Source organism: Edaphobacter modestus (assembly GCF_004217555.1).
Taxonomy (GTDB): domain Bacteria; phylum Acidobacteriota; class Terriglobia; order Terriglobales; family Acidobacteriaceae; genus Edaphobacter; species Edaphobacter modestus.
Genome location: NZ_SHKW01000001.1, coordinates 4,549,189 through 4,606,859, shown reverse-complemented (window position 1 = coordinate 4,606,859; position 57,671 = coordinate 4,549,189). Strand labels below are relative to the sequence as shown.

At 57.9% G+C, this 57,671-nt stretch carries 47 protein-coding genes, 2 tRNA genes and 3 rRNA genes (1 of these 52 running past the window's edge); 24 read left to right on the top strand and 28 right to left on the bottom strand.

The window, feature by feature from the left end; all coding sequences use genetic code 11:
- The first annotated feature begins 101 nt into the window (after positions 1 to 101).
- The 3 genes from BDD14_RS19460 to BDD14_RS19450 all read left to right on the top strand — a co-directional run bounded on the left by BDD14_RS19460 (position 102) and on the right by BDD14_RS19450 (position 2,906).
- On the top strand, positions 102 to 461 hold the full coding sequence (locus BDD14_RS19460; RefSeq protein WP_165420166.1) for a hypothetical protein: 360 nt from the start codon (positions 102 to 104) through the stop codon (positions 459 to 461).
- Positions 462 to 587: 126 nt separating this feature from the next.
- The gene (locus BDD14_RS19455; RefSeq protein WP_130420373.1) at positions 588 to 1,829 is read left to right on the top strand and encodes a carboxylate--amine ligase; all 1,242 of its coding nucleotides are present in this window, start codon (positions 588 to 590) and stop codon (positions 1,827 to 1,829) included.
- 75 nt (positions 1,830 to 1,904) lie between these two features.
- Positions 1,905 to 2,906: a polysaccharide deacetylase family protein gene (locus tag BDD14_RS19450; protein WP_130420371.1), complete on the top strand. Its 1,002-nt coding sequence runs from the start codon at positions 1,905 to 1,907 to the stop codon at positions 2,904 to 2,906.
- On the opposite strand, the gene BDD14_RS19445 is transcribed toward BDD14_RS19450, so the two are convergent.
- Positions 2,903 to 3,952 (bottom strand): glycosyltransferase family 2 protein, encoded by a 1,050-nt coding sequence (locus BDD14_RS19445; RefSeq protein ID WP_130420369.1) that lies wholly within the window; start codon positions 3,950 to 3,952, stop codon positions 2,903 to 2,905. The genes BDD14_RS19450 and BDD14_RS19445 overlap by 4 nt on opposite strands.
- A 155-nt stretch (positions 3,953 to 4,107) precedes the next feature.
- On the opposite strand from BDD14_RS19445, the gene BDD14_RS19440 reads away from it, so the two are divergent.
- Positions 4,108 to 5,808: an L-lactate permease gene (locus BDD14_RS19440; RefSeq protein WP_130420367.1), complete on the top strand. Its 1,701-nt coding sequence runs from the start codon at positions 4,108 to 4,110 to the stop codon at positions 5,806 to 5,808.
- Positions 5,809 to 5,860: 52 nt separating this feature from the next.
- Here BDD14_RS19440 and BDD14_RS19435 read toward each other — a convergent pair whose 3' ends face one another.
- From BDD14_RS19435 to BDD14_RS19420, 4 genes are read right to left on the bottom strand one after another with little or no spacing between them, the layout of a single operon-like run.
- Positions 5,861 to 7,177, bottom strand: a complete 1,317-nt coding sequence (locus tag BDD14_RS19435) for a glycerate kinase type-2 family protein (protein ID WP_130420365.1) — start codon at positions 7,175 to 7,177, stop codon at positions 5,861 to 5,863.
- Between the two features lie 2 nt (positions 7,178 to 7,179).
- Complete coding sequence (locus tag BDD14_RS19430; RefSeq protein ID WP_130420363.1) at positions 7,180 to 7,836, bottom strand: 3-oxoacid CoA-transferase subunit B; 657 nt, start codon at positions 7,834 to 7,836, stop codon at positions 7,180 to 7,182.
- The gene (locus tag BDD14_RS19425) at positions 7,833 to 8,546 is read right to left on the bottom strand and encodes a CoA transferase subunit A (RefSeq protein WP_130420361.1); all 714 of its coding nucleotides are present in this window, start codon (positions 8,544 to 8,546) and stop codon (positions 7,833 to 7,835) included. The genes BDD14_RS19430 and BDD14_RS19425 overlap by 4 nt, the downstream gene beginning before the upstream one ends.
- Positions 8,547 to 8,564: 18 nt before the next feature.
- Positions 8,565 to 9,665 carry an aldose epimerase family protein gene (locus BDD14_RS19420; RefSeq protein ID WP_242618070.1) on the bottom strand — a complete coding sequence of 367 codons (1,101 nt, stop codon included), beginning with the start codon at positions 9,663 to 9,665 and terminating at the stop codon, positions 8,565 to 8,567.
- Between the two features lie 186 nt (positions 9,666 to 9,851).
- Between BDD14_RS19420 and BDD14_RS19415 the strand changes: the two genes are divergently transcribed.
- Positions 9,852 to 11,075: an SGNH/GDSL hydrolase family protein gene (locus BDD14_RS19415; protein WP_130420359.1), complete on the top strand. Its 1,224-nt coding sequence runs from the start codon at positions 9,852 to 9,854 to the stop codon at positions 11,073 to 11,075.
- 47 nt (positions 11,076 to 11,122) lie between these two features.
- Positions 11,123 to 11,602: a GNAT family N-acetyltransferase gene (locus BDD14_RS19410; protein ID WP_130420357.1), complete on the top strand. Its 480-nt coding sequence runs from the start codon at positions 11,123 to 11,125 to the stop codon at positions 11,600 to 11,602.
- 71 nt (positions 11,603 to 11,673) lie between these two features.
- Here the strand turns inward: BDD14_RS19410 and ndk are convergent, their stop codons facing one another.
- Positions 11,674 to 12,090 carry a nucleoside-diphosphate kinase gene (gene ndk / locus BDD14_RS19405; RefSeq protein ID WP_130420355.1) on the bottom strand — a complete coding sequence of 139 codons (417 nt, stop codon included), beginning with the start codon at positions 12,088 to 12,090 and terminating at the stop codon, positions 11,674 to 11,676.
- A 107-nt stretch (positions 12,091 to 12,197) separates the two neighbouring features.
- On the opposite strand from ndk, the gene BDD14_RS31960 reads away from it, so the two are divergent.
- A complete protein-coding gene (locus BDD14_RS31960; RefSeq protein ID WP_165420165.1) occupies positions 12,198 to 12,359 on the top strand; it encodes a hypothetical protein in 162 nt (53 codons plus the stop codon).
- A 213-nt stretch (positions 12,360 to 12,572) separates the two neighbouring features.
- Here the strand turns inward: BDD14_RS31960 and sucD are convergent, their stop codons facing one another.
- Positions 12,573 to 13,448 (bottom strand): succinate--CoA ligase subunit alpha, encoded by an 876-nt coding sequence (gene sucD, locus BDD14_RS19400; RefSeq protein ID WP_130420353.1) that lies wholly within the window; start codon positions 13,446 to 13,448, stop codon positions 12,573 to 12,575.
- Positions 13,448 to 14,626, bottom strand: a complete 1,179-nt coding sequence (sucC, locus tag BDD14_RS19395) for an ADP-forming succinate--CoA ligase subunit beta (protein ID WP_130420351.1) — start codon at positions 14,624 to 14,626, stop codon at positions 13,448 to 13,450. Before sucC ends, sucD begins: the two co-directional genes overlap by 1 nt.
- A 301-nt stretch (positions 14,627 to 14,927) precedes the next feature.
- On the opposite strand from sucC, the gene BDD14_RS19390 reads away from it, so the two are divergent.
- A complete protein-coding gene (locus BDD14_RS19390; RefSeq protein ID WP_130420349.1) occupies positions 14,928 to 15,320 on the top strand; it encodes a BON domain-containing protein in 393 nt (130 codons plus the stop codon).
- 63 nt (positions 15,321 to 15,383) lie between these two features.
- Complete coding sequence (locus BDD14_RS19385) at positions 15,384 to 16,037, top strand: DUF3341 domain-containing protein (protein WP_242618069.1); 654 nt, start codon at positions 15,384 to 15,386, stop codon at positions 16,035 to 16,037.
- Positions 16,038 to 16,148: 111 nt separating this feature from the next.
- On the opposite strand, the gene BDD14_RS19380 is transcribed toward BDD14_RS19385, so the two are convergent.
- Positions 16,149 to 17,573 carry a hypothetical protein gene (locus BDD14_RS19380; RefSeq protein WP_207231780.1) on the bottom strand — a complete coding sequence of 475 codons (1,425 nt, stop codon included), beginning with the start codon at positions 17,571 to 17,573 and terminating at the stop codon, positions 16,149 to 16,151.
- 198 nt (positions 17,574 to 17,771) lie between these two features.
- Between BDD14_RS19380 and trpD the strand changes: the two genes are divergently transcribed.
- The 8 genes from trpD (at position 17,772) to BDD14_RS19340 (ending at position 25,664) form a co-directional block, all read left to right on the top strand.
- Positions 17,772 to 18,815, top strand: coding sequence for an anthranilate phosphoribosyltransferase (trpD, locus tag BDD14_RS19375; protein WP_130420347.1), 1,044 nt, complete (start codon positions 17,772 to 17,774; stop codon positions 18,813 to 18,815).
- Positions 18,816 to 18,857: 42 nt separating this feature from the next.
- A complete protein-coding gene (locus tag BDD14_RS19370) occupies positions 18,858 to 19,214 on the top strand; it encodes a YbjQ family protein (RefSeq protein ID WP_165420164.1) in 357 nt (118 codons plus the stop codon).
- Positions 19,215 to 19,284: 70 nt separating this feature from the next.
- On the top strand, positions 19,285 to 19,890 hold the full coding sequence (locus BDD14_RS19365; RefSeq protein ID WP_130420345.1) for a thymidine kinase: 606 nt from the start codon (positions 19,285 to 19,287) through the stop codon (positions 19,888 to 19,890).
- An 88-nt stretch (positions 19,891 to 19,978) separates the two neighbouring features.
- The gene (locus tag BDD14_RS19360) at positions 19,979 to 20,503 is read left to right on the top strand and encodes a superoxide dismutase family protein (protein ID WP_130420343.1); all 525 of its coding nucleotides are present in this window, start codon (positions 19,979 to 19,981) and stop codon (positions 20,501 to 20,503) included.
- A gap of 68 nt (positions 20,504 to 20,571) precedes the next feature.
- Positions 20,572 to 21,378, top strand: coding sequence for an RNA polymerase sigma factor (locus BDD14_RS19355; RefSeq protein ID WP_130420341.1), 807 nt, complete (start codon positions 20,572 to 20,574; stop codon positions 21,376 to 21,378).
- A gap of 24 nt (positions 21,379 to 21,402) precedes the next feature.
- Positions 21,403 to 22,386: an anti-sigma factor family protein gene (locus tag BDD14_RS19350; RefSeq protein WP_130420339.1), complete on the top strand. Its 984-nt coding sequence runs from the start codon at positions 21,403 to 21,405 to the stop codon at positions 22,384 to 22,386.
- Complete coding sequence (locus tag BDD14_RS19345; protein WP_130420337.1) at positions 22,383 to 23,678, top strand: LiaI-LiaF-like domain-containing protein; 1,296 nt, start codon at positions 22,383 to 22,385, stop codon at positions 23,676 to 23,678. The genes BDD14_RS19350 and BDD14_RS19345 overlap by 4 nt, the downstream gene beginning before the upstream one ends.
- A gap of 6 nt (positions 23,679 to 23,684) precedes the next feature.
- The gene (locus tag BDD14_RS19340; RefSeq protein WP_130420335.1) at positions 23,685 to 25,664 is read left to right on the top strand and encodes a DUF4097 family beta strand repeat-containing protein; all 1,980 of its coding nucleotides are present in this window, start codon (positions 23,685 to 23,687) and stop codon (positions 25,662 to 25,664) included.
- A 71-nt stretch (positions 25,665 to 25,735) separates the two neighbouring features.
- On the opposite strand, the gene BDD14_RS19335 is transcribed toward BDD14_RS19340, so the two are convergent.
- From BDD14_RS19335 to BDD14_RS19325, 3 genes are all read right to left on the bottom strand, one after another.
- On the bottom strand, positions 25,736 to 26,788 hold the full coding sequence (locus BDD14_RS19335) for a vWA domain-containing protein (RefSeq protein ID WP_130420333.1): 1,053 nt from the start codon (positions 26,786 to 26,788) through the stop codon (positions 25,736 to 25,738).
- A 380-nt stretch (positions 26,789 to 27,168) separates the two neighbouring features.
- Positions 27,169 to 27,492: a hypothetical protein gene (locus tag BDD14_RS19330; RefSeq protein WP_130420331.1), complete on the bottom strand. Its 324-nt coding sequence runs from the start codon at positions 27,490 to 27,492 to the stop codon at positions 27,169 to 27,171.
- 128 nt (positions 27,493 to 27,620) lie between these two features.
- A complete protein-coding gene (locus BDD14_RS19325; protein WP_130420329.1) occupies positions 27,621 to 28,838 on the bottom strand; it encodes an FAD-dependent oxidoreductase in 1,218 nt (405 codons plus the stop codon).
- Between the two features lie 212 nt (positions 28,839 to 29,050).
- On the opposite strand from BDD14_RS19325, the gene BDD14_RS19320 reads away from it, so the two are divergent.
- On the top strand, positions 29,051 to 31,588 hold the full coding sequence (locus tag BDD14_RS19320) for a phosphocholine-specific phospholipase C (RefSeq protein WP_130420327.1): 2,538 nt from the start codon (positions 29,051 to 29,053) through the stop codon (positions 31,586 to 31,588).
- A 225-nt stretch (positions 31,589 to 31,813) separates the two neighbouring features.
- Here the strand turns inward: BDD14_RS19320 and BDD14_RS33135 are convergent, their stop codons facing one another.
- The 3 genes from BDD14_RS33135 to BDD14_RS34580 all read right to left on the bottom strand — a co-directional run bounded on the left by BDD14_RS33135 (position 31,814) and on the right by BDD14_RS34580 (position 33,783).
- Positions 31,814 to 32,719, bottom strand: a complete 906-nt coding sequence (locus tag BDD14_RS33135; protein ID WP_242618068.1) for a hypothetical protein — start codon at positions 32,717 to 32,719, stop codon at positions 31,814 to 31,816.
- A 115-nt stretch (positions 32,720 to 32,834) separates the two neighbouring features.
- The gene (locus BDD14_RS31955; RefSeq protein ID WP_165420163.1) at positions 32,835 to 33,344 is read right to left on the bottom strand and encodes an EAL and HDOD domain-containing protein; all 510 of its coding nucleotides are present in this window, start codon (positions 33,342 to 33,344) and stop codon (positions 32,835 to 32,837) included.
- Between the two features lie 271 nt (positions 33,345 to 33,615).
- Positions 33,616 to 33,783, bottom strand: a complete 168-nt coding sequence (locus BDD14_RS34580) for a sigma 54-interacting transcriptional regulator (RefSeq protein ID WP_130420323.1) — start codon at positions 33,781 to 33,783, stop codon at positions 33,616 to 33,618.
- A 441-nt stretch (positions 33,784 to 34,224) separates the two neighbouring features.
- Here BDD14_RS34580 and BDD14_RS19300 point away from each other — a divergent pair, with 441 nt between their 5' ends.
- Positions 34,225 to 36,195: a TPR end-of-group domain-containing protein gene (locus BDD14_RS19300; protein ID WP_130420321.1), complete on the top strand. Its 1,971-nt coding sequence runs from the start codon at positions 34,225 to 34,227 to the stop codon at positions 36,193 to 36,195.
- A gap of 322 nt (positions 36,196 to 36,517) precedes the next feature.
- Positions 36,518 to 37,108: a PEP-CTERM sorting domain-containing protein gene (locus BDD14_RS19295; RefSeq protein ID WP_130420319.1), complete on the top strand. Its 591-nt coding sequence runs from the start codon at positions 36,518 to 36,520 to the stop codon at positions 37,106 to 37,108.
- 360 nt (positions 37,109 to 37,468) lie between these two features.
- Here BDD14_RS19295 and BDD14_RS19290 read toward each other — a convergent pair whose 3' ends face one another.
- Positions 37,469 to 38,149: a hypothetical protein gene (locus BDD14_RS19290; protein ID WP_242618067.1), complete on the bottom strand. Its 681-nt coding sequence runs from the start codon at positions 38,147 to 38,149 to the stop codon at positions 37,469 to 37,471.
- Complete coding sequence (locus tag BDD14_RS19285) at positions 38,146 to 39,534, bottom strand: selenium-binding family protein (protein WP_130420317.1); 1,389 nt, start codon at positions 39,532 to 39,534, stop codon at positions 38,146 to 38,148. The genes BDD14_RS19290 and BDD14_RS19285 overlap by 4 nt, the downstream gene beginning before the upstream one ends.
- A 929-nt stretch (positions 39,535 to 40,463) precedes the next feature.
- Here BDD14_RS19285 and BDD14_RS19280 point away from each other — a divergent pair.
- The gene (locus BDD14_RS19280) at positions 40,464 to 41,069 is read left to right on the top strand and encodes a hypothetical protein (RefSeq protein WP_130420315.1); all 606 of its coding nucleotides are present in this window, start codon (positions 40,464 to 40,466) and stop codon (positions 41,067 to 41,069) included.
- A gap of 567 nt (positions 41,070 to 41,636) precedes the next feature.
- Here BDD14_RS19280 and rrf read toward each other — a convergent pair.
- The 7 genes from rrf to BDD14_RS19245 form a co-directional block, all read right to left on the bottom strand.
- Positions 41,637 to 41,753 (bottom strand): 5S ribosomal RNA (gene rrf, locus BDD14_RS19275).
- A gap of 139 nt (positions 41,754 to 41,892) precedes the next feature.
- Positions 41,893 to 44,841: ribosomal RNA gene (locus BDD14_RS19270) — 23S ribosomal RNA — on the bottom strand.
- Positions 44,842 to 45,205: 364 nt separating this feature from the next.
- Positions 45,206 to 45,281, bottom strand: a tRNA-Ala gene (locus tag BDD14_RS19265).
- Between the two features lie 36 nt (positions 45,282 to 45,317).
- Positions 45,318 to 45,394 (bottom strand) — tRNA-Ile (locus BDD14_RS19260).
- A gap of 290 nt (positions 45,395 to 45,684) precedes the next feature.
- Positions 45,685 to 47,184 (bottom strand): 16S ribosomal RNA (locus BDD14_RS19255).
- Together the 16S, 23S and 5S rRNA genes with 2 tRNA genes alongside form the textbook arrangement of a ribosomal RNA operon.
- An 839-nt stretch (positions 47,185 to 48,023) precedes the next feature.
- Positions 48,024 to 49,499 (bottom strand): M48 family metallopeptidase, encoded by a 1,476-nt coding sequence (locus BDD14_RS19250; protein ID WP_242618066.1) that lies wholly within the window; start codon positions 49,497 to 49,499, stop codon positions 48,024 to 48,026.
- Positions 49,500 to 49,566: 67 nt separating this feature from the next.
- A complete protein-coding gene (locus BDD14_RS19245; RefSeq protein WP_242618065.1) occupies positions 49,567 to 50,253 on the bottom strand; it encodes a MarC family protein in 687 nt (228 codons plus the stop codon).
- A 108-nt stretch (positions 50,254 to 50,361) separates the two neighbouring features.
- Here BDD14_RS19245 and BDD14_RS19240 point away from each other — a divergent pair, with 108 nt between their 5' ends.
- Positions 50,362 to 51,303 carry a branched-chain amino acid transaminase gene (locus tag BDD14_RS19240; protein ID WP_130420311.1) on the top strand — a complete coding sequence of 314 codons (942 nt, stop codon included), beginning with the start codon at positions 50,362 to 50,364 and terminating at the stop codon, positions 51,301 to 51,303.
- 196 nt (positions 51,304 to 51,499) lie between these two features.
- The gene (locus tag BDD14_RS19235) at positions 51,500 to 52,450 is read left to right on the top strand and encodes an SDR family oxidoreductase (protein ID WP_130420309.1); all 951 of its coding nucleotides are present in this window, start codon (positions 51,500 to 51,502) and stop codon (positions 52,448 to 52,450) included.
- A gap of 53 nt (positions 52,451 to 52,503) precedes the next feature.
- Here BDD14_RS19235 and BDD14_RS19230 read toward each other — a convergent pair whose 3' ends face one another.
- Together BDD14_RS19230 and BDD14_RS19225 are read right to left on the bottom strand one after the other, a co-directional pair.
- Entirely contained in the window at positions 52,504 to 52,995 is a 492-nt protein-coding gene (locus BDD14_RS19230) for a DUF6982 domain-containing protein (protein ID WP_130420307.1), read from the bottom strand.
- A 17-nt stretch (positions 52,996 to 53,012) separates the two neighbouring features.
- Entirely contained in the window at positions 53,013 to 54,416 is a 1,404-nt protein-coding gene (locus BDD14_RS19225) for a sigma-54-dependent transcriptional regulator (protein WP_130420305.1), read from the bottom strand.
- A 547-nt stretch (positions 54,417 to 54,963) separates the two neighbouring features.
- Between BDD14_RS19225 and BDD14_RS19220 the strand changes: the two genes are divergently transcribed.
- Positions 54,964 to 56,055 (top strand): sigma-54 interaction domain-containing protein, encoded by a 1,092-nt coding sequence (locus tag BDD14_RS19220; protein ID WP_242618064.1) that lies wholly within the window; start codon positions 54,964 to 54,966, stop codon positions 56,053 to 56,055.
- Between the two features lie 66 nt (positions 56,056 to 56,121).
- Here the strand turns inward: BDD14_RS19220 and BDD14_RS19215 are convergent, their stop codons facing one another.
- Both BDD14_RS19215 and BDD14_RS19210 read right to left on the bottom strand, forming a co-directional pair.
- A complete protein-coding gene (locus tag BDD14_RS19215) occupies positions 56,122 to 57,309 on the bottom strand; it encodes a glycosyltransferase (RefSeq protein WP_130420301.1) in 1,188 nt (395 codons plus the stop codon).
- Positions 57,306 to 57,671, bottom strand: the 3' end of a protein-coding gene (locus tag BDD14_RS19210) for a glycosyltransferase (RefSeq protein WP_242618063.1). It continues 921 nt past the right edge of the window; 366 of the gene's 1,287 nt are visible here — the last part of the coding sequence; its start codon lies beyond the right edge, outside the window; the stop codon is at positions 57,306 to 57,308. Before BDD14_RS19210 ends, BDD14_RS19215 begins: the two co-directional genes overlap by 4 nt.

Genomic DNA, 57,671 nt, shown 5'->3' with positions numbered 1-57,671 from the left:
TTCTTCCCCCATAACCAGCAATCTTTCAGGAATAGAATCATAGACATCAGAAGAGATGTAAGATGCCCGGGAAGATCGTTCCGGGGAGAGTTCGAATCGCTATGAAGAATAGACCGCGAGAATTGGATCGGCTCCGCATCGCGCTGACACTGCCGACGGTTCTGGCCGTTTCCTTCTTCCTCCCGGCACAGCAGAACACCCCTCCCCCCGACGCAGCCCCCAGTTCCCAGCCCTCTGGCCAAAAGAGCGATGCCGAAGCCGCAAAGGCCCCTTTGACCCCTGAAGAGAAGAAGCGTGCCGACTTGATCGCCGACACGGAAAAGCTCTACAAGCTTACCCAGGAGCTGAAAGCAGAAGTCGCCAAAAGCAACAAAGACACCCTTTCGGTCTCCGTCGTCAAGAAGGCCCAGGAAGTCGAGCGGCTGGCCAAGAGCATCAAAGAGCGAACGCGCACGCGATAACTTTAATTCGCTCGTGCCCTCAGGATTCTTCCCTCTGTCCCTCCGAACGTCGTCCCGGTATGCTGATGGAGCAGCATTGCTGCACCAAAGGAACCACGGAAGCATGTTTCGAGGAGACACTCACGCGTGACATCCCTTCGCGCTCAAAACGACTGGCCCCCAGTCGTCGTCGCCAGCGTGTTCCAGACCGGTCTCAACCTCATGCGCGATCTTCTTCGCCGTGGCGTGCGCACGGTAGGAATCGATTGCGATAGCAGTCACGAAGGCTTCCGTTCCTCCTACGGCAAGTCGTATCTCTGTCCCAATCCGGATACTCACCCGGACGAGTGGACCGCCTTCATGATCGTCCTGGCGCAAAAGCTTGGTGCGAAGCCGGTCATCATCCCGGCCGCCGATATCTTCGTCTCTGCGCTCGGCAAACACGTCGAAGCCCTGAAAGACCACTACATCTTCTCCCTGGACTCCATCGCCGTCCAGGCCGCGCTGGCCACCAAGGAGCAGCAATACGCCCTCGCCGCCCAGCACGGTCTCCCTATTCCCCGCACCGCCTATATTCAATCCCGCGCCGATCTCGAACGCTTTGTTTCGCAGGCGCGCTTCCCCTGCCTCATCAAACCGCGCCACCAACGCGAATGGGATGCCCTGCCCGCTGGCAATCCATTGCGAGGTCTCAAGCTAACCACCGCCGACAGCGCCGAGCAGCTTCTGGCCGACTACTCCCACACCGAAGTCCTTCGCCCCGAGGTCGTCGCGCAGGAGATCATCGCCGGCGGAGACGACGCTAAGTACTGCTATCTCTCCGTTTACGGCGCCGGCAGCCGCAGGCTCGGACACACCGTGGTTCACGAACTTCGCGCTCATCCCGTCCTCTTTGGCAGCGGCTCTATCGTCGAGCCCGTCATCGATCCCGAGATCGCCACCCTCTGCGATAACTTCCTCCGTGGCATCGGCTACGTGGGAATCTGCGAGATCGAGGTTAAGCGCGACACCCGTGACGGTATCGTCCGCCTCATCGAGGCCAACCCCAGGTATAGCGTCACCGCCGACGCCTCCGTCTATGCGGGAGTCGACATCGGCTGGCTCCACTACCTCGACCTCATCGGCCAACCCGTCGAGCCCGTCGAACCAACGCATCTGGGATACCGCCACATCGTGCTGCGCCGCGACATCCCCGCGTTGCCACGCTATGTCGAGCAGGGCCTCCTCACATGGGGTCAGATCCGGCAGACCTATCGCGGCAAGCTCGCCTTCTTCGACTTCGACCGCAAGGACTGGCGCCCAACCGCAGCAACGCTAAAGGGATGTGCCCGCGTCGCAGCGGGAACCCTCCTCCGCTCCCTCGGCCTAAGACGAAAGCTTCCCAACTAACCCTGAAGTGACGAAGTTTCCAGAACTGCCATCCAATCCACCCAGATGGATCTGCAATAGGAGAGCTCTCCGAGAATGTCGAAAAGAGAATTAGCCGCCGCGGTGCTCAGACGATCCGGTGCCCTGACCCTCCTGGAGCGGTTTCGCTCCAAACCAGGCATTCTGATCGTCAATCACCATCGAGTCGGAGACGCGGCGTCCACACGCTTCGATCGCGATGTCTTCAGCGCATCCGCCGACGCATTCGACATGCAGCTGAAATACTTCAAGCGTCACTTCCCCATCGTGGCCGGGGAAGAGCTGGAGGATCTCGTCTCGGGAAAAACTCCCCTCAAGCGGACCTACATCGCTGTCACCTTCGACGACGGATACATCAACGACTACCTCGTCTCTTTCCCCATCCTCAAGGCAAACGGCTGCGCCGGAACATTCTTTCTGGTCCCCCAGTACGTCGGCACCTCCTTTATCCCCTGGTGGGACGAGATTGCCTACCTCGTTCGCAACTCCCCAAAGTCTCAGCTCACCTTCCAGACTCCCGTCCCGGCAACCATCAGCCTCGCCGGTGATCGCGAGCAGGCTATCCGCAACGTGCTCCGCCACTACAAACGTCCTGACAACACCGACGGTGAGCGATTCCTCCATGAGCTTCGCGAACAGGCGGGCTCCATCCTTCCCTCCACGGGCCGGCGGTTCATCACCTGGGACGAAGCACGCGAGATGAAGGCGGCCGGAATGACGATCGGCTCCCACACCCAGACTCACGGCATCCTCGGACAGATGTCCACCGACGCGCAACGCTGGGAACTCACCGAGTCGAGAAAGAATATCGAAGCCAATCTCAAGAGCGAGATCCGAAGCCTCGCCTATCCCGTAGGAATTCACGGAGCCTTTGACGAGAAGACCGAGGCCATCGCCCGCTCGCTCGGATACACCATGTGTTTCTCGTTCTACGGCGGTATCAATACCCCGACGCACATGCAGCCAACGAATCTGCTGCGTATGGCAACCAATCGTGATCCTCTTCTGTTCCGTGCCGAGACGGTTCTTCTTTCACGACTCGGCAAACTGCCCTATTAGAAATAGGCTGCGGCTTCACCCTCGGACGGGTTCTTCGAGGGCTGCAGTGCTCTGCGCCGGCTGTACGCATTCACGAGTGCCGCGGGGAGTGCCGGCATTTGAACTCCCGGATGGTAAGGACCACCGCGATTGAGCCAGCCATCCCAAAGTCCCGCGAGAATCGCGTCAGCGCTCTCCCGCGTGCCCGTCAGACGATTGCGATGACGCACAAATCCATTGAAGCTGTACCACGCCAGGCGCAGACTCCCGGCCAGCCCTAGATGTTTCCTCCAGAACCGGCTCTCGTTCCTCGCCATGTAATACCAGTAGTGCGGCTTGATCTCCAATGGTTTCGTGTTCCGATTCTTCTCCAGGTGCCGTACAACGGAATTCGTGTCCACCACATTCCGAAACCCCGCCTCGGAGCTTCGAGCCGAATAGTCAATGTCTTCAAAGTAGGCGAAGAAATTCGTATCCAGCATTCCGATCCGCCGGATCAGGTCCGTACGCACCAGCATCGCGGTTCCGATCACCAGCCCCGAATACGGATACCTGGCGTTCCACTCGGCGGCTACAGCCGGATCATGCGTCTCGTTATAAATCCCTTCCTTTACCGAAAGGATGCCACCGGCAAAGGTAAGGCGATCTTCGTCGAGCGCTGCGATTCGCGGCGTAATCAGCCCAATGGAAGTATCGATCTCCGCCATCGCCACAATCGACGAAAGAGTCTGACGATCAACAATTGCGTCGTTGTTTAAAAGCCAGACATACTTCGCATCGATCTCCAGCGCCCGCTTCATTCCCAGGTTGCATCCACCGGTGTAACCCGTATTGATCGCGGACTCCAGCAGCTCCACCCCACCACCGGTGAGCGGACGAAGCCGATCCACGGAGCCGTCCGCGGAAGCATTATCGATGATCAAAGTGCGAAAGTTGGGATACTCCATCTCCTGAACCGAGGCGACCGCTGTCGCAGTCTCTTCCGCACTCTTCCAGTTCAGCAGGACAACCAGGACGAGGGGAGGGTTCTCTCGAGAAGAAGCATTGCTTGAATTCGAATTGGCCATTTTCTTTCCACTTGGATGCTGACGATATCTGTTTGGGCGGCCCAGGATAGCTTACGTTATAAATTTCGTTGCCTGAATTTATTTACACCAGCATAGTCAATCGACCATACTGGTCGTCATTCTTTTTCGCGCGGGGGCGAGCCGTTCAAAATCTTATGTCCATCCAAGCCTTTTCTCCTGGCACGGCACTCGTGTGCATTCTTTTGGAACCCGTTGCAACCTGGGCGCAAAGTTATGATCCTGCTCGCCATTGGCTACTCTCTGCGGCATGGGCCGCTCTTCCCTTGTGCGTTCTGCTCGTCACCATGGGAGTCTTCCGCGTAAAGGGTCATCTGGCCGCACTGGCCGGGCTCGCAACCGCCTTCCTCATCGCCATAGGCATCTTTCATCTCCCCCTCACGATGGGCCTGCTCGCCACCGGTTACGGAGCGGCCTATGGCCTCTTTCCCATCGCCTGGATCGTATTTCCTGTCTTATTCCTCTATCAACTCAGCCATCGCTCCGGAAGCTTCACTCTCCTTCAACAGAGCATGGTCGGCGTAACCGGAGACAGCCGTCTCCAGCTTCTCCTCATCGCCTTTGCCTTTGGAGCCTTCTTCGAAGGCTCCGCCGGCTTTGGAACCCCCGTCGCCATCTGCGCCACTATCCTTATCGGCCTCGGCTTTCCTCCTCTTCAGGCTGCGGGACTCTCTCTTCTCGCCAACACCGCGCCTGTCGCCTTCGGCGGTCTGGGAATCCCCATGGTTGCCCTGCATGGCATCACCGGTCTCGACACGCTTCTGCTCTCCCGCGTCGCCGCGCGCATGATCGCTCCTTTCTGCATCATCGTTCCCTTCTGGCTCATCTGCGCCTATGCAGGATGGACAGCGATGCTTGAGATCTGGCCGGCCATTCTCGTCGCCGGGGGAGTCTATAGCCTCACCCTGCTCCTCGTCGCCACACTCCATGGCCCCTGGCTGGTCGACATCTTCTCCTCCAGCTTCACCATAGTGGCTCTCCTTCTGCTCTTGCGAGTGTGGAAGCCAAAGCGCATCCTTGGCCCAAACCTTCAGGTCGTGACCGAGACTTCCAACGTCCAGGTCGAACGGTCGGATGGCTTTCTCAAGCAGGCAATTCTCCCCTGGGCCATCCTCTCCCTGTTCATCATTCTCTGGGGGCTGCCAGTATGGTCTCGCTGGCTGGATTCAATGAGCAGCATCCGCATCGTTGTATCCGGCCTGCATCAGTCGGTCGTGCGCATGCCGCCCGCCGTTCCGTCACCCGTCGCTGAGTCCGCGGTCTTCAACTTCAACTGGCTGTCCGCAACTGGAACAGGAATCTTCATCGCCGCCATTGTGGCTGGCTTCGCCATGAGGATTCGACCGCGCATCATCGCACGCACCTGCGCCGAGACCTTCGTCTCCATGCGCTTCACCTTCATCACCATCGCCGCGCTGATGGCTCTAGGCTTCGTCACCCGTTACGCCGGCATGGACGCCACTCTTGGGTTGGCTTTTGCGCGCACCGGGAAGCTCTATCCGTTCTTCGGAACCCTGATCGGCTGGATCGGAACTGCCTCCACAGGATCCGACACATCCTCCAACGTCCTCTTCGGAAGCCTCCAGAAGCTGACCGCCCAGCAGCTCGGCATCTCCGCCTATCTCATGGCCGCTGCAAACTCCGCCGGCGGAGTCATGGGAAAGATGATTGCCCCTCAAAGCATCGTCGTCGCGACAACCGCGACCAACCAATACGGAAAGGAAGGCTCACTTCTGCGTTTCGTCCTTCTGCACAGCATCGCACTTGCCTGCCTCGCCGGCCTGCTGGTTCTGCTATACAGCTCCGTGCCTGTCATCACTAACCTCGTGCTCCGCTAAGATTCCCGTGCCCCTCGGCAGGAAAGGGAATCCTTAGCGGCGAAGTCTGCCGTCAAGGAGCAAGCAGCACCCGAAGATCCCGCAGATTATTCCCCGTCGGCCCGGTTGTGATTGCGTCCTCCAGCCTGGAGAGCAGAGGATAGCTGTTGAAGGCTGCAAGCGCCTCTTCCACCGGATATCCGGCTCGAACTGCACGCGCAACCGAGCTCCCATCGGCCACTCCACCGGCTGCGGGACTGTTGCCGTCCACGCCATCGCTCCCGACGCTGAGGACTGTAATCTCCTCGCCGGCGATCCGTCGGGCCGCCTCCAGCACGAAATGCTGATTTCTGCCGCCGCTTCCCGACATGCCATGCGGCACCGCCACCGTCACCTCGCCAGATGAGAGCAGGCAAACACGCTTCCGCATACGGCGCAGCTCCCGCAACCGATCGACAAGATAAGCTGCCGCCTCGTCCGCTCTCCAGTCATCGCATGTATTGTCTACAACCACCTGCCAGCCGAGTTCCGCCGCGCGTCTCCCCGCTGCAGCCTCCAGCGAAGAGCTGTCCAGTAGAACCGACCAGCGCGAGCGCGCAAAGATCGGCTCTCCACGCTTCGGCGTCTCCGCAAGCGAGTGTGCCGCAAGCTGGGCCGTAACGCTTGCAGGAAGCCGCTCCATCAGGCCATACCGCTCCACCGCATCGTAGACATCCGCGAGCGTGCTCTCGTCCGGAATCGTAGGCCCCGAAGACAACGCATCCAGCCTTCCCGCTGGTACATCCGAAACTGCAATGGTCAGCTGCTCGGCAGGAGCCGCCGCTGCGGCCAGCCTGCCTCCCTTCACGGACGACAGGTGTTTCCGCACCGTATTGATTGCCGTAATCGGAGCGCCGCTCTCCACCAGTGCCTTGTGCGTCGCCGCGATCACCTCCAGCGGCGTATCTGCATCGAGAAACTGCTCCACCAGCGACGACCCTCCACCGCTGATCAGAAAGATCGCCAGGTCGCGCTCCGTAAGCTCCCTCAGGACTCGCAGGATCTCCTCGGCGGCCTGAATCGACGCGGCATTCGGGCTTGGATGCCCGGCATGAAATGCAACAAACTTTTCCGATGGAACCGTTACCGGATCGGGAGCCACAATCACGCCTTCGAAGCGCCCGGCGGATCTTCCGCTCCGTGCGAGAAAAGACGAAAGCATCGGTTCGGCCGCCTTGCCCACGGAGATCAGAACGCGTCGTTCGAACTTCGCGAGCTCATACCGAAATCCATCCACCTCCATTGTCTCGCCGTCGAAGCGGATGCGCTCTTCGATAACCTGCTCTACCCGTGAGGCCCTGAAGGCATCCTGGAAGATTTCGATGATGTCCTGGCGTGTCGTCGTCGGCATTCTCAAATCGCAGTCATCGTTACGAGGTTGGATGCAAGCGTCAGTTTTGCCTCGGTACGGGCCTGCACCTCGGCCGCACCGATACCCTCAGCGATCTCTGTCAAGATCAGGCCATCGGGAGTTACCTTGATCCATCCCAGCTCGGTGACGATGTCATGCACCACATGCGTTCCCGTCAGCGGAAGCGTGCAACGCTTCAAAATTCGAGGTTCCCCCTCTTTGGTCTGGTGCTCCATCGCAACAATCACGCGACGCGCCCCGGCAACCAGATCCATCGCCCCTCCCATTCCCTTAACCATCTTGCCCGGAATCGTCCAGTTCGCAAGATTGCCTTCTTCATCCACCTGCATCGCCCCCAGAACGCTCATATCCATGTGGCCGCCGCGAATCATCGCGAACGACACCTCACTGCCGAAATACGAACAGCCGGGAAGCTCCGTCACCGGCTGCTTTCCAGCATTGATCAGGTCCGGATCGGCCTCCGATTCGCCCGGTGGCGGTCCCACTCCAAGCATGCCGTTCTCCGATTGAAAGATGACGTCGATCCCAGCCGGAAGATAGGATGCGATCATCGTCGGCAGACCGATGCCGAGATTCACATAGAAGCCATCCCTGACCTCTCGCGCAATTCGCCGCGCAATCCTCTCCTTCCCGTTCACGCCACGCCTCCCGCCATCTGGTCCTTGATAAACCGGGACTCGATAGGCTTCCTGTACCTCTCCCCGACAACAATGCGTTTCACATAAATTCCCGGTGTGACAATGTGATCGGGATCGAGTTCTCCGGGCTCCACCAGCTCCTCGACCTCTGCGATCGTCAGGGCTGCGGCGGTAGCCATCACGGGATTGAAGTTCCGCGTCGTCTTGCGATAGACCAGGTTCCCCAGCCGGTCTCCCCTCCACGCCTTCACCAGCGCAACATCGGCACGCAATGCGGTCTCGAGCACATAGGTCCGGCCCTCGATCTCCCGGGTCTCCTTGCCTTCCGCCACGACCGTTCCCAATCCTGTCGGGACATAGAAAGCCGGAATCCCCGCCCCGCCCGCGCGGATGCGCTCCGCCAACGTTCCCTGGGGAATCAGGGTAAGGTTCAGCTCACCGCTCAGGACCATCTGCTCCAGCCTGCGGTTCTCCCCCACATAGCTTCCGATGTGCGAGGCGATCATTCCCGCCTCGAGCATCAGTCCCATGCCGAAGCCATCCACGCCCATGTTGTTGCTGATCGTATGAAGCCCTGTGATTCGCCGCCGAACCAGCGCAGCGATCAGGTTTTCAGGAATACCGCACAGGCCGAAGCCCCCGAGCATGATCCTCGACCCCGCCCCGATATCTGCAACCGCCGCATCCGCTGAGGCAACAACCTTGTTCATGCTTCGGTATCCTGCGACCTATTTTTGCGTCGAAAAAGTGAAGGTCGTCGCGCTGTGCCTCGCCTGCCCCGGCTTCAGCTCTGTCGTCGGGAACGAGGGATGATTCGGCGAGTCCGGAAAGTGCTGCGTCTCCAGGCAGAGGGCCGTATTCTTTGCGTAAGGCCATCCACTGGGGCTTTTGAACGATCCATCTAACGACACGCCCGCGTAGAACTGCACGCCCGGCTCCGTCGTCGTAACCGTAAACACACGACCCGTCGTCGGATCATAGACGCGCGCAGCCGTCTTCACTTCGCCATTCGCCCCGCGCAAAACCCAGTTGTGATCGTATCCTCCAGCCAACTTCAGCTGCGGAGAATCATCGTTGATTCGCTTGCCAATCACGGTCGATTTGCGGAAGTCGAACGGCGTCCCTTCAACCGAAGCAAGCTCGCCCATAGGAATGAGCCCCTTGTCCACCGGCGTGTACTTGTCGGCCGCGATCATTATCTCTTCATTCAGAATGGTTCCACTGCCCACGCCGCCAAGATTGAAGTAAGAGTGGTTCGTCAGGTTCACCACGGTGTCTTTATCGGTCGACGCGCTGTAGTCGATCCGCAGCGCATTATGGTGCAGCGTATAGCGCACATGCGCCGTTAGCGTCCCTGGATACCCCTGATCTCCATCCTTGCTCACCAGGGTCATCTCCACGCCTTCAGGAACCTCGCGGCCCTTCCAGACCAGCTGGTCAAAGCCGACCGTGCCGCCATGCAGCGAGTTCTCGCCGTTGTTCTTCGGAAGATGATAGGTCTTCCCATCCAGCTTGAACTCACCCTTCGCGATACGGTTGCCATAACGCCCCACGATCGCGCCAAAGTAGGTCTTTTTATCCGCAAGATAGCCCGCCAGGGAGTCGTACCCGAGAACCACATCGGCGACCTTGCCATTCTTATCCGCTGTCTTGATCGAGACGATGCGGGCGCCGTAAGTCATGATGCGCGCTTCAACGGCATCGCTCTTCAAGGTATAGATGTCGACTTCCGTCCCATCCGGCATCTTGCCGAATACAGCCTTCGTCACCGATCCATGTGCAGCCATCGCAGTTGTCATGCTAAGCAGCATAACCTGTAGCCATCGCATCGTCATTTTTCCGAACCCCTCACCCAGTTCCCGTCCATCTCACCATCCTCAACGGCAACCTCGCCACTATACTTCACCCGCCCCCATACGAAGAAGTCAGCCGGCCCGAGCCACAGGCAAACCACGTGTTCACCCGCTGAAATCGGGTAGCATTGGACCGTCAGAATTTTTCCTTCAAGGAAGCTCATGAACCCGTACAAGAGAACTGCGCTCTTTCCCGTCGTCCTTCTGCTTTTGCTCGTCGGCTTTCCCCTCTGCGCCTCCGCGGCAGAAGACCATTGGGTAGGAACCTGGGCCACCTCTCCCGTTGCGCTGCCCGACGCCAGCAGCAAATATGGCCTCGAGGAGACGACCTACCGCGAGATCGTCCACACCTCCCTCGGCGGAGACTCCTCGCGCATCATCCTTACCAATGAGTTCGGCCTCGGCCCCCTGACCGTCAACTCGGCCTACATCGCCCTTCGCGCCAAAGGCAGTGAGATCGATGTCGCCAATACCCGCCAGATCACCTTCAACGGCCGCACCTCCATCACCATCCCGGCAGGCGCGCTCGCGGTCAGCGATCCCGTCGCCTTGAAGCTTGCCCCTCTCTCGGATGTAGCCGTGAGCTTTGTCCTGCCCGCTCAAGCCATCCAGCAGGCAACCCAGCACAGTTTCGCCGACCAGACCAGCTACACCGCCCCCGGAAGCGTATCCGGCGCTAAGTCCCTCGAGAACCCAACCGAGATCACGAACTGGCCGTTTCTGAAGGGCATCGACGTTCGAGCCGACGACAAGAGCGCAGCCATCGTCGCCTTTGGCGACAGCATCACCGATGGCGCGCACAGCACCCGCGACACCAACCAGCGCTGGCCTGATATCCTCGCCCAGCGTCTCCAGGCCGACAAGAAGACGAAGAACCTTGGCGTGCTGAACGAGGGCATTGGAGGAAACCGCGTTCTCCACGACAACACGGGCCCGAGCGCTCTCGCCCGCTTCGACCGTGACGTTCTGGCGCAGGCCGGAGTGAAGTACCTCATCCTCCTCGAATCCATCAACGATATCGGCCACGCACAAGATCCTGTCAAACCTTACGATGTGGTCTCGGCCGAGGATCTCATCGCCGGGCTTAGCCAACTCGCCGCCCGCGCCCATACCCATGGCATCAAGGTCTACGGTGCCACGCTGACACCGTACGTCGGCGCGAAGTACTCTTCGCCGGCAGGCGAGGCAATGGTTCAGGCAGTCAACCACTGGATCCGCACAAGCAACGAGCTTGACGGATTCGTCGATTTCGAAAAGGCTACCCAGGACCCCGCCAACCCGACCGTCCTTTCCAGCGCAGCGGACAGTGGCGATCATCTTCATCCCGCCGACGCAGGCTACAAGTCCATGGGCAACGCCATCGATCTCAAACTCTTCACCAAATAACCGCCGGACTTGACGACGGATCGTGCAAGGAGGATCTTTCATCCACTATGTCCGATCCGTCAGTCCGAGATGCCCTTTTGAGCGATGCCGCAGAGATTGCAACCATGTGTGCTGTCCTTTGGCCCGAAGCGACTGAAAATGAGCATCGCGCCGAGATTACCCATCTCCTCAAAACTCAAATGTGCGGAACTCTGCCGGCGACGATCTTTGTTGCCCAGGACGACGCCGGCAGGCTCGCGGGCTTCTTGCAGGTGGGTTTGCGTTCTCATGCGGACGGCTGCGATCCGAAGCATCCCGTTGGTTTTGTTGAGGGATGGCTTGTCTTCGAGACCTCCCGCCGACGCGGCATCGGGAAGGCACTGATGCTCGCTGCCGAGGAGTGGTCCCGCACCCAGGGCTGCAAAGAAATGGCCTCCGATACATGGATCGACGAGACCACCTCCCAAAAGGCACATGAAGCTCTTGGTTTTGAGGTCGTCGACCGCTGTATCCACTTCCGCAAACCGCTTCAGGTTCCACCCAAATGAAACAAAGGGCGATTTCGCCGGGGTAGATCTCCCCCCGGCGAAACCGCCCTTTTCTTGCTGGTGATTCGAAACTACTTCAGCTCATAACCCGCAAAGAAGTATCCAATCTCGAACGCCGCAGTCTCCTCGGCATCCGATCCGTGGATCGCATTCTCACCGATGGAAGCCGCGAACTTCTTGCGGATGGTTCCCTCTTCGGCCTGGGCCGGGTTGGTCGCGCCCATCAGCTTGCGCAGATCGGCAATGGCATTGTCCTTCTCGAGCACCATCGGGAAGATCGGACCGCTCGACATAAACTCGGTCAATTCACCGAAGAACGGACGTTCCTTGTGAACGTAATAAAAGCCCTCGGCCTGCGCCTTGGAGATCGAAACCTTCTTAATCGAAACAATCTTGAATCCGGCCTTCTCAATTTCGGCCAGAATAGCGCCGGCGTGTCCTTTTTTGACCGCGTCGGGCTTGATGATGCTGAATGTGCGCTGTGACAACGTAGTTCTCCCTTGCTGTTTTCCTGCTTTCGACCAGTGTAAAACACACTCGTCAAAAGTCTCGTGAAAGATGGTGCGTCCTCGCAGCGATGGTGCATCATAGCCGTATGCGGAATTACGCATGGATCTGGTTTGCCGGCTTCGTCGCGTGGCTCGTGGATGGCATCATCAGCCTCCGCCTCCACTCCATGCAGCACGCCCAACTGGCATTCCTGGTGGCGATGGTCTTTCTGGCCGCCGGACTGTTCTACCGGCGCCAACAGCGATAAATCACCCCTGAAAGCGCACCGCTCCCCAGACAGGCGCCAACCTACCGCTGCCCACCCACGAAATTGCATCCCCGAGCGAAGCGAAGTGGAGATATCTGCGGTTCTACGCCTTGCGGCACATGGACCGCCTCAACCCCACGAAAGTGTCTAAGCGAAGTGGGGGGACCTGCAGTTCTACCGCCGGTCCCTCCTGAAAGCTTCGTGGAAGGAAAGCTACGCCCTGCCCAGCACCTTCGCCATGGCCTCACCGATCTCGGCCGGCGATTTCACCACCGTAATGCCCGCCTCGGTCATCGCCTTCATCTTCTCCGCGGCCGTTCCCTCGCCCCCCGAGATGATCGCTCCCGCATGGCCCATACGTCGTCCTGGAGGAGCCGTCTGCCCGGCGATGAAACCGACCACCGGCTTCTTCACATTTTCCTTGATGTACTTTGCAGCTGCCTCTTCCGCCGAACCACCGATCTCGCCGATCATGATGATCGCCTCGGTCTCCGGATCCTCGTTGAGCAGCTTCAGCGCATCGATGTGGGTGGTCCCGATAATCGGGTCGCCACCGATACCGATCGCCGTCGATTGCCCGATGCCGCGCGTCGTCAGCTGGTACACCGCCTCGTAGGTCAGCGTCCCGGACTTCGACACGATGCCCACGCTGCCTTCCTTGTGAATGCGACCCGGCATGATTCCGATCTTTGCTTTGCCCGGTGAGATCACGCCCGGGCAGTTCGGTCCGATCAGCCGCGACTTCGACTGCTTCACGACCTCCCAGGTCTTCACCATGTCGAGCACGGGAATGCCTTCGGTGATGCAGATCACCAACGGCACCTCTGCCGCAGCAGCTTCGAGAATGCCGTCTGCCGCAAACGGCGGAGGCACGAAGATCACCGTCGCATTCGCCCCGGTCTCCTTCACCGCCTCTTCCACCGTGTTGAAGACCGGCCAGCCCTCATGCGTCGTTCCACCCTTGCCCGGCGTAACTCCACCCACAACCTTGGTACCGTACTCGGCGCAGCCCTTCGCGTGGAAGGTGCCCTCGCGCCCCGTGATTCCCTGCACAATCAGCCGCGTATTCTTGTCGACCAGAACTGCCATTACTTACCACCTTTCGCGGCTGCGACGGCGAGGTCTGCCGCCTCTTTCATTGTTGTACCCACCTCAAACTTCAAGCCCGACTCCGCGAGAATCTTCCGTCCCTCTTCGACGTTCGTCCCTTCGAGGCGCAGAATAATCGGCAACTGCACATTCAGCTTCTTCGCAGCGGCCACAACTGCCGTCGCCAGCACGTCCACCCGCAGAATGCCGCCGAAGATATTAATGAAGATCGCCTTCACGTTCGGATCGCTCAGCAGAATCCCAAACGCATTCTCAATCTGCTCCTGATTCGCGCCGCCGCCCACATCGAGGAAGTTCGCCGCCTTGCCACCGGCGTATTCGATGATGTCCATCGTCGCCATCGCAAGCCCCGCGCCATTCACCATGCAGGCGATGTTGCCGTCCAGCTTGATGTAGTTCAGCGCAAACTTGCTCGCTTCCACCTCAAGCGGATCTTCCTCCGCCAGATCGCGCAGCTCCTTCAGGTCCTTGTGCCGGAACATCGCGTTGTCGTCGAAGTTGATCTTGCAATCCAGCGCCAGCAACTTGTCGTCCTTCGTCGTGATAAAGGGATTGATCTCCATCAGCGTCGAATCTGTCTCCACAAACGCCTTATACAGACCGAGCATGAATGCAGTCGCCTGCCCGATCTGCGTCGACTTCAGACCCAGCTTGAACGCCAGCTTGCGCGCCTGGTACGGCTGCAGCCCGATCGCCGGGTCGATGTATTCCTTGTAAATTTTCTCGGGCGTCGCGTGCGCGACCTCCTCGATCTCCATGCCACCCGCCTGCGATGCCATGAAGACCAGCCTCGCCGCCGCGCGGTCCAGCACGATCCCGAGATAAAGCTCGCGGTCGATCGCCGAGCCCTCTTCGATCAGCAGTCGTTGCACCTTCTGGCCCAGCGACCCGGTCTGGTGCGTCACCAGCTGCATCCCCAGGATCGCCTTCGAAGCCGTCGATGCGTCCGCAAGCGACTTCACCACCTTCACGCCACCGCCCTTGCCGCGGCCTCCGGCATGAATCTGTGCCTTCACCACCACCACCGCATTGCCCTTATCGAGAAGGTCCTTGGCGGCCCTGTCCGCCTCTTCCAGCGTCTGAACCATCTCGCCGCCCGGAACCGGCACACCATACTTCCGCAGAATCTCTTTTGCCTGATACTCGTGAATTTTCATAGATGTCTTCTGAACTCCACCCGCGCGAGAAGTGTAGCGAACCCCGGCAACCACCCGCAACGCGAAATACGAACAACGGTGCGGTAATCGTTCGCGCAGCATTACTTCGCTCCATTCTTCCAGCTTACGAATTAACCCGCACTCCTCTTTGCCTCTTCCGTCCATTCACCCGTGGGACAACTCCTCCACCAGCGTCTTCATCACAGCTACTAACTGCGACAACGGGACCGAGCAAGTCATTCCCGCTCGATCGGCGGCCCGGCAGTTCGGAACATTCGTTTTCCGGAAAGGCAATCTCCTCATGATTTCGAATCGTTTCACCCCCGCAGCTTTAGCTGCGACCGCATTCCTGTGCTTTCTTGGGGCTGCAAACTCTCCGCACTCGCTCGCGCAGACCACCCCGACACAAACCGCCCCGGACAATTCCACACAAAACCAAAACCAGTCCAAAACTGCCGATGATCAGACCAACGCTAAGGCCGATCTCGACACCACCGCTCAAATCCGTAAATCGATCATGGCCGACAAAGGCCTGTCGACCTATGCCCATAACGTGAAGATCATCACTAAGAACGGCACCGTCACCCTTAAGGGTCCAGTCAACTCGGAAGACGAGAAGCAGAAGGTAATGTCTTATGCCTCCAGCGTCGTCTCTGCCGACAAGGTCACCGACAAAATCACTGTCAAACAGTAGATCGATGGCCACGCTTCAAACGTACGTCCCAAATCGCGCTGCAGATTAGCAGCAAGGAGTCACATGATGTCCAGCAAAAATACCGCAGTATTCGGAATCTACGCTACACCAGGCACGGCAGAGGCAGCCGTCGATCATCTGATCAGCAAAGGCTTCACAAACTCTGCTATCTCAGTCCTTCTCCCTGACGATGAGAGCACCCGCGCCTTCGCCCACGAAAAGAGCACGAAAGCTCCCGAGGGCACGGCCACAGGCGCAACCACCGGGGGAGTCGTCGGCGGCACACTCGGCCTGCTCGCCGGTATCGGCGCGCTCGCAATCCCTGGAGTTGGTCCGCTCATCGCAGCGGGTCCCATCATGGCAACTCTTGCCGGTGTCGGGGTCGGTGGCGCCGTAGGCGGTATCGTCGGAGCGCTCGTCGGCATGGGCATTCCGGAGTACGAAGCGAAACGATATGAAGGAGCCGTCAAAGATGGCGGAACCCTGCTATCGGTTCACTGCGACACCTCTGAGCAGGTCGATATGGCCAAAGCCAGCCTCAAGGCCACCGGAGCCCGCGATATCGCGTCAACAGGAGAATCGTCAGCCGACAAGACCGGTGGCCGTGAGACCTTCGGCAACCTGTCGGAAGCGGCCCCGCTCCCCAGCCCTACCTCTGCCGACCCGATTGTTGGACGCGAGCGCGTCATAACAAACGAGCGCATCATAACAAAATAAGTGACGCTCGCCGCACCGATCGTTCTTACACTGCGATGTCAATGAAAACCCGCTCCATACAGAGCGGGTTTTTCTCTTTTCAATGTTCCTGTTGTTCAGACATCTCGTCGCCTATAAGGCACGCAGAAAGGCCACCAGATCCTTCTTCTCCGCCTCGGTCAGCTTCGTCCCCAGCACCAGGTTGAAGTACTCCACCGTATCGTCCAGGGTCAGCAATCTTCCATCGTGAAGATAAGGCGGCGTGTCCTTGATCCCCCGCAACGGAAACGTCTTGATCGCGCCGTCGTGCGCCATCATCATGCCATTCTCCACGTGCTGCTTGTAGAAACGCTCCGCGTGAAGGTCGTGCATCAGGTTGTCGGTAAAATACGGTCCCGTGTGGCAGATCGCGCACTGGCCCTTGCCGAAGAAGACCTGTTCTCCATGCAGTTCGGCGGGCGTAGCGAGCTTCGAATCCAGCTTGCCATCCCACTTCAGCTTCGGCGCCGGAGGAAAGTCCAGAATCTCCTGAAACTCCGACATGAAGTGAACCTGGCTGCCGCGCTCCAGCACATTGACGCCCTTCTTGGTCGCGATCACCGGATCGCCATCGAAGTACGCCGCTCTCTGTTCGAACTCCGTGAAGTCCTCCACCGTCTTCAACGCACGCTGCGAGCCGAACAGCCGTTGAATATTCACCCCGCGCAGCACCGGCGTCTCAATCCGGTGGCGAAACTCCTGGGGCCGGATATCTCCAACCAGGTGGAACGCGCCATTCGTCCCGCCGTTGGCATGGCAGTCGAAACACGCCACGCCGCGGCTGGGCTTATCCGAGCGCCGGTCCACTGTCTGGTTAAACTGCTGCTGCGGAAACGGCGTCAGCAGCAGCCGCAAGCCTTCCAGCTGCTTTGGGTTCAGGACCCCGCTGAAGACGTCATAAAAGTTATCGATCGTTATCAGCTTGCCCTGCGAAACATCCCCCAGGTCCGGCCGCGTCGTCAGAAAAATGGCTGGAGGAAACTCGGCCAGAAACCGCTCCGGGATATCGAAATCGAGGTCGAACCGCGTCAGATCGCGCGCCTCCTGCTTGTTCACCTCGTCGATCTCGAACTTCGGAAACACCATGCCGCCCTCTGGATGATTCGCATGCGGCAGCGGTAGAAATCCCTTAGGAAAAACACCCCTGTCACGAATCTGCTCCGGGGCCTCATTCGAAAGCGTCTCCCAGGTCACCCCGGAAGGCAGCTTCACCCTCACGCCTTCCTGCACCGGCTTCGACCGGTCCATGACCACGCCTCTCGCCGGACGGTCGCTCAGATCGTAGCGTTCGTCCAGCAGATCCATCTGGCGCTTCATGATGCCCGGCTTGGCCGCCACCATGCGGCTGTGGATCGTGGCAAAGGTCTCCGCATCGGTAACGGGAAGATAGCTGTTTTTAACCGGTTCCTGCGCTCCCTGCCCTGCAGCAGAGACCGGATTGCCTTCCAGAATGCATGTGCCTGCAACAGCGATACTTCCCAGACACGCAAGTCGAGATAGCTTCTTGATCCCTTTCATCGTCTTCTCTCCTACCCCAAAAGGGGAGATGGAAACAAAACAAGGAGCCCGCAACACGGAGAAAGGAGAAAAATCAGGACATCGTAAGGCAGCCAACAAAACGCAACCAAGAATCTACCCGAACATTACACCGCTTGAAGAGAGAGAGCAAAACCTTCCCGACTCAAGGCCCCCTCGCGTCCTGCTACGCTTTAACCAATGTCCCTCCAACACCACCTCCGGCACCTCATTGAGGATCGTGCCACCTTGTCTCGCGAATCGGCCCGCGAGCTGATGCAGCAGATTCTCGCCGGGCAGCTCACCGAGATCCAGATCGCCGCGCTCGTCGGCGCCCTTGCCGCACGCGGCGAGACCCCCGAAGAGGTCGCAGGCTTCGTCGATGTCATGCGTGCCGCAGCCACTCTGGTGCCGCTCGACCCCGAAGAGCAGGCTCTCCTCGTCGACACCTGCGGCACCGGCGGAGATGCCAGCCGTACCTTCAACATCTCCACCGCCTCTGCGCTGGTCGCCGCCGCCGCCGGGGCCGCCGTCGCAAAACACGGCAATCGCGCCATCACCTCGCAATGCGGCTCCGCCGACGTCCTCGAGGCCCTCGGAATTCCAGTCGATCTCGCCCCCGCAGACGCCTCCGCAGCCCTGCGCCGTCATCGGTTCGCCTTTCTGCACGCGCCCTCGCTCCATCCCGCCATGAAGGCCGTCATGCCCGTCCGCCGGGCCCTCGGCGTTCGCACCGTCTTCAATCTTCTCGGTCCCCTCACCAATCCCGCTGGAGCCTCCGCGCAGGTTATGGGGGTCTATGCGCAGCACGCCGTTCCCCTGGTCGCCAGAACCATGGCGCTGCTCGGCACCCGCCATGCCTTCGTCGTCCACGGAACCGCCGAACTTCCCGATGGAACCATCCGGGGCCTCGATGAGATCTCCATCTCCGGTCCCACTCACCTCGCCGAGGTCCGCAACGGAGTCGTCACCCTCTTCACCCTCACCCCCGAAGACGTTGGCCTCGCCCGCGCCCCCATGGAGACTCTCGTAGGCGGCAGCGCAGCCGAGAACGCCGCCATCCTCACCGCGATCTTCTCCGGCGAGTCCGGCCCTCGCCGCGATATCGTGCTCCTCAACGCCGCCGCGGTACTGGTCGCCGCCGACCTCTCCCCCGACATCAACACCGCAGTTGCGCTCGCCGCTCACACCATCGACTCCGGGGCAGTGACAAAACTTCTCGACCAGCTGCGCAGCGGGACATAGAATCAGCGGGCAGGAATCCAGCTCTCAAGGAAGCCATCGCTTATGTCCTCATCGCCGCCCCCCGCAATCCTCGACGTCTCCATGGTCACAACTGCTCTCGAGCTGCCCGGCTATCGAATCGTCAGAAACATCGGCGTGGTTCGCGGAATCGTGGTCCGTTCCCGCTCCATCTTCGGAACCATCGGCGCCAGCCTTCAGACCGTACTCGGCGGCAACATCACCCTTCTCTCTCAGCTATGCGAGAAGACCCGGCAGGATGCCTTCGTGATGATGATGCAACACGCCTCGGAGCGGGGAGCCAATGCCATCATCTCCGCCCGCTACGACGCCAACGAGCTCATGCAGGGCGTCACCGAGGTCCTCGCCTATGGAACTGCCGTCGTCGTAGAGCGTCTGTAACTCCTCGATCCACGGTGATAACCCCCAAAATCCACAAGCTCGCCGGCCACCGGCGTTTAACATGGGGCAAATGACCACAGTTCCTCCCGGCCGCATCGAGATCATCACCGGCCCCATGTTCTCTGGAAAATCCGAAGAGCTCATCCGGCGCCTCAAGCGCGCCCGGATCGCCCGTCAGCGCGTCGCCTGCTACAAGCCCGATATCGATCTCCGCTATCACCGCACGGCCATCGCCAGCCACAGCTCTCACACCCATGATGCCTCTACCGTCACCACGGTCGAAGACCTTCGCGCCGTTCTCTTTCCCCAGCTCGACCAGGTCGAGGTCATCGGCATCGACGAGGTGCAGTTCTTCTCCGAGGCCGTCATCCCCCTCGCCGTCGAGCTCGTTCATCTTGGCAAGCGCGTCGTCATGGCGGGACTGGACACCACCTTCGCGGCAGAGCCCTTCGGCCCCGTACCCAACCTGATGGCCATCGCCGACGAGGTCACGAAACTCTCCGCCGTCTGCATGGTCTGCGGTGCTCCCGCCATCCACACCCAGCGCCTCGGGCAAAGCCAGGAGCTTGTGGTAGTTGGCGCAACCGGCTTCTACGAAGCCCGCTGCCGGGCCCACTTCCACCCCTGGGTCGATGAGTTGCACACCGAGCAGCTCGAGCTGCCCTCCGTCGGTTGACGAGGCCGCGACAAGCCGAACACCCTTCGTGGGTTATCCTTCTCTCTACGCGTCTTCGAGCATCTACATCCCGTAGGAGAAAAACCATATGCGCCTTACCGCTGCAGCCATCGTCATCAGCCTCCTCGCCGTGCCCGCCCTGGCAAAGTCTAAAGGCACGACCGTCTCCCTGAAGACCAGCACTGGACAGGATGCCGGTACCGCCAGCTTTGTCCCCGCGAAGGACAATAAGATCACCATCCGGATCCAACTCAAGAACCTCCCTCCGGGTGAGCACGCCGTCCACATTCATGAGCACGCCGCCTGCGATGCCCCCACCTTCCAAACCGCAGGAGGACACTTCAATCCCGCGGCGAAGAAGCACGGCATCGAGAATCCCATGGGACACCACAACGGCGATCTGCCGCAGAACATCACCGTCGCCGCCGACGGCACCGGATCCGCAACCTTCCACGTCGACTATCTCTCCGTCGATCCCGCGGCCTCTGACTCCATCTTCGCCAATGGCGGAACCTCCATCATGGTCCACGAGAAGGCCGACGACATGAAGACCGATCCCACCGGCAACGCCGGAGGCCGCATCGCCTGTGGCGTGATCACTGCCCCCAAATAGCGAGTTCCCGATCCGGGAATGACATTACGACACTGAACCATCCGGGACGCCCCTGCGTATAAGAGCACATGGGCGTCCTTTCCATTGCGCTTCCGGCCGTCAACCGCCGCACCAGTGGCCGAACCACCCACGCGACGCTCCCCCACCACATCGTCCCTCGTTCCATGCCGGATAACCCCGGCTCCATTCCTGTGGCTCCGGTCAGCTCACGAGGTAAACTCGTACGACCGCTAAAACCATTTGAGGGCATGTTGGAACGCACGCCGGAACAGGAAGCCGCACAGGAAGCTGTAGCCCGACTGGTCCGGCAGTGTATCGCCGGCGACGCCCAGGCATGGCAGCAGCTCGTCGTCTCCCAGCACCGGCGAATCTACGCCATCTGCTATCGGTTTACCGGGTCTTCCTCCGACGCCGAGGATCTCACCCAGGATGTCTTCCTCAAGCTCTATAGAAATCTCGCGAGCTTCGATCTCCATAAGGGAAGCTTCCAGACCTGGATTACCACCCTTGCTCGCAACCTTCTCGTCGATCACTTTCGCCGTACCCGGCTCGATCGCGCCTCCGACTCTCTCGACGCAACCTTCGATGGCGAAGAGGATGGCCCCACCATGGCCGATCGCCTCGCCGATACGCGCGACTCCCAGGAGCAGCAATTCGCCAGTCTGGAGCTCAAGACCCGCATTCAGGAAGCCCTCAAACAGCTCTCACCCGAGCTGCGCGAAGCTGTCATCCTTCGTGACCTCGAAGATATGGATTACAAAGACATTGCTCAGGTCCTCCGCATACCCGAGGGGACCGTCAAAAGCCGCATCAGTCGTGGTCGCGGGGAACTTGCAAGACTGTTACAACGTATAGAAAAACAACGGATGATGTAACGATAGAAAGAGAGGTGGTTTCAGGTGGCGGAGTTCAATCAGTTCAACCAGTTCGGTAACAGCCAACCCTCCCGGTCGCCCGACCCGGCCCACTGCGCCCAGTGCGAAGCGATGCTGACCGACGCGCTCGATCGCACTCTCTCCGTGGAAGAGCAGGCCCTCTTCGACCGTCATCTGGCAGTCTGCCCCGAGTGCTCCCGGATGTTCATCGACACCCGGCTTGGCCTCAATCTCCTCGAGAAGCTCCACGATTCTCTGCCTGAGCCCCCGGCGACGCTGCTCGACCGCATCCTCGCATCCACCGGGCCCATCGCCGAGCTTCCCGCCTCGCCCCTCGAGCGGAAGAACACTCTGCTCGACTATCCCGTGCCGCAACCGGCAACTGCACCGGCCTATGTACCCGGCGCCGTCTATCCCACGGCAAAGGTTCTTCCCTTCCGTCAGCGCCTCGCCGGAGCCTTCAGGCTCTCTGCCGTGCGCCACACCCTGGCGCAGCCGCGTCTGGCCATGACGGCCGCCATGGCCTTCTTCTCCATCGCGCTCACGCTGAATCTCACCGGCGTCCGCATCACCAATCTGCGCGCCAGCGACTTTACGCCCTCCAGCCTCAGGCGCACCTTCTACGACACCAACGCGCGGGTCGTTCGTTCCATTGACAATCTCCGCGTCGTCTACGAGCTCGAATCGCGGGTTCGCGACCTGCAGCGCGACAGCGATTCCAGCACCCCGGCCCCTCAGCAGGCAGCTCCTCCGGCCCCCGTTCCAAGCAGTCCCTCTGGCGATCAGCGCCCAAATCAAAATCAGGAGCAGCAGAACCAGCAGAAACGATCCAATCCGCGGCAGCGCTCTGGAAGCAGCCGCAGCCTTGGCATCAACCGCTCGCCTGCGTTCACCGCTTCCCTCAGCCGGCCCGGTTCCTCCCCCGAACCTTGCCCTGAGCCCCGAAAGACCTTTGTTGTCTTCACTCCCACCGTTTTAAACCCAATCGAGCAAGGGGGACACGCATGAACTGCGCCAATCATCCAGAGCGTGAACGAAGCGCCTTCTGCCAGAACTGCGGCAAACCTCTCTGCCAGGAGTGCGCCCGCGTCATAGGCACCGCCGTCTTCTGCGAGCCCTGCCTGGAAGCCCGGCTCGCCGGAACTCAGCCGCCCCCCGCAGCCGGAGCCGGCTATGCATCGGGCAACGTCAGTGGCGTCAACTTCACCACCGGAAGTAGCTACAACTACACCGATCCCTCGACTGGCTACACGGTCAGTGGCACCATCCCGCCCCCTCCCGCAGCAGGAGCACCGAATCCCGGCCTGGCTGCCCTGCTCGGCTTTATCCCGGGCGTGGGGGCCATGTACAACGGCCAGTACGCCAAAGGCATCGTTCACCTCGTCGTCTTCGCCGTCCTGGTCAGCCTCGCCGATGAACACGGTATCTTCGGCCTCTTTATCGCCGGCTGGGTCTTCTATCAGGTCTTCGAGGCCTATCAGACCGCCAGCGCCCGGCGTGACGACACCCCGCTGCCCAACCCCTTCGGTCTGAACGACCTCGGAGAGAGACTCGGCTTCAATAAATCCTGGGTTCCACAGCCCGGCCCCGGAGCCGCCGCTCCTCCCGTCTACCCTGCTCCCGAAGCCCCGCCTGCGGCTGCGCCTTATCCGCCGCCTGCTGCGGCCTACCCGCCGCCTGCCGCCTATCCGCCTGCTGCCGCCTGGGGCGCTCCCGCCGACAGCTTCACCGGCTCGCCTTACACCTCGCCCTACGCCGGTTCCCCTTACGTCGCCACTCCCCCGGCCTTCGATCCCAATGTGTCTTACCCGCGCAATCGCTTTCCCGCGGGAGCCATCTGGCTCATCGGGCTCGGTGCAATCTTTCTCATCGGCAATACAGGACTCTTCCACGGCTTCCCCATGCACCGGCTGTTCCCCTTCTTCCTCATCGGGCTCGGGGTCTGGCTCTTTGTTCACAAGATGACGGCCACCGGCGCCACCCTCGCCGACGACGGAACCCCGCTCTACCGGATGCGTCTCTTCGCCGCCATCCGAGGCTCCATCTGGGTCATCCTCGTCGGGGTCATGTTCCTGCTCTCGTCCTTCGACATCCTCTCCTGGGGCAGAAGCTGGCCGCTCTTCATCATCGTGGCTGGAATCATGATCCTCGCCGAGAAGACCATCTATAACCCGGCCTCCATGCCTCCGGCCTATCCGGTCCCGCCCGTCCCCCCGATCGTGCCGCCCGCGCCGCCGGCATCCAACGCCGCAAACTCTCAGGACCATTCCTCGGGCCAATCCAATCAGGAAGGGCGCTGAATCACCATGGCAAACCAGACACCGCCCTATCCTCCACCTCCAGGACCGTACCCTCCGCCCCAGGGCGACTGGCGCTATCAGCGTCGCGTCATAAGGGAGCAGGCACGCCTCCAGCGCGATTATTACCGTGCTCAGCAGGCCGCCTATCGCGCCCAGCTTCGCGCGACCCGGCGCACATCCCTCGTCGGTCCGTTGCTCATCATCGCCACCGGCATCGTCTTCTTCCTTATCCAGACCGGCCGCATGTCGGCCCGCTTCTTCTGGGACTGGTACGGGCACTGGTGGCCTCTCCTGCTCATCGGCGTCGGTGTCATCATGCTCCTCGAGTGGGGATGGGACCAGTACTTCCACTCCGGTGAGCCCCAATACCGCCGACGCTATCTCGGCGGCGGAGTCTTCACTCTCCTGCTCCTCATCGGAATCCTCGGCGTCACCTTCTCGGGTTTTCGAGGCGGAGCCTTCAGCCGAACCTTCCACCTCAACCCCGACAACATGGACGAGTTTCTAGGCGACAAACACGAAAGCGACCAGACTCTCTCCCAGGCCCTGCCCACCGGAACCGGCCTCACCGTCAACAACCCACGCGGCGACGTCGTCATCGCCGGAACCAGCGACGATCAGCAGATTCACATCCAGATCCACAAACAGGTCTACACCCGTTCCGACTCCGAGGCCGACACACGCGCGGAGCAGCTCTCTCCCAAACTCGACACTGATAGCTCCACCTCAACTCTGCGCCTCACCGTCCCCTCCATCGAAGGTGCCCGCGCCGATCTCAGCATCACCCTCCCCGCCTCCGCTCCCATCACCGTTACCGCCAATCGCGGAGACATCCACGTCGCCTCCATCAAGGCTCCCGTAACCGTCACCGCAAACCACGGCGATGTCTCTCTCACCGCCATCTCCGGGCCCATCAACACGCGCATCAACAATGGCGACTCCTCCTTCTCGGTCCACAGCGCCACCGGACCCGTCACCGTCGAAGGCCGCGCCCGCGATCTCACCTTCTCTGACATCTCCGGACCCGCCGCCATGAACGGTGAGTTCTTCGGAACCACCCATCTCGAGCACATCACCGGCAACGTTCGCTTCCACACCAGCCGCACCGACATGCGCTTCGCCCGCCTCGACGGCGAAACAGAGATCAGCTCCTCCGACATCTCCACCGACCGCGCCGCCGGTCCCTTCACCCTCGCCACCGGAAACAAGAATGTCACCCTCGAGCGCATCTCCGGCGATGCCTCCATCACCAATCGCAACGGCTCCGTCGACCTCACCAGTGCGCCGCCGCTCGGCAATATCACCATCGAGAATCGCAACGGCTCCGTCGACCTCACCCTCCCCGAAAAGGCCAGCTTCTCCATCCAGGCAGAAACCACCAACGGCGATCTCCAAAACGACTTCGCCCTTCCCGAGCAGGGTAAGGACGACAGCAATCACAAAAGCTACAACGGCACCGTCGGCAAAGGGGGTCCGCTCGTCCGCATCTCAACCAGCCAGGGAGATATCTCCCTCAAAAAGGCCTCCATCGCCCCCATGCCCCCCATGCCGCCCACGCCGCCGGCGCCCATCTCCATCCGGGACAACGACGGCTCATCGGTCATCATCGGGAAGAGCGGCATCAACATAAAGAGCAGCGACGGCTCCTCCATCATCACCGACAAGAACGGCCTTCACATCAACGTCAACACCGACGGATCCAGCGTTTATGTCAATAAGGGAACCCGCCTCACCACCGCAACCGATGGCTCCCGCATCTACCAGGGTGCCGATGGCACCCGCTACGTCGCAGGGGCGGACGGCTCCAAAACCTACCGCGGCAAGGACGGAACCCGCATCACTATCGGCGCGGACGGCTCCCGCAGCGGAACCAGTCCCGGAGGGCATCCACTCTCCAGCTCCGAGATCGACAGCCGTCTGCGTGATGCCGAGCGCGACGCCGACAAAGCCGCCGCCGATCGCGACGCCACCGTTCGCAACAAATAACCGAAGCCTTGAGAAGACCGTTACGAAACTCGAATTCTCAAACGTACGCTGGAAGCGCGAACACTTTGGACCTATTCTGGCCGGGTCAGAACGCGGCGATTCCCCTGCTCCGGTGCACGTGAAGGATCCGACGGAACCGTCGTTGGATCTTTCAAGACGGAGTCATCCGGAAGGGGCACGGTGACGCCGGTGGGCCTGACGTAGTATTTGTCCCCACCCGCAATCCTTACTTCTACGCCGTGCACCCCCTGGGTTGAGTTCGAAGGTCGTGGAAACTCCAGGATGTAACGTTCGCGCAGCATGGCCATGGCTCGTAGCAGCGTCGCCTCCATCAGCTCGGGCGTTGTCGGCATCAGTATGCCTCCACTCAGCTCACAGATCGACAGAAACGGATACACATCGTTGCCACTCGATATAGGAACTATTACGGAAGAGCTGCGAAGCGGCATCGTAATACCAAACACTGCGATACCGGCGACCTGAACATAGGCCCGTACTTCATTCCATTTACGCACGCTTCCCTTATCGCGCCCATCCGATAGGACCAGAATGACCCTTCGTCCGGGTAGCCCCTTCATCTGAGTGGCGATAAATCCCAGGGCGTCCCACAGATAAACGGGCTGCTGCGTGCAATGCGGTTCCTTCCCTCTGGGAACCATCCACGGCTTCACAAGTGCATCCACACGATCAAGAAGTCTTGCATTGTCGGCCGGTTTATCGTCAAGGGATCGAGTGAGACCACACCCCAGGCCATAGAGGGAGACGTGATCTCGAGGAGCCAGGAAGTTCGGGACAAGGTCCGCAATCTCTTGACTTAGATTCGGCATGAGATCCATCGCGCTGGGATCGAGCAGAATCGAAAGCGAGACCGGATCGTTTCCCTCTGGACGAACATGGGTGACCTGGAACCATGGTCCGGAGTCGACACGGATGGAAAATCTCCGTTCGTCAATCCGGGGTTCAATTGTCTTTCGATTTTGGCTCAGAACTAGCGTTGGCATCTGAACAAGATCCGCATACACGTGCAAGGTTGGAACGGGCTCATCATGAGCCGATGGCGTGTCCTGCGCCATCAGTCCCAGCACGCTCGACAAAGCCCATCCCGTGAACAGGAGCAGTTTCATGGCTTACCACTCAACGGATACTTGCCGGAGACAGTATGCCTGAATCCGACCCTGCGTGCCATGCCTTCAGAAGAGGGTATTTCGCTTTTGCAGCCTGCTCGCCGAACGCTGCCGCGCGATAAATCTTTCTTCTCGCAGCGCCCATCGATGGTTAGGCCGTCTTTTACCGTGGATGGCACGGACGCAATCGATCTCCACTCCAGGTAAAGATTGTCCGCGATGTAAACAGGGCAACGTTCTCATTCACCACGGTGTGTGAGGTTTTTATTTTTATGATGACTTACATGCATGCCCGTGATTGGGAGCAAAGCTTCGCTTAGTCACCTGTCCGACAAGCGACTTTCCGTCAAGAGTCCCGGCTGCAGATCGGTTCGCCTCTGCTACTTCCATAGCGTTACGACCATCGCTCCCGAAATAATGAGTGCGCCACCGACGTAAATTGGTGGCGAAGGAATCTGATGGAAGAAGAGATAACTATTTACCTGAAAGGCGACGAACACCGTGGCGACATACACCCCGGTCACAGTTGCAAAGTCGACCGGCGCAAGATTGAGCGAGGTGCCGTAGAGCGCCAGGAGCACCGAGCCTAGAAGGAACAGACACACTCGACTCGGCAAAGATTGATGGTGCAGCGCCAGACGCAAGATAGCATCGCCCGATGCTTCAAGAATGGCGGCGACAAGTACGAACGCAAACATCTTCATATCGCCATCGTCTGCCAGAACGTTTCAAATGACAAGCCAGGTCATGGGCGGTCAAGTGTCCGTAAAACCGGCTTCTCGCAGATTTGGGATCCAGCAGTCCGACACCGATCCGCTGGGCGGCAGCTCAGCTATCCAACCTGCCGCGCAGCCTGAGCTGGCTCGCCGAAGAAGCGCGCACGCACACCTTCGTCGATCGGTAGCTCGGGTCCGCTGATGATATGGTCTGGGATTCTGGTAGGGTCTTCCTGGATCAGTGGCATGGCGGCCGCACGTCGCCGGTCAGCCTCTGGACCTTGCTCCTGAAAGAGCTGTCTCAGCCATTCGCAGGAAGAGTGGATCACCGAAAAATAACGTTGGTGTTCGGTGGCATAATCATGGCCGGCGCTGTCCCAGTCGCTGTTGCCGAGGAGTGCTTCGATGAGCGTCCGCACGTCACGCAGCGTGAGGGACATACCCTGGCCGTACGTCGGATCGCTGGTGGCGGCGGCATCGCCGATGAGGGCGACGCCATTGGAGTAGGGATGTTCGACCCAGTCTTCATCGCAGGTAAAAGATGCAAGTGGGCCGATGCTGCGAAGAGAGCCGTCATAGAAGCCGGGAAATGACGTGGTTCGTCGTGAGTAGTCGAGAAATCGTGGCAAAGCCTGCTCGCCCTGCAGACGTTCCGTCTCCTCAGCTGGATAGGCCAGGTAGGCTCGAAAGCGATCGCCGCCTTCGTAGACTAAGCCAACCACCGTAGCCATCGCGGGGTTGAAAAAGTAATGGGCCACATCGTGCGGCATAGCCAGACCAGTGAGCAACACCCCTGCAAACAGAACAGGATGGGTCTGGCGCGTGACGGCGAATCCTGCCCACTTGCGAGCGGCTGAATTACGCCCATCCGATGCGACGACGATCCTCGCCGAGAGCGTCTCAGCACCTCCGGAGTCGCGGAACCTGACCCGCGGCTGCTTGCCGGGCTCGATGGCGATGACCGTTACTTCACGCCGGACATGAGCGCCTGCTGTAGCGGCGGTCTGGAGCAACGCTTCCTGCATCTCTGGATGGCTGAAGCCAAGGGCAGGCAGAGCCTGCGGGGTTGTGGCTGCCAGGTCGCGAGCCTGACCTAAGCCCATCTCCAGGTAGGGGGCCCAACATCCGCATGTTTGTAGCGTGTCCTCAAGGGCAAGCCGCCTCGCTTCGGCGACTCCCCAGGGGGGCAGGAATTCGCCGCGGACGCGGTCTTTGAAGCGCGCCTCCTGCTCCAGAATCAGGACTCGCGCGCCAGCATCGACCATAACTTTGGCCAGTGCGGAACCGCCCAAGCCACCACCTGCTACGATCACGTCATAATCGTGAGCCGGCATAGACTTCTCTCCCGTTGCCGACGAATGCTACTCTCCACCGTGGTAGCGGTCAATCGGTCCCCTTTGTGGGCTTCTCGGAGATGCAATGCGAAAATACCTCACAGGCATTCAGCTCCTTGAGCATTCTGCAGGCAGGAGCGACGTTCTCAACCGATGCTTCCATCAATCCATCTTTCATCAAGCAGCCATGCTCCCCGTGAAAAGATGAACGCATGGTACGACACACAAGGCGGGATTTTCTTAAAGTTGCAGCGATGTTATCTGGTGCAGCGGGCTCATCCGGGTTGATTCCGGATTCTATACAACGGGCGTTTGCCATCGAGCCGGCGCCGGGCTCCACCTATATGGATGCGGAACATATCGTCATCCTTATGCAGGAGAATCGTTCGTTCGACCATGCCCTGGGCATGCTGCAGGGAGTTCGCGGCTTCAACGATCCGCGCGCGTTGCGTCTGGCGAACGGCAACTCCGTCTTTGTGCAGACGGATGCTGCGGGCACCTCGTACGCTCCCTGGCGGTTGGATATCCAGGACACGCGGATCACCTGGATGGGATCGGTTCCGCATAGCCGGCATAGCCAGGTCGATGCCTGGAACGGGGGGCAGCACAACGGGTGGCTGGAGGCCAAGCGGTCCTATTCTTCCGAGTACGCGCCACTCCCGTTGACCATGGGACATTACACGCGGGAGGACCTTCCGTTCTACTACGCGCTGGCAGACGCCTTCACAGTGTGCGACCAGAGCTATTGCTCGGTGATGACCAGCACGACGCCCAATCGCAGCTGCTTCTGGACCGGAACGGTGCGCGATCAGCAGCGCGCCGACTCCAAGGTATACATGCGCAACAACGAGATCCTGGTCGGCGGCATGACCTGGAAGACGTATCCGGAGCGGCTGCAGGAGGCGGGGATCAAGTGGAAGTTCTACCAGAACGAGCTGACCACCACCGGCGGACTCACGAAGGAAGAGGGGTCCTGGCTCTCGAACTTCGGCTGCAACCTGCTGGAGAACTTCGCGGCCTATAACGTGGAGGCCTATGCGGGCGCCGGGCTTGCGCTGCAGCAACAGATTGCGACGCTAAACGATCAGATGGCGAAGACGGAGGGTGCGCTGTCCGAGGCGTCGGAGCCGGACACGCTGGCGCAGTTGCGCACGCGGCTTGCGAGCGAGCAGAAGCGCATGGCGAAGCTGAAGGCAACGCTCGCGAACAGCGGAGAGGCACGGTACAAGCAGCTCAGCCAGCAACAGCGCGAGCTGCACGAGGCAGCCTTTATGACGAACGCGAATGATCCCCACTATCGGACGCTGGATACGATCACGTTTGAAGACGGAGGTAAGCTGCAGCAGATGAAGGTGCCGAAGGGAGACATCCTGCACCAATTCCGCAAGGATGTGGACGAAGGCAAGCTGCCGACGATCTCATGGCTCAGCGCGCCGGAGCACTTCTCGGATCATCCCACGTCGCCGTGGTATGGAGCGTGGTATGTGTCGGAGGTGATGGACATCCTGACGAAGAATCCCGAGGTGTGGAAGAAGACGATCTTCATCCTGACCTACGACGAGAACGATGGGTACTTCGATCACGCGCCTTCGTTTGTCGCTGCCGATCCGAAGCGGCCGAGCACCGGCAGGGCTTCGGCCGGCATCGATACGGGCATCGAGTACACCTCGGCGCAGGACGAACTGGACCAGGGCGTTCCGGAGAAGGAGGCGCGTTCCGGCCCCATCGGCATGGGCTTCCGTATTCCAACGATCGTTGCCTCTCCATGGAGCCGCGGCGGCTGGGTGAACTCGCAGGTGTTCGACCACACCTCGACGCTGATGTTCCTTGAGGACTTTGTGCAGAAGAAGTATGGCAAGACAGTGAAGGAGGAGAACATCAGTGCGTGGCGGCGCGCCATCTCCGGCGATCTGACCTCCTGCTTCCGGCCGCATGATGCCAAGGAGCCGAAGCTCGATTTCCTGGATCGCGACAAGTTTGTCGTCAGCATCCAGCAGGCTCGCTACAAGGAGGTGCCGGCGAACTACAAGGCATTGACGCCTGCGGATATCGAAGCGATCAACCATAATCTAACAAACGCCGAGGCTCAACCGCACCAGGAGCCGGGGATTCGGTCATCGTGCGCGCTGCCGTATGAACTCTATGCGGAGGGTGGACTGAGCGAGGATCGGAGCACGTTCAAGCTCAGTATGAAGGCGGGGAATGAGATTCACGGCAGTCGCTCAGCCGGTGCGCCGTTCAACGTGTATCTGCGGACTAAGAAGGGCGGCGGAAAGAAGGGCGAGCCGACGATGATGGCCGCGAGCTATGCCGTGAAGGCCGGCGACACGTTGCATGAGGAGTTTCCGCTGTCGCTGTTTGCGGATGGGCGCTACTCCATCGACGTGCATGGACCGAACGGCTTCTACCGCTCCTTCTCGGGCGACGCACATATGCCTGGACTTCAGGTGCAAACAACGTATGAGCGGCGCGGAACGCAACCGACCGGGAATATACAGGTTCTGTTGCGCAACATCGGCCCGCATCCGCTCAAGGTTGCGGTGAAGGACAACTCCTACAAGACCGGCAGCACGAGTAAGACGCTTGAAGCAACTCATGAGAGCTCGATCACGCTTCCATTGGACAAGAGCCATGGCTGGTACGACTTCTCGGTACAGGCGGAGGGCTCCACGGCTGAAGCACGTTTTGCAGGGCGCGTTGAAACCGGCCGTTCCAGCTTCACCGATCCCTTGATGGGAGGCTTGGCGTAGTGTCAGGGAGGACGCGGGAGGCCAAACGCTCTCCCCTGAAGATCACGTAGAGCCCGACTATCAGCGGGCTCTACTCCTTCCCTGCTACTGAGTGCCAGCCAGGCGGGGATGAAGTCGGCACGTCAGCGGCTGCGAAAGATACCCCGTCTCTCGGCGCTGCTGGCCGTAACGGCTCGGTCGCTGGGTGTTCACACCGGTTCGCACCCCTGCTTGGGGAATTGCGCGCTACGCTAATAATCCATCGGGTGCAAAAGATCGCGCAGCCCACGCGGATTGGTCATAGCCATCCTCCGTGTTTACAAGACGCTTGAGTGCCAACTCGCGGGCAATCATGACATCCCGCCGCGAGCATCCTAGAAGCATTGAGCAATCTTCGTCGGAGTGCTTTTCGAGAACCGACATGACGAAGACAAAACGCTCGAAGGCACTGAGTCCGACAATCGCCGCAAAGAGGCTGTACTTTCCTGATGTTGTCGCCCCTTTGAGGCTGATCAACGACAGGGTATCCGTGTGCTCTGGCGCGGGCATGATCATCCGTATTGCATGCTCGAGAATCGTGCGACGCGCCCAGGAGCGCGCCCAATCCATGAAGACGCTGATTCCCTCCACGCACTCGCCCAACCCGGAGACATAACATTGCCCAGCAATATCGTTGTCAGCGGTTAGTAAGAACGAAAACAGGTACAGACCGCGCATCTCTTCGGTCAAGATATTGGTTGCGGCTCTTTCGTCAAAGATTTGCATCGGTTCCAGCATGTTCCCCTCTTTCATTCCTGGTCCATCCAGTAGATCGATTGCATTTGATCCAACCGCGTTCCGAGGCTGACACCCTTCACTCAGTAAAGAGCGCTTGGCGTTTGCATAAGGTCTGCGTCTCAGCTTGCGCGGCGCGGCGGAACGGTCGTCCGTTGCGGGATACACTGCACGGTTGCCATATGGTTGGCATGACTGAAGCGCGCAAGGACAGCGTTCGTCGTGTCCTGTATGCGAGTACTTGGTTTGTGAAATTTGCGGGTTGTCTTCGAGACGAGCTTGGTTAGCAAGAAGCGACTTGAAACATGCGCCATTGCTTCGAATACCAGATCGGAACGCATTTGTATCCTCCTGGAAGGCTTGATTTTTCTCTTCCATAGCTGCTGAATCTGCTGAGTTCACCAGGCACAACAACGGTATGCAACAACCGGTAGCAGAGGGGAGGCTTCTGCCTCGCCGGCTCGGTCACTTTCTCACACGGAATGGGAAGGAACTAGCTCCGTGCTGCCAGCCGACGGAGATGGTTCACACCGTGAGTAGAAATTTTGCGCTTTGAAAAGATCTTAGGACGCGCCAAATAATATCCCTGAAATAACCGGAATCCTTCTTCAAGAGCCATTTCAAATTCTTCGTTTGTTTCGATTTTTTCCGCCACGAGCATCGTGGCATTACTCTTCAGGCGACGAATAATCTCCCTGCGCTCCTCTTTATCGGAGAGCCGAAAATCGACCTTGACATAATCTGCCAGCGCGAGCAGTCCTTCCATTTTTTCGCAATGCTGAAAGTCATCGAGCGCAATCTGGTAGCCCAAGGCTTTCATTCTGCGGCAGGCAGCCAGAACCTCTTTGTCTGGCTCAACCGTTTCGAGAAGCTCAAGCACGGTCGAAGGCGGAAGCCGTGTCAACAACCCTCGGACCAATGCATCCCGTGTGCAGTTCAGAAAGGTGCGATGGCCTCCTGTGAGTTCGTCGAGTCCATGAAACATCCAGTCGCCAACCATCATCTTCGTCGCCGCGTCGGAGTCTCCAGTAAACCGGTTATCCCATCCCGAACGAGACAGTGCTTCGTAACCGAAGATCTTTCTCCGGCGATTGAAGATCGGTTGGAGCGCGAGAAAGCGGTAGTCACAGGCATCCGGGCCAGACGGCGCCCACGGAGACTTCATCCAGTTTCCAAAGCTATCGCCCAGCCTTGGAGTCTTGCGGCGTCGCCGCACTGAACCGAACATATTCAAATTTCGCCTCCTTCGAATTAACCCAAGGCACGTGCGAGAGCTACAAGCAGGCCGTCCGAGGCGGAATCGTCGCGCAAGGTACGCGGATGAACGCCCGGGAGGAACCATAGGACAACCTGTGAAGGACCCTCGCGACCAACTCCGTGCCCGTCCCAGTCGCGCCGGTGGCTATAACGGTGCAATCTGTCGCAAGGTGTGGCACATACATCAGCGCGGGCAGGGCGCCTCCGACAAATCAAAGATGTCTTCGTCCAGTTGCGCGCTGTCGAGGTATCGCTGAAGGTGCAAGGGCTCTTTCCGGACGTTGTTTGAGTTCCGCTTCTGTGGGCCGGTCGCTCTACCGGACCGCCGGCCATGCTTCCTCGTTTATGCCAAAAATCGCTGATGTAGAAGAGTTCTGCGGTGTGACGGCACTCGAGTTGTTTCTTTGTCTGCAAGAACTGTTGCGGTCGGACGCTCTGCCAGCTATGAAAGCATCGCTTGCGGTGCGGGTGGAATGTTCGAAAACAGTTCGGAACAGTATGTTGGAGCCTTATGAATGGTGGCTTGTATTTTCATAGGCTTAGCGTGCGGTTGCAGACCGTTTGCTCTCAATTCAAGGGGACGTTTGCTGTGATAAAGTCACCTCAAACAGAAAACTAAGAGGCGTATGTCGTCAACCGATCCAGTTTCGATGCCGGATGGACTTAGTCCGGAAGAGGTTGGTTTGGTGCGCGATCATCTCAAAGAGGTGATCACGAGTCGCGCGTTTGGGGGAAGCAAGCGCGCTCAGGACTTTCTCCAATTGATCGTGGAGCATGCGCTGGCTGGGCGATTCGATTCCCTCCGCGAACGAATGATTGGAGCCGAGATGTTCGGACGTCCGATCGACTACGACACCTCAAATGACGCGGTGGTCCGGGTCAAAGCGACCGAGGTCCGAAGAAAGCTGGCCCAGTACTATCAGGAATCGGGAAAAAAACCGGCAGTCCGCATCGAACTTCCGATCGGGTCTTATGTGCCGAAGTTCCAATGGGAATCACTGGAAGCATCGGCCCAGCCATCCGTCGAAACCGAGTCCCCAGCCATCGCAAAAGAAACCCCCGCTCCGGTAGCGTCCGAGGAGATGCCCAAGGCGGAGATCCACGAGCCACCCCGTCTCTCCGGAGAGAAATCGCGCGTTCTGGTCGGCGTCTTACTGGGGCTAGGCCTCATTGCCATAATCGGTTACGCGGGCTTCAAAAGCTGGTTTAAGGATTCAGATGGAGGGAGGGAGATTAGGTCCATCGCGATCCTGCCCCTTGAAAATCTCTCCGGCGATTCGGGCCAGGACTACTTCGCTGACGGCATAACGGAAGAATTGACTGCCGACCTGGGCCAGGTTTCCGCGTTGCGCGTCATCTCCCGGACTTCGGCGATGACATATAAGGGCACGAAGAAGACCCTACCCGAAATCGCCCGCGAACTCGGAGTGGGTGCGATCGTGGAAGGGTCCGTTGTGCGCGAGGGTAACCAGGTGCGCATCACCGTCCAGTTGATCGATGCCAGGACTGATGATCACATCTGGGCCCATAACTACGTGCGCGACCTTACCAGTGTTCTGGCATTGCAGGGCGAGGTGGCACAAGCCATTGCGGACGAGATCAGCATAAACGTAACGCCGCAGGAGCAAGCACGTCTGGCACGTGCAAGCCCTGTCAACAGGGAGGCCCACGATCTGTACCTGCAGGGCATTTACCTTCTGAACCAGGGAGATCCGAAAAGCGCCGTCGGTTATTTGCAGAAGGCTATCGACGAAGATCCCAGCTACGCGCGGGCGCATGCCGCATTGGCCAATGGCTACGGATGGATGGGGGAAGCTGGCTGGCTGGCTTATACCGAGGCGTTTCCCAGGCAGAAATCCGAAGCGACCAAGGCGATTGAGTTGGATCATTCTCTGCCCCAGGGCCACGCCGAGCTTGCCAACGCCGTGATGAATCTTAGCTGGGACTGGACCAATGCGGAAAAGGAGCTCCAGCGAGCGCTTGAGCTCAATTCGAACCTGGCATCCGTCCATACCACGTATGCCTTTTACCTTCAGCGCCTAGGTCGGTTGCCAGAGGCGATTGCGGAGGTAAAGCAGGTTCTTGACCTCGATCCTGTTTCCAGCCGCTCGTTTTATAGTGCCGGAATCGTCTACTACTTTGCTCGCCAATATGACCGGGCGCTTTCACAGCTTCAAAGGGCACATGTGCTGGAACCCCACCCTCCTAACTTTCTCTTTCCGTTCGAATCGGGTGTCATTTATGCGCAGAAAGGCATGTATGGAAAAGCCGTCGGAGAATTCCAGAAGCTGGGCGATCAACCGCACGCCTTAGGCCATATGGGTAATGTTTACGCTCGAATGGAGCGAGTAAGCGAAGCGCGCGGGACGATTGTGAAGCTCGAAGAGCACGTGAAAAAAAATGGTATCGGGAGATACGAAATAGCGCTGGTCTATGCCGGACTGGGTGAAAAGGATGAGGCCTTCACATGGTTGGAAAAATCCTACGATGCACGCGATAAAGGGCTTACCTATCTCAAAATAGATCCCTGCATGGACCCATTGCGCTCCGACCCGCGCTTTGGTCGATTGGTGCGGCGCGTCGGCCTTCCGTTGTAGACACAACCTGACTGCGAGAGGCTGCGCCATGGGTGGGCTCCTGGAACACAGCTCTGCGCACGAAGGCGCAGACGATGTGAATCCAACCTCGATATCGGTTTCGCAGTTCGCATCGAGCGCGAGTCGATCGCCACTAGCAAAACGCGAGTGCGAGCGTTGCCTGCAACTAAAGTACAGCCATTTTAACCGTGCAGAGCTGAGCAAGGCACAGATAAGTGCTTTGTTTGCAAATATTTGCACACAAGTTACGTTACTGGAATTATTCCCCGTTTAATATCCGCATGAGAAGTTAATCGCAGCCTCTGGGGAGGGGCCTTCGTAAATGCACGTACTTCGTCTGTTAGCCGTAGCAAGCATCTTTGCCGCACCAATTGCCCTATCTGCCGAATCGATCACCTATACCGATACTTTCACTGCAAGTGGAAGCATCGGAGCAGAGACCTTTACCGATGCCCTCGTGACCATATCGGGCACGGGAAATTCCTCCGGGATAATCAACGAAGGCGGAGGGATTTTTGCTCTTTCGCTGCCAGTGACGTTCAGCATTGCCGGTGTTGCAAGCGGAACGTTTACCGATGACATTCAGGTCTTCGCCAACCAGAGCTCCGGCATCGCCGGATTTGGCGATAATACGAATGACTTCGCGCTTATTTACACGGCCAATCCCGCGCTTTCGTCATACAGCCTCTCGACCGGGATTGGGCCGGTTACGGGGCCGTCGCTTTTCAACAGCGTCGATGCCACGCTGGGAGAAGCTGTCTATGGAACGAACGACGGCAACTTCGCTCTGTCGAGCGTAAGTGACTCGACTTTCCAGGCATCTCCCGTGCCGGAACCCTCTTCCCTGGCCCTGTTCGGTACAGGAGCCCTAGGCATTCTGGGTGTCGTGAGACGGAAGTTTGGAAGAGCATAACTGGTAGTCAGAGTTTCGCCGAAAAGCCTTTCCGAGAATCGGAGAGGCTTTTTCGTTGAACATCGCAGGGAGTTTTATTGCCGGTACCTATGGTAGCGCCACCGTGGCTCGAACCCGGACTCTCACAAGATGCTCTACGGATTGCTCAGCGTAGGCCACGTCCTCCAGCAGCAGCTCCGTCGCTCGGTGCAATCCAATCTTGCCATTTGATTCGAAGCGGTCTCGATTGCCAAATCCAGCGGTCCGTGGCGGCATGGCGATTCCGGTCGGAGCAAACAGGCAGTAAGGTGCGGATTGCCCGTGATCCAGCAGCAATCTCGAAAGTAGTCAGCACAACCAGCCACCTTGACGAACCGGCACCTAAACCACCAGCGCGGCCACTCCCGCAATGATCAACGCAAACGCCCACAGCAGGTCAAAGTTGAACCACGTATGCCGTAGCAAGCCGAGTCCCCGCTTCTCATAAAATTGATAGAACAGAATCGCCACCACCCCTGCGACAAGAATCAGACCGACCGTGTGAACCAATACGGCCAGAGCTAACAGGGAAGGCGCGATTCCAGCCACGCTGGAAGCCACGCCGCTATTCGAAGCCACGCTGCTATTCATCGAATGGTGCATCCCCTGCAACGGGGTCGCCAGCAGTACGGGAGCGAGCATCAATCCCGCCCCGTGCGCCGACGCCATCAGAAAGGACCACACCGTCAGATCCCGAAAGCCCACCCGCATTCCCGCCCCGCGGGGATGTCGGGAGCGAAACACGCGGTACAGACCCAGCGCGAACAAGATCGCCGCGACCAGAAACTTCAGGGTTGCAAATGGAATCTTGAACTCCAGCAAACTGACAACCCCAAGCGTCAGCGCGATCGCAATTGCATGGCCCAGCGCAATAGGCACCAACGCCCGCAGCACCGCCTTACGACTTCGCTGCTGCAGACCCAGCGACAGCGCGAACAGCCATCCCATCCCCGGATTCACGCCATGGTAAGCCCCAAGAAGGACTAATACGCCCAACACCCCCCAGGGCAACCCGTCGCTCACGGATAGCAGTACGAATCCGACGATGCGTCGCCGCCTTCCAACCGCACCTGATGGCCACGCAGGTCTCCGAATTCGAGGAAGAACTTCGGATCCAGGGTCATGCCATCCGCTTTCACATCCACCTTCACCATCCAGCTATCAAAACCCTCAGGATAAAACTGCTTGTCCCACGCCCCATACAGTGAATTGGTGTAGTAAACGCGCTTCCCATCACGGCTCAACTCCACCATCTGTGGACCACCATTCAGTGTCTTGCCGGGACGATTCGGGTGCGGTGTCTTCCGCACAATTCCGCCCAGATGAATTGAGCCGATCAGCTTCGGATTATGCGGATCGGAAACATCATATTGCCGACTCTCGCCCGTGCCCCAGCAGGAGGCGTAGAGTCTCTGGTCGTCCACGGAAAGGTTGATGTCGGTCAGCAGCGGAGCAACGGCACTGAACCCTTTTAGAATCGGAGGAAGCAACTCCGCAGCTGCTGGTTCGGCTGGGATCTCGATAACTTTCTTGGCGTTCCAGTTCTCTCCGTCTCTGAACCAAAGCCAGATGGAGCTTGATAGGTCCTTAAGCGAAAGGACGACGCCCGCGAATCCGTAAGCTTTCGTCGGATCGTGCGCCGGGCGGAGTTCGAGAACCATCTGACATTCCGCGCCCAGGTCAATCGTCTGGATTAAGCGCCGCTTGCGCAAGTCGAAGAAGTGCAAGTGGTGGCCGTACTTGCCCGCCAGCAACTCTTCGGGAATAACTCCGCTCTCCACCATTCTCGGCGTGCCCCACTCGCTGGTTACGGCGGTGTCATAGCCCAGGTGCCAGGCAAAGTCGTAGCTCAAATACTGTTTGCCGCGTTCCACCTCCCACCGGCCAAGCGGCTCAAACGTGTAGTGGTCCAGTGCGAAGATTCCGCCCGGCCCTTCGCCATCCGGAGCGCCCAGCGCACTCACGTAAACGCCATCGGGCCCGCAGTGGATGGTATGCGGTCGGCTGTAGCCCGTGCGCCGCGCCAACTCCTCCGGCTCAATCACCTTCACGATCTTCGGCTGCCGCGGATCGTCTTTGACGTCCAGAATATGAATGCGCGACGACCGCAACCCGGGCACAATCAGATAGCGCCGCTCCAGGTGCGGATGCGCGGCATACGGACAAAGCGCCGAGCTGCACGCGTTCCAGCCAAAGTGATGCAACTCATCTCCCGCGTTGGGCATGTCCGTCCGGCCTGCTATTTGCCCATAGGTGCCGGACGCGGGGTCCACATCCACTACGATCAGCGCGTCCGGTTTGCCATCGCCCCTGGGGTTGAACGCCACTACATAAGCCAGCTTTTCAGGGGGTGCCTGCGCGGCCAGCTTCGGAGAAGGATAAAACGTTGGATCAGCTTTCCATAGCATAGTGAATCCTTTCCGGCCATAGATTCCTGATGGGCTTCGACGCCCCGGCCGTCGGAAAAGAATGGCCACGGACGGAAATGATAGGTGTGCTTCTGCGGGAAGGTCAACAGCAGCAGTGGTAGAACGGAGGGGTTGGAGAATGTCGGCCTTACGACGCGGCACGCGTAGAAGTGCAGAGCCCAACGGCACATTCCGAGCGATTGGTCGGCTATCCGCACCTTACTCTCCGCGCATGATCCGACCACGTTCTGATCGAATCGCGGCTGCGCCACCGCACGCCTTCGGCGCAGATGAGATTTTGCGCACCCCCTTGGATCGCCGAAGGTGGCAGCATTCCGTTGGCACTGGATGACCAGTATAACTTTGCACTTGGCGGCAGCATAACGCTGTACTGGATGGCAGAGTTGATTGCATTCAGCACAGATACAGCCCTAAGACTTCCTGACCTCTCACGCAGGTAAACCTGACGGAAGCCAGGATCCCCGCTTGGGCCATAAAGATGTGCGAACAACGTGTCCTTCCGAGCGCAGTCGAGGAAACCTCCGGTTTCTCTCCAGTGCCGCAGATTCAGAGAATACAGCGCAACAATCTGAGATCATCTCCCCCGAAATTGCGACCGCGCAGGTAGCCTTCCAAGCAAACTCAAAACCTGTCAAGCCCTATCCCCTTCTAAACCATGATTAGTCAACAACATAAAAGTGCCGATTAGTTTCACTCCATTCGCTACACTGGAATTGACTGAAAGAAAAACGAAAGCCCCGGGACTGATTCCCGGGGCTTTCCTCTTTCGAATCAATATTTTTACCACTAAACCACGTGTTATCAATATTTTACCCTGTGCAAATCGCACAAAACCATGGAACCAAATGATTTACATAAAAAACCGCCGGGGAGGGTACCCCGGTCCTTCAGGAGACAAAACAATCAAAATGAGAGTACCTCTATGTCGTCACCTCAAGACCAACGGAACCCAGTGCAAATCACCGGCACTCGACTACAGCAACTACTGCTTCTTCCATGAGCGCCTGCACGAACGCCACAAGAGCTATCGCTTCAGCAGAACCACAGAAAGAGGACTCTGCCCGCAATACGACATCAAGCTGCACGCGCTCGAAGACGCCGAATCCATCCAGCTCGCAATCTCCGTCGTCATCAACGCCCTTGCCACGGGAAGCCTGAGAGCCGACAAAGCGAAGGCTCTCCTCTACGGTCTCCAGCTCGCATCCGTAAACGTCCGCCGCCTCGCACCCAAACCCAAAGCTGAAGAGATCGTCCGCTCCATCGCCACCACCGAAGACGGTCTCAACCTGGCGCTCCCGACGGCCTACGCCAACCTGAACGCACCCCCTGAACCTGACTGCAATCCACACCCTGCCGAACTCCCGCAGGCTCCAGCAGAAACGAAGGCTCTCCCAGCCGACGCCAGCTCCTCCTCTCTCTTTCTGGAAAGCGAGATAGTGGGAAGAAAAGCCAGGGACCAAACGGCAATCAGGCAGAAAGAAGAGGATGGACGATCGGAAAAGCAGGAGTTTTAGGAATGATCCATGAAAGAAAAATCGCGAGCTCAGAAAATGATGGGAGGTGCGGTAGCCCAGTGGCTCATTTCGGAACGCAACAGCTCAAAGGAAGGGCGTATCGAGACTAACGCGATCCCCAAAGAAAACGAAAATCTGAAGCAAACAAAAATAGGACGGCGTCGAGGAAAGCGAAGACGGAAAACGGCGCAGCGATTTCATTCTCAACGTAACGCAGCAATCCAATCCTCAAACATAACTAGTGATTCCATCTCGAAGAAACCTGAAGTGGTAATTCAATTTTCGAGGAAGCACCAATCCAATTCTCAACGCTAAGTGTCGATTCGCCCCCCAACGCGGCGACGGTCCGGCCTTAACGCGGCGAAGATCCGATCCTCAACGCTAAGCAGCCATTCCTATCACTCATTAGAAAGCAGCGGTTCTATTAACAGAAAGCAGTAACTTCCGTCAGAGAAATAATTGGTTTATCAGCAGAAAGCAAGGACTTCCATCAACAGAGAGCAGTGACTACCATCTTGATGGAGAACGCAAAAAGCCCCATCCGAAGATGGGGCTTTCTTTAAATTATGCCGGCGATCACCTAATCTCCCACACACTTACGCGTGCAGTACCATCGGCCCAACGAGGCTTAACTTCCGTGTTCGGGATGGGAACGGGTGTGACCCTCGCGGTAAACTCACCGGCAAACTTGAGAAATGTCGCTCGCGCGATACTTCACAACTGAATAGATTGAGTAGACGTTACCTAGCGTATAACTACATGGCTTGTGTCGAGAATCTCTTAGAACAGTGGACAATGCTTCTCACTGCGCAGAGTAAATTCTATGGACAAGCCGAACGGGCGATTAGTACTGGTAAGCTTCACACATTACTGCGCTTCCACATCCAGCCTATCAACCAGGTGGTCTTCCTGGGCCCTTCATTTCCCTTACGGGTTGGGAGATCTCATCTTAGAGCGTGCTTCCCGCTTATATGCATTCAGCGGTTATCACAACCGAACTTCGCTACCCAGCCGTGCCTTTGGCAAGACAACTGGAACACAAGAGGTTCGTCCATCCCGGTCCTCTCGTACTAAGGACAGCCCTCTTCAAATCTCCTACGCCCACAGCAGATAGAGACCGAACTGTCTCGCGACGTTCTGAACCCAGCTCACGTACCACTTTAATAGGCGAACAGCCTAACCCTTGGAACCTTCTACAGCTCCAGGATGTGATGAGCCGACATCGAGGTGCCAAACCATTGCGTCGATATGAACTCTTGGCAATGATCAGCCTGTTATCCCCGGCGTACCTTTTATCCGTTGAGCGATGGCCCTTCCATACAGAACCACCGGATCACTAAGGCCTGCTTTCGCATCTGCTCGACTTGTAGGTCTCGCAGTTAACCACACTTATGCCTTTGCACTCGACGGTCGATTTCCAAACGACCTGAGTGTAGCTTCGCGCGCCTCCGTTACAATTTAGGAGGCGACCGCCCCAGTCAAACTACCCGTCTTACTATGTCCCTCTCCCGGATCACGGGAGGAGGTTAGAATCACAACAATCGCAGGGTGGTATCTCACCGTTGGCTCCACCGAATCCGAGAATCCGATATCAAAGCCTCCCACCTATCCTGCGCAGCAATTGCCGTAACTCACAGTAAAAGTATAGTAAAGGTGCACGGGGTCTTTTCGTCTAGCTGCGGGTAACCGGCATCTTCACCGGTACTACAAGTTCGCCGAGCAACTCGTTAAGACAGTCGTACGATCGTTACTCCATTCGTGCAGGTCGGAACTTACCCGACAAGGAATTTCGCTACCTTAGGACCGTTATAGTTACGGCCGCCGTTCACCGGGGCTTCAGTTCAAAGCTTCGGGCTTGCGCCCTAACCTCTCCCTTTAACCTTCCGGCACCGGGCAGGAGTCAGCCCCTATACGTCGTTTTAGACTTTGCAGAGACCTGTGTTTTTGTTAAACAGTCGCCGTACGCGTTTCACTGCGGCCCCACCAGGCTTTCACCCAGGGGGCGACCCTTCTCCCGAAGTTACGGGTCTAATTTGCCGAGTTCCTTAACAAGCTTTCACTCGAGCGCCTTTGGATATTCTCCTCGTCTACCTGTGTCGGTTTGTGGTACGGTTCCCAATCTCTCTCCTTAGAGGTTTTTCTTGGCAGCATGAAATCAGCAGCTTTCAGCCATACGGCTTACTGCTTTGCACCTCACTGTTAAGTCTTCCCGGATTTGCCTAGGAAAACCAGCTTACGCGCATCGAACCCCATAGCCATAGGAGGTCCTGCTTATCCTTCTGCGTCACCCCATCGTGATAACGAAAAACTGGGAGGTCCGGAATATTAACCGGATATCCATCGCTTACGCCTTTCGGCCTCAGCTTAGGGACCGCCTAACCCTGAGCGGATTAACCTTCCTCAGGAAACCTTAGACTTTCGGCGGGAAGGGTTCTCACCTTCCTTATCGCTACTTATGCCGGCAGGGTCTCTTCTCAACGCTCCATCAGTCTTCTCAGTCTGACTTCATCGCTGTGAGAATGCTCTCCTACCACGCACACTCAAAGTGTGCATCCGCTGCTTCGGTATATAGTTTTAGCCCCGTTGTATTGTCGGCACCGGACCGCTTGACCAGTGAGCTATTACGCTTTCTTTAAAGGATGGCTGCTTCTAAGCCAACCTCCTGGCTGTCTGAGCGTTCCGACTTCCTTTCCCACTTAACTATAATTTGGGGACCTTAGCAGGCGGTCTGGACTGTTTTCCTCTCGACTGTGAAGCTTAGCCCCCACAGTCTGACTCCCGGGCTGGTTGTAATTGGCATTCGAAGTTTGGCTGGATTCAGTAAGCCGGAAAGCCCCCTAGTCCAATCATGTCTCTACCACCAATCCAAATCACCCGAGGCTAGCCCTAAAGCTATTTCGGAGAGAACGAGCTATCACGGAATTTGATTAGCCTTTCACCCCTACCCTCAGCTCATCCGAGCTTTTTTCAACAAACACCGGTTCGGTCCTCCAGTAGGTGTTACCCCACCTTCAACCTGGCCAAGGGTAGATCATCCCGCTTCGCGTCTATTCCTGCCAACTTATCGCCCTATTCAGACTCGCTTTCGCTGCGGCTCGCTCACGCTTAACCTTGCTGACAAGAATAACTAGCCGGCTCATTATGCAATAGGCACGCGGTCAGACATTCCCTTACGGGCATAGTCCTCCCACTGCTTGTAGGCACACGGTTTCAGGTACTTTTCACTCCCCTCAAAGGGGTGCTTTTCGCCTTTCCCTCACGGTACTGGTTCACTATCGGTCAGAAACGAGTATTTAGCCTTACGGGATGGTCCCCGTGGATTCAAGCAGGGTTTCTCGTGCCCCGCCTTACTCAGGTACCTGCTTCGAGTCTGGATCAATTTCGTCTACGGGTCTGTCACCCTCTATGGAGCCTCTTTCCAGAAGCTTCGACTATCGACCAGATTGGTAACTCTACTGTTGCAGGCCCTACAACCCCCGAACTACCGAAATAGTACGGGTTTGGGCTGTTCCGATTTCGCTCGCCACTACTTTCGGAATCGAGGTTTCTTTCTCCTCCTGGAGGTACTGAGATGGTTCACTTCCCTCCGTTCGCCTATTCCAACCTATGAATTCAGTTGGATATACCCAGGTTTTGCCTGGGTGGGTTTCCCCATTCGGAAATCTCCGGATCAACGCCTGTGTGCGGCTTCCCGAAGCTTATCGCAGCTTGCCACGTCCTTCATCGCCTGTTTCTGCCAAGGCATCCACCGTGCGCCCTTAGTAGCTTGACCATAGAATTTACTCGCACGCAGTAGAGTGACTACCTCCACGACTTACAAGCAATCTACATTGTCCATTCGCCTGTATCGCCACAACCATATCCTCAACTTACTGGGATCTGATTGCCGATACTGAATATTCTAAAGACACTCAACACTGATTGACAGCTTTCTCCGGAAACTACCCGAAGACATGCTGCTCAGCCTTGTAGTTATATTTACCCAATCTATTCAGTTGTCAAAAATCGTCAAGCGACTTACTGTCGCTGTCTCGCCCTGAGGCGGCTCGAGCATTCCTGCTCAAGGTTCAAACTCCGCTTGCGCAGAATCTCAACCTCAAGCAGACATCGCTTCTTCCTTATTCGAGTTGCTGTGATGGTGGAGCTGACCGGGATCGAACCGATGACATCCTGCTTGCAAAGCAGGCGCTCTCCCAACTGAGCTACAGCCCCATCACTACCAGCATAGCTGATAGTTTGCGATAAAGGTGGTGGGCCTGGGTAGATTCGAACTACCGACCTCACCCTTATCAGGGGTGCGCTCTAACCAACTGAGCTACAGGCCCGAAACAGCGGCTTCTAGCTGTTAGCTCCAGCCGTCAGCTAAAAAGCTAACGGCTAAAAGCTACTAGCTGGCTTTCTCGAAAAGGTTTCGAGGACACAGTTGAACGTGCGGAGCGGCTACGCCACTCCTGACCATCGATGTTGATAGATATCGGCAAAGAGAAGGTTTAGTTCAGGCTCATCCCAAGCAAACTAAATAGCAGGGGATGGTGCATGGCAACTCCCGAATACTCAGCCAAAGGCTGCCCACAATCGTGGGGCGTATCCGAGTGCCATGACGTTTTCTCTTTAGAAAGGAGGTGATCCAGCCGCAGGTTCTCCTACGGCTACCTTGTTACGACTTCACCCCAATCATGAATTACACCTTGGGCGGCTGCTCCCTTGCGGTTAGCTCACCGACTTCTAGTGCAACCCACTTTCGTGATGTGACGGGCGGTGTGTACAAGGCCCGGGAACGTATTCACCGCAGCATGCTGATCTGCGATTACTAGCGATTCCAGCTTCATGGAGTCGAGTTGCAGACTCCAATCCGAACTGAGGCCGGCTTTTTCCGATTAGCTCCCCCTCGCGGGTTTGCAGCGGTTTGTACCGGCCATTGTAGCACGTGTGTAGCCCTGGACATAAAGGCCATGAGGACTTGACGTCATCCCCACCTTCCTCCCCGTTATCCGAGGCGGTTTCGTCAGAGTGCTCAACTAAATGGTAGCAACTGAAGATAAGGGTTGCGCTCGTTGCGGGACTTAACCCAACATCTCACGACACGAGCTGACGACAGCCATGCAGCACCTATATAGCGGTCTATTGCTAGACGCCGATGTTTCCACCGGATTCCACTACATTTCGAGCCCAGGTAAGGTTCTTCGCGTTGCGTCGAATTAAACCACATGCTCCACCGCTTGTGCGGGCCCCCGTCAATTCCTTTGAGTTTCAGCCTTGCGACCGTACTCCCCAGGCGGATTGCTTATCGCGTTAGCTTCGACACGACAGGATTGGGTACCTGTCACATCAAGCAATCATCGTTTAGGGCTAGGACTACCAGGGTATCTAATCCTGTTTGCTCCCCTAGCTTTCGCGCCTCAGCGTCAGTTATGGTCCAGTGAGCCGCTTTCGCCACAGGTGTTCCTTCCGATATCTACGCATTTCACCGCTACACCGGAAATTCCACTCACCTCTCCCATACTCAAGCCCGACAGTTTCTAATGCAGACTCTGGGTTGAGCCCAGAGATTTCACATCAGACTTGTCAAACCGCCTACGCGCCCTTTACGCCCAATAATTCCGAACAACGCTTGCCCCCCTCGTATTACCGCGGCTGCTGGCACGAAGTTAGCCGGGGCTTCTTCTTCCGGTACCGTCATAATCGTCCCGATCGAAAGGAGTTTACATCCCAAGGGATTTCATCCTCCACGCGGCGTTGCTGCGTCAGGGTTTCCCCCATTGCGCAAAATTCCCCACTGCTGCCTCCCGTAGGAGTCTGGACCGTGTTTCAGTTCCAGTGTGTCCGTGCGCCCTCTCAGGCCGGATACAGATCATCGTCTTGGTGGGCCATTACCCCGCCAACTAACTAATCTGCCGCGACCTCCTCTCCAAGCGCATTGCTGCTTTGACTCGTAAGTGTTATGCGGTATTAGCCCAGATTTCTCTAGGTTATTCCCCACTCGGAGGTAGATAAGTCACGTGTTACTCACCCGTGCGCCACTGTACTCATGGATTGCTCCACTTTCTCGTGCGACTTGCATGTGTTAGGCACGCCGCCAGCGTTGATTCTGAGCCAGGATCAAACTCTCGTTTAATCTTGGTGTGTCCGCTCCCAGGACGGAGGTCCGGGAGTCAGACGCCTTCGCTCGCTCGAAAGGAGCGAAGGATATAACTAGTGAGAATGACTAAACCAAATTCCGTATCATCTCACGACTGGCACGTTCAACTATGTTGTCAAAGATCCTAACTGCATCCGCACTAGGCGGGCAGCTTTGGATCAAGGACCTATCCGGCTAAAAGCCTGGATTGTGTCCTCGAACTTGTTTGCGCTGATTTCGTCTTTGTTTTCACTACTTTGGCCGTTTACTCAAGCCTTGTTTCTTACTACTCAGTAGTGTCCGACGTTTTAGCGAACTTTCTAAGATTATCGAAGTCTTTATCTCTTGTCAACATCTTTTTTTTGATTTCTTTATAAGATTTTTCAACCTTATAAAGATTTCAGTCGAAGCTGCTGACTGTTCGCGAAGCGCAAAATGTCAAAACATCTCATCGGCAAAATTTATGCCGCCGAAGCCTAGGCTTCTTCAAAAGCAAACTGCAGTGACTTGGGTTTGGATTCGGCTGGCCATTGGCTCAATGCCGCGATCAAACGCTTGGACTGCGCTTCGTCTTCCCTCAATCGCCTTTACTTTGGCGTCCAGGTGCGAAGCTCATTTATTACTGTCACACCGAAAATATCGTGCTTGCCATCTCTGTGCAAGCCGTCAGCTCACTGCGACTTCCTGAGAGTATCAACGACAGAGCCATCGTGCAACCCAAAAGGCTGTTAATAACTTGCCTTTTCTGTAGAAAAGTTGGTTTCCCCCAATAACGACAGGTGTTTTATCTATTTCAAATTTCTTGTCCAGGCATACCTTTTCATCAAAAAGCCCTCTCAGCGTACCCGAAAGCTCTGCGCCATCGATGAAAAGACTGGCTTCAAAGACGGATAGTCCGGTTCTGGCGCGACGAAGACGATGAAATTTACGGCTCCATCGGGACGCGCAATGGTCACCAACAGATCGCGTTCCGCGGTGGACGCAACAGGAGAGGGCCCCTTCAACTCAATGGCGTTTGCCAGCTGGCCATTTACGGTCATAGACGTAATACTTCCGGCCTGCTGCAAGCCGTTGTTCTGCTGGATCATCTGATTTGCGATTGCATTCGTCGCCTGCGTCAGCTGATTCTCGTCGGTGACCGCGCTCTTGAACCGCGCGCCGTCAACGATGGCTCCATAGGCTATTCCCGATTGCCCGGCTCCATTTGGTGGCACGAAGGCGACGCTTCCGTTCTGAGCCTCCCCCTTCTGCCAGCTCTCGGGATAGCTGATAGAGAAGGCCTGGCCGTTGTAGAAGATCATGCGATCGTTCAGTCCCAAGGCTTCCCTGCTCAGCCGGGCTGCTGCTGCTCCTCCCCGGCCTCCGCCAGATGATGCAGTCGCGGGGATCACCTGCGCCGGCCCACCGGAGACTAGAGCGTATTTGCCGGTCTGTCTCCAAGCCCCGGCCTGAATCTCCTTCGCGTTATAAGCCTTCTCCTTTGTGGCCAGGGCGCGGGCCTGCACAAACGCTGGTGAGGTCACGGTCGGGTTGGGCTTTCGGGGCAGGCTTGCGATCTCCGCATTGACGTACTGCATGCGATTTCCGGGATTAGGGTGATCGCTGAAGAGCTGTGCTCCTCCTTCTCCATACTTCGCCTGGATGGTTTCAAAGAATTGAGGCAGGCCTCGCGGATCGAAACCGGCGTCATAGAGGATCCCGGCTCCCAGCAGATCGGCCTGCTTCTCGTAGTCGCGTGACATGCGTAAGAAGCCAAGCCCAGCCGCCATTCCGATTCCCTGAGTGGCCAAAGACCCCAGGGCGCCGTTTCCGAGGGCGATTGCGGCGCCGATCTGGCCGAGAGCGGCCCAGGTTCCCACGGACTGCTGCTTGGTCATATTGCAGGTGGAGTGGCGCATTACTACGTGGGAGAGCTCGTGCGCCATCACCCCGGCCAGCTGCGATTCGGTCTCGGCCGCGCGGATGGCGCCCAGATTGACGAACATTGCACCTCCCGGGAGAGCGAAGGCGTTGATCTCATCACTGGCTACGACGTGAAAGTTGAAGGGCCAACGATAGCCGGGGGGCACGGCCACCAGCTTTGCGCCCAGCTGCCGAATGTATTGCGAGACGGGCGAGTTGTCCGGCATCACGGGCATCTGCTTGAAGATCTCGGCCGCGACCTTCGCACCCTCGGTCTGCTCCTGCTGAACGCTGAAGGCGTTCTTGCATGGTGGCGGGACCTGAAAACGCGCCCACGCAGCCTGTGTGGCACAACCCAGGGCCAAAGCAACAGCCCAAATCATCCTCGCCGGGCTTCCCGATCGAAACATGATCCACTCCTTCTCGTATCCATCACGGCAAGACAGCAAAACCACTGACCGAGGAAGGGAATGTTTCTTATGACGGCTTCGCAATCACCCCAAGGTCAGCCATTCCATTGACGAAATACTGCACCGCCAGGGCGACAAGGAGCAAGCCCATGATGCGGACGAGGATGCGAATTCCGGTATCTCCCAGTGCTCGCGCCACTTTGTCGGAGTTGCCGAGCACGAAATAGCAGATCAGCGAGGTGATAAAGATCGAACCGAGAATGGCGACCATCTGCCAGCGATTCTGCGCCTGTCCGACGAGAACCATAACGCTGGCGATGGCTCCGGGACCGGCGAGCATGGGAATTCCAAGCGGAACGATGCCAGCGTCTTCCTTACTCGCCGCATCCTCCGCATCTCCGCTGGTCTCCTGAGTAGGAGACCGCCGCGCCTCCAACATATCGAGGCCGATCAACAGCAGGATCACACCACCTGCGATCTCGAACGCCGGAAGCGTGATTCCAAACATTTTGAAGATGTACTGGCCCGCCATCGCAAAAGCGCTCAGAAAGATCAGCGCTGTCAAGGACGCCTTGCGCGCGATTCGGCGGCGACGTGCCGAGTCGGATCCAGCCGTGACTGCCAGAAATGTCGGCAAGGCGGCAAAGGGATCCACCAGGAAAAAGATGGAGCTGAGCGCCAGCACGGAGAATCGGACGTAGACCGAATGCTCGAGGCCGTAGAAGCTTACCGGCGAGTGGGGCTGAAAGAACACAGATCCATTCTCCCATGCCGCGACTCGTGGACATCCCTGAGGCAGGTTTGGATCTGGCCCAGCGGCCGCTCGGATGGCTATAATGAAGGTTCTACGCGAGGAACGCACATGCCTATTCAGACCACAGCGAACATCTGGCACAACGGACAACTGATCCCCTGGGACAAAGCCCAGATCCACGTTATGAGCCATGTTATTCACTACGGTTCCTCTGTCTTTGAGGGGATTCGCTGTTATGCCCAGCCCTCCGGCGCGAGCGTCTTCCGCCTGCAGGAGCACATGCAGCGGCTGATGGACTCGGCCAAGATCTATCGCATGCCTCTGGCTTACACCGTTGATCAACTCTCAGCCGCAGTCATCGATGTGATCGAAGCCAACGGGATCGCCCCCTGCTACGTTCGCCCGATCGCCTTTCGTGGCTACGGCGAGATTGGCGTGAACCCTCTCAAGTCGCCCGTTGATATTTACATCGCAAATTTTCCATGGGGCAAATATGTTCCTGGGAATGAGGGCGCCGATGTCTGCGTCTCAAGCTGGTCGCGTCTGGCTCCCAACACCATGCCTTCTCTCGCGAAGGCGGGAGCAAATTATATGAACTCGCAGCTTATCCGTATGGAAGCCGAGGTGAACGGCTACGCCGAGGGAATCGCGCTGGACGTGAACGGCTATCTGTCCGAAGGCTCAGGCGAGAATCTATTCCTGGTGCGCAATGGCGTGATTTACACCACCCCGCTGGCCAACTCCGTGCTCAGCGGCATCACCCGCAACTCGGTTATCATCCTGGCAAAACAGCTTGGCATGGAAGTGGTCGAGCAGACGCTGCCACGCGAACTCCTCTACATCGCAGACGAAGCCTTCTTCACCGGTACTGCCGCAGAGGTCACGCATCTGCGCTCGGTGGATCGCATCCTGATCGGCGATGGAACGATGGGACCGATCACTTCGGCGCTTCACGAAGAGTTCTTCGGCATTGTGAACGGACTTAAAGCCGATCGCTACAACTGGCTCACCCCGGTCAACGTCAAGGTCGCGGAACCGGTTGGCGTCTAAAAATTCCGAAAAAAAGAGAGATCGCGGCTGCTGCAGATGGCCGCGATCTTCTTTCTAGACGCTGCTTTGCCGCCGATTGAACTTCGAATGACACTTTCGATGCAGTTGCCATCCAGCTCTTCCACGACATCCCTGCGGTAGTCTTAAGGAAGCGGCCGGCCGCGCGAAGCGAAGCTGCGATCTTTCTGGAGGGCTTATGTCTACCGTCCTTGTTACGGGTATTGCGGGATTCATCGGATCGAGCATCGCACGGGCTTTGCTTGCCGAGGGCGCCCAGGTTCGCGGAATCGATAACCTCTCTACAGGCTCGATGGCCAATCTCGAAGAGATCCGATCGCAGATCGATTTCCGTAACGCAGATGTGCTCGACCAGGATGCGGTCCTTCACGCGTGCCGAGGCGTCGATTATGTCTTCCATGAGGCCGCGATCCCCTCTGTTCCCAAGTCGGTCGATGATCCCATTGGCACGAACGGCCCAAATCTCACCGGAACGCTTTGCGTTCTCGAAGCCGCCCGCAAGGCCGTGGTGAAGCGTGTGCTCTATGCCGCGTCCTCGGCCGCCTATGGAGACTCGCCTGAACTTCCAAAGACGGAGGCAATGCTTCCTTCGCCGCTTTCGCCGTACGCTGTCCAAAAGCTGGCCGGAGAGCATTATCTAGCCAGTTATTACCGTGTCTATGGTCTGGAAACAGTCTCCCTGCGCTACTTCAATATCTTCGGTCCCCGCCAGGATCCATCCTCGCAGTACTCTGGCGTTCTGGCCCGGTTTATCTCCCTCATGCTTGCGGGGCAGACGCCGACCATCTATGGCGATGGATCGACCAGCCGAGACTTTACCTACATCGACAATGTGGTGAGCGCAAATCTACTGGCCGCCAAAGCGCCAGCGGAAAGGGTCGCCGGCCAGGTCTTCAACGTCGCCACGGGCGAACGCACAACTCTGCTGGAAGCCTTCGCCGAGATCAAACGCATTACCGGCTACACCGGAGGCTTGAATCACGCTGAAGAAAGAGAAGGCGACATCAAACACTCGCTCGCCGATATCTCCGCAGCCCAGAGTGCCTTTGGGTACAAGGTCATCGCCGACCTGGTTTTCGGGCTCGAACAGACCATTGAATGGGCGAAAGAGTCAGTAGCTGCGGTTTAGTGAGTGCGTGGCTAGCCTCAGGCTCCTGAGGTTAGCCTCCTCTGCGTTGCGGCTTACAGCTTGTGGAGATTTTTGGGCAGGTTGCGCATCCCCAGGACATGAAAATCTTTCAACCCGCTCTTATTTACGTAGGCCAGACGGTTGTTTCCGTTGGGATCGGTGGGAATAAGAAAGAATCCATCCTCGAGAACAAAATCACGGGTGTTGCTGATGATTCCCTCGATCATCTCTCCGTCATAAAAGTACACTCGCACCCATAAGCCGGGCACGATTGGAGCATTCTCGTGAAAATGAAGGGCCTTGTGACGGAGATCTCCGCTGAAGGTCTTAACGAAGAAAACTGCCTTCGCGTCGCGGGTCGGAATCTCTTCGATCTCTCCGGTCTCCACCAGATTCAGCTTGATAGTATCGAGCGGAGAATGGGGATCGTTGTGCAGCAACTGCTCGATGGTGCCGAGCTCACTGATCTGGACCGTCCCAAAAACGGTGCGGTCTTCAAACCGGACAACTATCCTGTGAACCCCCTCGGCCGCAGCCGCAGCCATCGCGGCAATCTTGGCAGCTACGCGCGATCTTGTGGAGACAGATCGTACTGTTTGATCTTGTAGAGCAGAGCCTTGTAGCTGATCTGCAGATCGTTTGCCGCCGCCTTGCGGTTCCATCCAGTTCCCTCCAACACCTGTGCAATCGCAGCCGCCTCAGCGCCGCCCTTGAGATTTTTTACGAGTGCTTTGAGTCCGGCTCCATTTGCTGGTTCCGCCGATGTGCCGGCGGTGATTTGAGACGAAGCCGGAGCCAGTTCTTCAAGGATGGCCTTCTCGTCGCCAAGAACTAGATAGCGATTGATTACATTTTCAAGCTCCCGCAGATTTCCGGGCCAGCTATGATTCGACAGCGATTCTATCAATCTTGGGGACAAGGGCAGTGGGTCGCGGTCATAACGCCGCGCTCCCTTCCTTATAAAGTATTCAGCGAGCACAGGAATCTCTTCCTGACGTTCACGCAGTGGAGGAATATTCAGGGTAAAACCATTGAGGCGGTAGTAAAGATCTTCTCGGAAGGTCTTATTTGCCATCGCCTCTTTCATATTGATATTGGTAGCAGCAATCACGCGAACATCGACCCTCATGGGAGAGCGGCTTCCGAGCCGGGAGAAAGTGCCGTCCTGCAGTACCTGCAGAAGCTTCGCCTGCAGAATCGCGGGCATCTCCCCGATCTCGTCCAGAAAGATCGTCCCTCCGGTGCAAATCTCAAACTTTCCGGGCTTGGTCTTGACCGCACCGGTAAACGCACCCTGCTCGTAGCCGAAGAGCTCGCTCTCGAGCAGGTCGGCGGGGACTGCCGCGCAGTTGACCTTGAGGAAGGTGTTCTGGCTGCGGGCGGACATCTTGTGAGTGTAGAGAGCCAGAATCTCCTTGCCGGTCCCACTCTCACCCAGGATCAGGATGGGGATATCGGCACGGGCTACAAGCGAGGCCTGAGATTCCAGATCCCTCATCCGCTTGCTGGAACGTACAAAGGAATGAGTCTCGTTAAGCGGGATCTCCCGGGGCGAATCTGCAGCGGAAGACTTCCGATCCGCGGAGGTCAGGTGTTCCTCAATCGCCTCTTCGACATCGGTCCCCACAAAAGGCTTCATCACGACGGCACGAACTCCGAGCCGAATGACCATCTCGAGGTCGCGCGGCTCAGCGTAGCAGGACAGCACGACTACGGGAAGATTGGGACGGGCACACCGGATATGAGTCAGTAAAGGAAGGGGTTCACGACCCGAGTGGACTGCAAGCAGCACGATGTCCGGCTCATCGCTCTGTTCCAGGCGGTCTAGGAGGGACTTCTCTTCAGAGAAGAGACTGAGCGCGTAACGATCGCCCAGCGTGAGACGAAGATAATCCAGCACAGCCAGATCGGGCTCAAGAATGAGCACCTGAGGGCGGGACTTAGATACTGACTTCAAAGCAGACATACTATAAGACGATGACGGAGAAGCCGACATACCACACCCCTATGTTGCCGATTCGAGTTCTTGCGCCCGAATCTTGCGAGCCTGACTGGGCTTGCAAATAAGTTAGTACCCGTTCCCAGCCCTTGTACTGTAACCCCTGCCACCCGTGAAGTGGGGAGAACTCCCGGCGAGCTACTAAGCCGAATTTTAGTTCGGATTGCCTGGAGTGTGACAGAAAAATGTTAATAATTTTGCCGATAAAAGAGAAAAATGTTTACCACTCTGTGTGGAAAGCGGGGAAACAACCTGTGGCGGTGTTGCCTTGACTGAGGAATTTAAAAAGGCAGGTGGAACCCATTACAAAAGTAAGCCGAGGAGGGATTACCGCGAAAACATACTGTAAACACTGGTTAACCTTCCGTTTGCAAAGGATAGCATCTCGCGAATCGGATCCCTTGCAGCAGACGCGGCCAAAAGTTGCCTTACGGGGATAGGATTGGCGCATAACGTGCTCAGTGAAATGTATTGCACTTTTGCCTTGATACCCCACATAAGACGGGAAAATGACTTGGTTCATCATGCTGAATCCGCTGCCTCCTTCAGTCTGCCACCGATGGATATTCTTTTCGGCAAGACCGCGCCTATGCAGGCTGTCCGAAACAAGATAGAACGTGTCGCCGAGACCGACGTGCCTGTACTGATCCAGGGCGAGAGCGGAACCGGCAAAGAAATCTGTGTGCAGCTGCTTCATTCCCTGTCTCTTCGCTCGCGTGGAAGCCTGGTCAAGGTCAGCTGTCCGGCCATTCCCCATTCGCTGCTGGAGACCGAACTGTTCGGCTACGAAAAAGGTGCTTTCACGGGGGCAACGAGCACCAAACTCGGGCGGGTCGAGCAAGCCCACAACGGCACTCTGTTTTTAGATGAAGTGGGCAGTCTCGATCTCAATGTCCAAGCCAAGCTTCTTCAGGTTTTGCAGGATGGGACGTTTGTGCGGGTCGGGGGTCACGAGTCCCGCTCCATTGCCACCAGGCTGGTATCGGCGGCAAACGGCGATTTACGAACCCAGGTTGAGAACGGCACCTTCCGGCTGGATTTTCTGTTCCGCATCAACGCGGTGACGATCAACCTGCCCCCCCTGCGCCAACGGATCGCGGATCTCCCCGTTTTGATCGACTACTTCATCGAGCATTATTCGCGGGTCTTTCGTCATACTCCCGAACTGCTTTCGAAGAGCGCAATCCGGCTCATGCAAAGCTATCACTGGCCAGGTAATATCCGTCAGCTCGAAAACCTGATTCGCAGCTACGTGCTGATTGGCAGCGAAGATGCCCTGGTGGCCGAATTGATTCCTGAACAACCTCGCAGCGGCATCACCGCGGAGATTGATCTCAGCGAGCCTATTTCGTTGAAAAACATCACACGACAGGCGACCCACGATCTCGAACGTCAGATCATTCTGAAGGTGCTGCAGGCCAATAGCTGGAATCGGCAGAAGACCGCAAAGTGGCTGCAGATCAGCTACCGGTCGCTGCTCTACAAGCTCAGTGAAGCTGGAATGCCGGAAGTCCCGCCGCGGCCGCTGAGGACGACAACCTCGAAGCGAACGGAGACGATGGGCGTGGCTGCATCTGCTTCCACTCCGCGAACGAGACTGTACTAGGCGGCAAAACAACATCGAAGGATTACCTCCCCTCGATGAACAATCACGCTCTTGCATGCTTCCGCCCTATCGGCTTGCTGGGTGAGAGGCTAATGTTGACCGGCCGCGTTCGAGTGTGGAAGCCAGGATGGCTTCCACATCCCGGCTGACGTCTGTCCAGCTCCGGCCGTGGCGTGCCGCGATCTCATCGGCATCCCACGACTGAGACAAGACCTCATCGAGCGCTACTGCAAGCGCCTCAGCATCTCTGGCAGGAACCAGCCGTCCACTGCGGGTATCCGTCAGCTCGGGGATGCCTCCCACTTCGCTCGCCACAATCGGTCTCCCGGAGGCGAGGGCTTCGACAATGACGTTGGGACAACCTTCGCGATAACTTGGGAGCGTCACCAGGTCTGAGGCGGCCATCCACGTCGCAACCTTGTCCGTGGGGCACGCGGGCATCAGGGTCATGTGACCGACCAAATTCTGGGACACAATGGCGTCAGCTATCTGCTGGCGCGCCGGACCGTCTCCGACGATCCACGCATGGAGCCGCGGACGACGTGTTCGCAGGCTCGCAATCGCGCTGACGAGTTCGCCAAGCCCTTTGGCCATGTCGAGTCGGCCCACGTAGACCACGGCTTCAGCATCCCTGGGAAGTCCAAGCGTGGCCCTGGCCTCATTACGGTCACGCGGATAGAAGATCGCCGTATCGCAGCCGTTCAAAACAGCACCACTTCGCTCGACGCGCGCGCCCAGCCGACGCGCCGTGCGCAGCAGGTCTCCACTGACAGTGAGGGTAAAGTCTGCCTCGCGAAGGACGCGGCGGGTGAGCCGTCCACAGATGGGATCGGGAATGACATTGAGGTCCGAACCGATTGCCGTCACGACAAAGGGAATGCGAAGCGCGCGGGCTACCCGGAATGCAGCATCGCCATCCGGATAAACGATGTAGTTCAGGATGATGTCAGGGCGATACGCCCGTACCCGCGAGAGGATACTGCGGGACGCAGAGAATCCATTGAGCGGTCGCGAGATCGCCGGAAGCGCAAGGTAGGGAATGTACTCCACCTCGACTTCTTCCACTCGATGATTAAAGTCGATCTGACGTCCGGCTCGACTTTGCGGTGTCAGCAGTGGCGGGTACTGCGATTCGGGATAAAAGAGCTTCAGCTCACAGTTTCGTGCAAGAATACGCAGCGTCTGGTATGCCGAGTGTCCGGCCCAAGGTTCGTGCGATGTGGGGAAGTACCGTGTGATGACAGCGACTCTCACGAATGTGCCTGGCCTTTTTGAGAGTTCTGGCCGGACTCCACCAGGCCCCGAAGGAGAGAGGCATACCGGGCTGTGAGCGGACGGCGATGATATTCCGCGATCCGACCGAAGTCGGGCTCCCGGAAAGTTCCTGAAGCCTCGATTGCCTCAATCAGCATCCTGCGAATGGACTGAGGATCACCAACGTCAGCCCAGTTTCCTGCTCGAGTCTCTTCGAGAAGGCGCCGCACGTCGCCCTGGGGATGAACCGCGCCGAGGATCGGCTTTCCCCCGCCAAGATAATCGTAGAACTTAGCGGCCACATTGATTCTGTCGTGGGTAATTAAGAGCAGATAATCCGTATCTCGGATGGCAGCAAGCGC

What these genes read in the sequence shown, in the direction of transcription:
- sucD (WP_130420353.1), bottom strand. Translation starts at nt 13,448, where the DNA reads ATGGCAGTTCTGGTCGACAAGAATACGCGGCTGATTGTGCAGGGAATC.
- BDD14_RS19435 (WP_130420365.1), bottom strand. Translation starts at nt 7,177, where the DNA reads ATGCCGACGACGACACGCCAGGACATCATCGAAATCTTCCAGGATGCC.
- BDD14_RS19390 (WP_130420349.1), top strand. Translation starts at nt 14,928, where the DNA reads ATGATTTCGAATCGTTTCACCCCCGCAGCTTTAGCTGCGACCGCATTC.
- BDD14_RS19250 (WP_242618066.1), bottom strand. Translation starts at nt 49,499, where the DNA reads ATGTTTCGATCGGGAAGCCCGGCGAGGATGATTTGGGCTGTTGCTTTG.
- BDD14_RS19415 (WP_130420359.1), top strand. Translation starts at nt 9,852, where the DNA reads ATGAACCCGTACAAGAGAACTGCGCTCTTTCCCGTCGTCCTTCTGCTT.
- BDD14_RS19330 (WP_130420331.1), bottom strand. Translation starts at nt 27,492, where the DNA reads ATGAAGATGTTTGCGTTCGTACTTGTCGCCGCCATTCTTGAAGCATCG.
- BDD14_RS19320 (WP_130420327.1), top strand. Translation starts at nt 29,051, where the DNA reads ATGGTACGACACACAAGGCGGGATTTTCTTAAAGTTGCAGCGATGTTA.
- BDD14_RS19365 (WP_130420345.1), top strand. Translation starts at nt 19,285, where the DNA reads ATGACCACAGTTCCTCCCGGCCGCATCGAGATCATCACCGGCCCCATG.
- BDD14_RS19440 (WP_130420367.1), top strand. Translation starts at nt 4,108, where the DNA reads ATGTCCATCCAAGCCTTTTCTCCTGGCACGGCACTCGTGTGCATTCTT.
- BDD14_RS19300 (WP_130420321.1), top strand. Translation starts at nt 34,225, where the DNA reads ATGTCGTCAACCGATCCAGTTTCGATGCCGGATGGACTTAGTCCGGAA.
- BDD14_RS31960 (WP_165420165.1), top strand. Translation starts at nt 12,198, where the DNA reads ATGCGGAATTACGCATGGATCTGGTTTGCCGGCTTCGTCGCGTGGCTC.
- sucC (WP_130420351.1), bottom strand. Translation starts at nt 14,626, where the DNA reads ATGAAAATTCACGAGTATCAGGCAAAAGAGATTCTGCGGAAGTATGGT.
- BDD14_RS19340 (WP_130420335.1), top strand. Translation starts at nt 23,685, where the DNA reads ATGGCAAACCAGACACCGCCCTATCCTCCACCTCCAGGACCGTACCCT.
- BDD14_RS19285 (WP_130420317.1), bottom strand. Translation starts at nt 39,534, where the DNA reads ATGCTATGGAAAGCTGATCCAACGTTTTATCCTTCTCCGAAGCTGGCC.
- BDD14_RS19370 (WP_165420164.1), top strand. Translation starts at nt 18,858, where the DNA reads ATGTCCTCATCGCCGCCCCCCGCAATCCTCGACGTCTCCATGGTCACA.
- BDD14_RS33135 (WP_242618068.1), bottom strand. Translation starts at nt 32,719, where the DNA reads ATGGAAGAGAAAAATCAAGCCTTCCAGGAGGATACAAATGCGTTCCGA.
- BDD14_RS19380 (WP_207231780.1), bottom strand. Translation starts at nt 17,573, where the DNA reads ATGAAAGGGATCAAGAAGCTATCTCGACTTGCGTGTCTGGGAAGTATC.
- BDD14_RS31955 (WP_165420163.1), bottom strand. Translation starts at nt 33,344, where the DNA reads ATGATGGTTGGCGACTGGATGTTTCATGGACTCGACGAACTCACAGGA.
- trpD (WP_130420347.1), top strand. Translation starts at nt 17,772, where the DNA reads ATGTCCCTCCAACACCACCTCCGGCACCTCATTGAGGATCGTGCCACC.
- BDD14_RS19460 (WP_165420166.1), top strand. Translation starts at nt 102, where the DNA reads ATGAAGAATAGACCGCGAGAATTGGATCGGCTCCGCATCGCGCTGACA.
- BDD14_RS19445 (WP_130420369.1), bottom strand. Translation starts at nt 3,952, where the DNA reads ATGGCCAATTCGAATTCAAGCAATGCTTCTTCTCGAGAGAACCCTCCC.
- BDD14_RS19410 (WP_130420357.1), top strand. Translation starts at nt 11,123, where the DNA reads ATGTCCGATCCGTCAGTCCGAGATGCCCTTTTGAGCGATGCCGCAGAG.
- BDD14_RS19235 (WP_130420309.1), top strand. Translation starts at nt 51,500, where the DNA reads ATGTCTACCGTCCTTGTTACGGGTATTGCGGGATTCATCGGATCGAGC.
- BDD14_RS19420 (WP_242618070.1), bottom strand. Translation starts at nt 9,665, where the DNA reads ATGCGATGGCTACAGGTTATGCTGCTTAGCATGACAACTGCGATGGCT.
- BDD14_RS19450 (WP_130420371.1), top strand. Translation starts at nt 1,905, where the DNA reads ATGTCGAAAAGAGAATTAGCCGCCGCGGTGCTCAGACGATCCGGTGCC.
- BDD14_RS19325 (WP_130420329.1), bottom strand. Translation starts at nt 28,838, where the DNA reads ATGCCGGCTCACGATTATGACGTGATCGTAGCAGGTGGTGGCTTGGGC.
- BDD14_RS19335 (WP_130420333.1), bottom strand. Translation starts at nt 26,788, where the DNA reads ATGAAACTGCTCCTGTTCACGGGATGGGCTTTGTCGAGCGTGCTGGGA.
- BDD14_RS34580 (WP_130420323.1), bottom strand. Translation starts at nt 33,783, where the DNA reads ATGTATGTGCCACACCTTGCGACAGATTGCACCGTTATAGCCACCGGC.
- BDD14_RS19345 (WP_130420337.1), top strand. Translation starts at nt 22,383, where the DNA reads ATGAACTGCGCCAATCATCCAGAGCGTGAACGAAGCGCCTTCTGCCAG.
- BDD14_RS19385 (WP_242618069.1), top strand. Translation starts at nt 15,384, where the DNA reads ATGATGTCCAGCAAAAATACCGCAGTATTCGGAATCTACGCTACACCA.
- BDD14_RS19425 (WP_130420361.1), bottom strand. Translation starts at nt 8,546, where the DNA reads ATGAACAAGGTTGTTGCCTCAGCGGATGCGGCGGTTGCAGATATCGGG.
- BDD14_RS19360 (WP_130420343.1), top strand. Translation starts at nt 19,979, where the DNA reads ATGCGCCTTACCGCTGCAGCCATCGTCATCAGCCTCCTCGCCGTGCCC.
- BDD14_RS19295 (WP_130420319.1), top strand. Translation starts at nt 36,518, where the DNA reads ATGCACGTACTTCGTCTGTTAGCCGTAGCAAGCATCTTTGCCGCACCA.
- BDD14_RS19230 (WP_130420307.1), bottom strand. Translation starts at nt 52,995, where the DNA reads ATGGCTGCGGCTGCGGCCGAGGGGGTTCACAGGATAGTTGTCCGGTTT.
- BDD14_RS19355 (WP_130420341.1), top strand. Translation starts at nt 20,572, where the DNA reads ATGGGCGTCCTTTCCATTGCGCTTCCGGCCGTCAACCGCCGCACCAGT.
- BDD14_RS19280 (WP_130420315.1), top strand. Translation starts at nt 40,464, where the DNA reads ATGAGAGTACCTCTATGTCGTCACCTCAAGACCAACGGAACCCAGTGC.
- BDD14_RS19240 (WP_130420311.1), top strand. Translation starts at nt 50,362, where the DNA reads ATGCCTATTCAGACCACAGCGAACATCTGGCACAACGGACAACTGATC.
- BDD14_RS19225 (WP_130420305.1), bottom strand. Translation starts at nt 54,416, where the DNA reads ATGTCTGCTTTGAAGTCAGTATCTAAGTCCCGCCCTCAGGTGCTCATT.